This is a genomic window from Blastomonas natatoria (genome assembly GCF_003201955.1).
Classification (GTDB): domain Bacteria; phylum Pseudomonadota; class Alphaproteobacteria; order Sphingomonadales; family Sphingomonadaceae; genus Blastomonas; species Blastomonas natatoria.
Map to the genome: position 1 here is coordinate 386,133 of NZ_QJJM01000001.1, position 57,174 is coordinate 443,306.

The window sequence follows — 57,174 nt, forward strand, 5'->3', positions numbered from 1 at the left end:
CTGGCGGTCCGGGTCAACCCCGAGTTCGACCTGCGCGGATCGGGGATGCGCATGGGCGGGGGCGCCAAGCCTTTTGGTATCGATCAGGCGCGGGTGCCTGCACTGGTTCGCCACATTCTGGCCGAAGGGGCGCACTGGCGCGGCTTCCATATCTTTGCCGGGTCGCAGGCGCTCGATGCCGATGCCATCATCGACACCCAGGGCAAGACGCTCGATCTCGCGGCGCAGCTCGCCGACGAGGCAGGGGCGGTGCCTGAGCATCTGAACCTCGGCGGCGGCATGGGCATTCCCTATTTTCCGGGCGACACGCCGGTCGATATCGCCAGGGTCGGCGCGGCGCTGGGCGAGCGGTTCGCGGCCTTGCCCGACACGCTCAGGGACACGCATTTCGCGATGGAACTGGGCCGTTGGCTGGTGGGCGAGGCAGGCGTATATCTGACCCGGATCGTCGACCGGAAGACCAGCCATGGCGAGCTGTATCTGGTCACCGATGGCGGACTGCACCACCAGCTCGCAGCCAGCGGCAATTTCGGCACCGTGGTACGGCGCAACTATCCGGTCGCGATCGCCAGCCACTTTGATGCCGATCCGTCGGAAGAGGCGAACGTCGTCGGTTGCCTGTGCACCCCGCTCGACCGGCTCGCCGACAAGGCGCACCTGCCCGAAGCTCAGGTCGGCGATCTGGTCGCGGTGTTCTGCGCCGGGGCCTATGGCGCCACCGCCAGCCCGGCCGATTTCCTCGGCCATGGCAAGGCGGCGGAAATCCTGGTCTAGATCAGGCGAGGGCGCGCGCTGCGGCGGCGTTGCGCTGGATCGCGGCGGTGTCGAGCGGCCCTGCCGGGATCATCCAGCTGCCGCCGACGCACAGCACCGGATCGATCGCCAGCCAGTTGCCTGCGGTCTCCAGCGTCACGCCGCCGGTGGGGCAGAACTTGCACTGGCCAAAGGGTGCAGCAAGCGACTTGAGCGCCGGAATACCGCCTGCTGCCATTGCGGGGAAGAACTTGAAATGGGTCAGGCCCAGATCGAGCCCGCGCATGATGTCGCCCGCATTGGCAATGCCGGGCAGGAAAGGAATGCCGCTCTCGATCGCCGCCTTGCCCAGATTATCGGTCAGGCCCGGTGAAACGATGAATTCGGAGCCGGCCTTCAGCGCATCGTCGAGCGTCTTCGGGTCGATCACCGTGCCTGCGCCGACGATGGCGCCCTCGACCTGCTTCATCGCGGCAATGGCTTCGAGCGCCGCCGGGGTGCGCAGCGTCACCTCCAGTACCTTGAGGCCGCCTGCGACAAGCGCCTCGGCCATCGGCACCGCATCGGCGACATCATTGATGACGATCACCGGGATGACCGGTGCGGTCAGCATAATGGTTTCGATCGCGGCGGTGGTCATGCGCAATACTCCTGGGCAAAGGCGGCAGCGGCCCCGAAAAGGCCGGGCTGGGGATGATCGATCAGCTTGACGGGGATCGTCTCCATCAGCTGCTGGAACCGGCCCTTGGCGACAAAGCGCTCCTCGAACCCGGACTGCGGCAGACGGTCGGCAATCCGCTGACCAAGGCCGCCGGCGATTACCACTGCATTTGCGCCTTGCGCCAGTGCAAAATCGCCGGCCGCTGCTCCCAGGCTGAGGCAGAAGCGATCGAACGCGGCAGCGGCCAGGCTGTCCTCACCCGAAAGCGCCAGTTGCCAGAGCTGCTTGTCTTCCATGCTGACGACCGCGCGTCCCTCGATGCTCGCCAGGGTCTCGTAGATCGCGGCCAGGCCGGGGCCGGAACACACGCGCTCGACCGAGACGCGGCGGTGCTGGCGGCGCAGGCGCGCCAGAATCGCATCCTCGATCGAATCGAGCGGGGAATAGTCGATATGCCCACCCTCGGTCTCAATGGCGCGATAGCCGTCGGATCCCCGCACGACATAGGCGACACCCAGGCCCGTTCCGGGGCCGATCACGGTGATGACGCCCTTGTCCGGCAGATCGCCGTCAGGGCCGCACAGGTGCGAATAATGGTCCGCGCCGCAATGCTGCACGGCATGCGCCACCGCGCCGAAATCGTTAATCAGGATGAAGTCGTCGACATTGAGCTTCTCGCGCACCAGGGCCGGACGGATGACCCATGGGTTGTTGGTCATCTTCAGCACCTCGCCCCGGATCGGGGTGGCAAGCGCAATGGCAGCAGCGCGGGGCAGGGGTTCGCCGATCGTCTGGCCGAACGCCTCCCAGGCGGTCTGCAGGCTGGCATATTCGGCGCATTTGAGCGTGACCGGTTCGGCCAGATGGGTGACACGGCCATTCTCGATTGTCGCGAGCGCAAAGCGCGCATGGGTTCCGCCAATGTCGGCTGTGACGATCTGCATGTTCAACCTTCTGATGGTGTTTCGCGCAATTCTCTATCGTCACCCCCGCGCAGGGGGGGGGCCCGCTTCTGCGTCGTCGGTTTGATAAAAGCGGGATTCCCGCGTTCGCGGGAATGACGAAGAAAACAAGGAGATCACAACCCCGCCATCGCCAGCATCGCGCTCGCGCCTGCCTCCGCATTGTCGCTGCTCGCCCGCATCAGGGCGAACAGCTCGCGCCCGGTGCCCATCGGCTGCGCGGGCTGGCTCGCGGTCGGGCGGCTCTCCCAGTCCGCGCAGTCCGTCACAACGCTGATCGTGCCCGCGACCGCATCGAGCCGCACGACATCGCCATCCTTGATCCGCGCCAGCGGTCCGCCGTCACAGGCCTCGGGCCACAGATGGATCGCCGCCGGCACCTTGCCAGAGGCGCCCGACATGCGGCCATCCGTCACCAGCGCGACCTTGAACCCGCGGTCCTGCAAGACGCCGAGCGAGGGCGTCAGCTTGTGCAGTTCAGGCATGCCATTGGCTCGCGGTCCCTGAAAGCGCACGACGACCACGACGTCGCGGTCGAGCTCGCCCGCCTTGAACGCGACCAGCACCTGGTCCTGGTCGTCGAACACACGCGCGGGAGCCTCGATGATCCAGCGCGAAGGATCGACCGCGCTGGTCTTGACGATGCCGCGCCCCAGATTGCCTTCCACCAGACGCATGCCGCCATCAGGCTGGAAGGCCTCGGCCACCGGACGCAGCATCGCCTCGTCGCGCGTACGTTCGGGCGAGGGGACAAAGCCGAGAGCATCAGCCTCGTCCAGTACCGGCTCGACCGCATAATCGAGCAGCGACTGGCCCGAGACGGTCAGGATGTCGGTATGGAGCAGCCCCGCACCGGCCAGTTCGCGGATGACGAAGCCGATGCCACCGGCGGCATGGAAATGGTTCACATCGCCCGATCCGTTGGGATAGACGCGTGCGAGCAGCGGGATGATCGCCGAGAGCTCGCTCAGATCCTGCCAGTCAATATGGATGCCCGCCGCGCGTGCCATCGCGGGCAGGTGGATCGCATGGTTGGTCGAACCACCGGTGGCAAGCAGGCCGATGCACGCGTTGATGATCGCCTTTTCGTCGACGCAATGGCCGAACGGACGGTAATCCTCGCCATCCCAGCCGATCTGGGTGACGCGGTGCGTCGCGGCGCGGGTCAGTTCCTGACGCAGCTTGGTGCCGGGGTTGATGAAGGCGGAAGCCGGAACGTGCAGCCCCATCATCTCCATCATCATCTGGTTCGAATTGGCGGTGCCGTAGAAGGTGCAGGTGCCGGCCCCGTGATAGCTTGCTGCCTCGGCTTCGAGCAGCTCCTCGCGCCCGACCTTGCCTTCAGCATAGAGCTGGCGGACGCGCTGCTTCTCCTTGTTGGCAAGGCCCGAAGGCATGGGGCCAGCGGGCACGAAGATCGTCGGAATATGGCCGAAACGCGCGGCGGCGATGAACTGGCCGGGGACGATCTTGTCGCAGATACCCAGCACCAGCGCGCCTTCGAACATGCCATGGCTCATCGCGACGGCGCTCGACAGCGCGATCGTGTCACGGCTGAACAGCGACAGTTCCATGCCAAGCTGGCCCTGAGTCACGCCGTCGCACATCGCCGGAACACCGCCTGCGACCTGCGCGGTCGCGCCGACCTCGCGCGCGAAGATCTTGATCTGCTCGGGATACCGGCCATAGGGCTGATGCGCCGAGAGCATGTCGTTATAGGCGGTGACGATGCCGATGTTCATCGCCTTGCCTGAGCGGATCGCGGCCTTGTCCTCTCCCGATGCGGCAAAGCCGTGCGCCAGGTTGCCGCAGGACAGGGTGGGGCGGTGCACGCCCTTGTCGCGTTCGCGCGCGATGAAATCGAGATAGGCCTGACGGCCGGGACGCGAGCGTTCAATGATCCGCTGCGTGATCCGTTCGAGCTCGGGATGAAGGCTGGTCATGTTTCGCTCCAGAAGATGGTGACCGGTGCGTGCGCGGCCTTCAGCAGCCGCGCGATCGGCAGGTCGTTGGCCCCGGACAGGGCATCGCCCAGCACCTTGCGCTTTTCCGTGCCCTTGAGCACCAGCATGATATGGCGCGCGCGCACCAGCGCGGAAAGGGTCAGTGAAAGACGGTCGAACGGCGCTTCGGGCGGCAGCGGATCCGGCGTCAGCCGCACCACCTCCAGCGCGCCATCGGCATGCGGATCGGTATTGGGGAAGAGCGAGGCGATATGCCCGTCCGCGCCCATGCCCAGCCAGACCAGATCGAATGGTGGGGGCGTGACGCCCTGTTCCAGCGGGATGAGCGCCGCGCCTGTGGCGGCGAGCGAGCGTTCGAGCAGGCCGAAATTGCTTGCGGGGTGATCGGTCGGCACGCAGCGGTCGTCGGTCAGCCAGACAGCGACATCGGCCCAGGCGAGATCGCTGCGCTCGGCCAGCGCGGCGAGGATCGGCCCCGGTGTGCTGCCGCCGGGCACTGCAACCGCGCGCGGCTTGTCCCCTGCCAGCATGCCCGCGACGAAATCGGTGATCGCTTCGATCGAGGCATCTGGGGCATAGTTCGCCCCGGCGGCGGCGATCGGAGCGTCAGTCATTCCAGCTCACCCCGTCGCGCTCGGTCAGCGCAATCGCGGCGCTCGGCCCCCAGCTGCCCGAACCATAGGATTTGGGCTCGATGGCATGATCAGCCCAGGTCTTGCGGATGGCGTCGATCCAGCGCCACTGCGCCTCCACCTCGTCGCGGCGCACGAACAGGGTCGGTTCGCCATCGACCAGATCGAGCAGCAGGCGCTCATAGGCGATGCGGCGCTGTGCCTTGGAAAAGGCGGCGGTGAGCGACAGGTCGAGCGGCACCTCGCGCAGGATCAGCCCGCCGCGATCGAGCCCCGGTTCCTTGGCCATGACGAGCAGTCGGACATATTCCTCGGGCTGCAGCCGGATGACGAGGCGATTGGCGGACAACCTGCCGCCGCGCTGCGCGAAGATATTGTGCGGCACCTGCTTGAACTGGATCACGATCTCGCTGCGCCGTTCGGCGAGGCGCTTGCCGGTCCGCAGATAGAAGGGCACGCCCTGCCAGCGCCAGTTGTCGACATGCGCCTTGATCGCGACAAAGGTTTCGGTGTCGGAGGGCTTGCCGAGATCGTCGGCATAGCTGCTCACCGAATTGCCGCCCACCGCGCCCGCGCCATATTGGCCGCGTACGACTTCGTTGGGAGACACGGGGCGCAGCGAGCGCAGCACCTTGACCTTTTCGTCGCGGATCGAGGTCGCGTCGAACTCGGCAGGTGGCTCCATCGCGGTCAGCGCGACCAGCTGCAGGATATGGTTCTGTACCATGTCGCGCAGCGCGCCGGTATCGTCGTAGAAGCCGTGGCGACCCTCCAGGCCCACGGTCTCGGACACGGTGATCTGGATATGCTCGATGCCATTGGCGTTCCAAAGCGGCTCGAACATCATGTTGGCAAAGCGCAGCGCCATCAGGTTCTGCACCGTCTCCTTGCCGAGATAATGGTCGATGCGGAAGGTGCGATCCTCAGGAAAGGCATGCGCCACGGCATCGTTGATCGCGCAGGACGAGGCGAGGTCGTTGCCCAGCGGCTTTTCAAGCCCGATGCGCACCATCTCGCCTGCAAGGCCGGCCGATTTCAGGCCCTGGATGGTGGGCGTGAACAGGAAAGGCGCGGTCGACAGGAAGATCGACATGCCGCCCGAGATATCGCCCAGCCGCTCTGCGAGCGCGGCAAAGCCCTCGATCTTCGACGCGTCGAGAGGTTGGTAGCTCAACTGCTTGAGGAAGCTCGCGATCTTTTCGTCATCCTTGCGCGCTTCGGGCAGGAAGTGCGCCAGTGCTTCGCCCGCCATCGCACGGAATGCCTCGTCGTCCAGCTCGCTGCGGGCGGTGCCCATGATGCGTAGGTCGGCTGCGATCAGCCCGTCGCAATGCAGGGCATAAAGCGAAGGGAGCAGCATGCGCTTGGACAGATCACCCGTCGCACCGAAGAGAAGGAGCGTCCGGGATTGCGCATTCGCCATGTTTGAATCCTATCCTTTTCGTGACCGCAATCGCAGCGGGTCATCTGTTAGGGTCGGGTCGCGCTGGTGTCCACCGGTCAAACCCGATGTATAGCTATGCATTGATTTGCAATCGATTGCAATCATCGACCTGTTGTCACGAACCGGTCATTTGCCGCTAGGGAACGCGACTTTTGTTGCGTGTCAGCCGAGCGCGCGCTCAAGGGTTGAAGCCAGCCGCAATCCTGCGCGCAGCACCTGAGTGCGCACCACGGGGATCAGCGCCTCGATATCGGCATCGCTATGCCGTGCACGTTCGTCCCTGCCCAGCGCAGGACCGCAGGCGGGGCCATGCTGCGCTGTGGGATAGGCAATCTCGCGCGATACACTCCAGGCCTCGCGTGCCCATTCCTCGGTGCTGCCTGTGGTGACAGCGGCGCGCTCCTCGGACGAATAGGCGCGCACCAGCGGCAGCCCTTGGGTGATCGCACGCTCGGCGATCGGGCCGTCCCAGAGACGGTGCAGATTCATCCGCCCCTCGACAATGCCATAAGCCGCGCTCACCCGGTTGCCACCCAGATCTCCCCGGTCGCCCGCGTGTAATGGCTGATGCATGTCGCCCACGGTGTGGAGCAGGAAGGCGAGCGCCTCCAGCCGGACATGCACCGGCATCTTGCGATCCGCCAGCAGCGCCTCGTTGCGTGTGACCTGTGCCGGTACGCAGCTGCCATTGGGGCAATTGGCCTTGATGTCGAACGGCTTGCAGATGTCGATGTTCACATAATGCCACGGCGCGGTATAGCCCCAGCGCAGATCGTCGCGCCGGATGCAGTCGGCCCAGACGCTGGCATCCTCGATCGTTCGCAGCGGGCATTCCGGCGTCGCCAGCTGCTTTTCCTGCGCCAGCAGTGCCTTTATCCGCGCGCGAACCTTCGGCGAGACATTGGCCTCGGCAATCTGGGCAATCACGCGATGTCCATAATCGCCCCAAGCCAGCGCCGGGCGTGCGGACAGCGTCGTTATCGCAAGCGAAGCGACGAGGAGCAACCGGATCAGGCGTTTCATTTCAATTCCTTGCGGGTCATCCGCTTGCAAGCGAGGGGGGCTAGCGTGCGGTTATCGGTCTGCCCCTGCTCGGGTTGCGTCTGGTCTATCCTGTAGCGCAAACGTCCCTCGATTTCGCTCGGGACAAACGGAATTGGGGCGAATTGACCAGCTTTCTCGCTGCCACCTGGTCTCTCAATGGCAGAGGAGAGAACTGGCCTGCCAAGTACCCGTTTGTCCCGAGCCCTTCGGCTGGCTGGCAAGCCAGCCGCTCAGGATAAACTCCGTCGAGGGACCCTGCTAGACCTCAGCCTTCCATCCAGTCCTTGAAAAACGCTAGATTGCGCTCGTGCAATTCAGCCACAGCCACGGTTGCGCCTGACGCAAACACGACCGCATCGCCGCCGGTCGCCCCAATCAACTGCGCGCGCACGCCCGCAGCCTCGGCCGCCGCGAGCACGGCATTGGCATCGCTTGTCGTCACGACATAGCGCGCCTGGCCCTCGCCAAACCAGAAGCCCGCATCGCCCTCGGCCGAAAGCCCCGCGCCGATGCCCGATGCCAGCGCCATTTCGGCGACCGCGACCGCGAGGCCACCGTCCGAAATGTCGTGCACCGCACTGACCTTGCCCCCGGCGATCAGCGACGCGATGACACCGCCCGATTCCAGCTCGCCCTTGAGGTCCACCTGCGGCGGCGCGCCCTCGCGGCGACCGTGCAGCACGTCGAGCCAGAGCGACTGGCCGAGTTCTTCGGTGCCGTTGCCGCCGATCAGCACGATGGTCTCACCTGCAGCCTTGAACGCCAGCGTCATCATCTGGCCCAGGTCCTCGATCAGCCCGATCGCGCCGATAGCGGGTGTCGGCAGGATGGCACGGGCGATGCCGTCAGGGCCGGTGGTTTCGTTGTACAGGCTCACGTTGCCGCTGACGATCGGCATGTCGAGCGCCTTGCACGCCTTGCCCATGCCCTCGATGCAGCCGACGAACTGGCCCATGATCTCGGGGCGCTCGGGATTGCCGAAGTTCATGCAGTCGGTGGTCGCCAGCGGACGCGCGCCGGTGCTGACAAGGTTGCGATAGCATTCGGCGATCGCCTGCTTGCCGCCCTCGAACGGATCGGCAAAGCAATAGCGCGGGGTGCAATCGGTGGTGACGGCCAGGCCCCGGTTGGTGCCATGGATGCGCACCACACCGGCGTCGCCGCCCGGAATCTGCACCGTATCGGCCATCACCATGTGATCGTATTGCTGCCAGATCCAGCTGCGGCTGGCGAGCGCGGGCGAGGCCATCAACGCAGTCAGGTCTGCGGCCAGATCGGTGCTGGCGGGCACATTCGTCAGCGGCGCGGGCGGCGGCGTCGTGACATAGGGCCGGTTATAGCTCGGTGCATCGTCGGCCAGGGGCGCGAGCGGAATGTCGCACACCGTCTCGCCCTTGTGCTTGAGCACCATATGGCCGGTCTCGGTGACATGGCCGATGACCGCGAAGTCGAGCTCCCACTTGCGGAAGATCGCTTCGGCGAAATCCTCGCGGCCGGGCTTCAAGACCATGAGCATGCGCTCCTGGCTTTCCGAGAGCATCATCTCGTACGCGGTCATATTGGTTTCGCGCTGCGGCACGTTGTCGAGGTTGAGCTCGATGCCGACGCCGCCCTTGCTCGCCATCTCGACGCTGGAGGACGTGAGGCCGGCGGCCCCCATGTCCTGGATCGCGACAATCGCGTCCGATGCCATGAGTTCCAGGCACGCCTCGATCAGCAGCTTTTCGGTGAACGGATCGCCGACCTGCACGGTCGGGCGCTTTTCCTCGCTGTCCTCGCCGAATTCGGCTGAGGCCATGGTCGCGCCATGGATGCCGTCGCGCCCGGTCTTGGAACCGACATAGACGATCGAATTGCCAGGGCCGGAAGCGGCGCTGTAGAAGATCTTGTCCTGCTCGGCGATGCCCACGGCCATGGCGTTGACCAGGATGTTGCCGTCATAGGCCGGGTCGAAATTGGTTTCGCCGCCCACGGTCGGCACGCCGACACAATTGCCGTATCCGCCGATCCCTGCGACCACGCCCTGCACCAGATGCTTCATCTTGGGGTGATCGGGCCTGCCAAAGCGCAGCGCGTTCATCAGTGCCACGGGTCGCGCCCCCATAGTGAACACGTCGCGCAATATGCCGCCGACGCCGGTGGCCGCGCCCTGATAGGGCTCGATATAGCTCGGGTGGTTGTGGCTCTCCATCTTGAAGATGGCGGCGAGCGGCTTGCCGTCGGGGCCGGGGCCGATATCGACCACGCCGGCATTCTCGCCAGGGCCGCAGATGACCTGCGGACCGGTGGTCGGCAGCGTCTTCAGGTGCACGCGCGAGCTCTTGTAGCTGCAATGCTCGGACCACATGACCGAGAATATGCCCAGCTCCACCAGATTGGGTTCGCGCCCGAGCGCGGCCAGAATGCGCTGATATTCGTCCGGCTTCAGGCCATGTTCGGCCACGATTTCCGGGGTGATGGTGCCTGCGGGCGCTGCAAGAGTATCGCTCATGGCCCCGCGCTTTACGCGCAGGGGCGCGCAGATGAAAGGGGGAGAATGGCGGTAAAATGCACGACCCATGCGGTCGCCGGGTGCAGGCCCGCACTGCCGCGCAAGCCTGCCCGATTCATGTCAGCGGTCGCTGGTCGTTTCGGTGTCGGCCAGCGGCGTGATCGCGCTGCGGCTGAAGCGCACCTTGCTGTCGCCGACCGTTCCGGTCACCCGCTTGTTCGAAACGCGCAAGGTGAAGCGTTTGCCCGAGCGGGTTTCGGTGCCGTCGATGATCCTGAGGTCGCCCACCCTCTTGACGGTGTAGACGTAGCGGTCGCCGTCATGTTCGAATGTGACCTCTTCCGGTTCGGCGGCATGGGCTGCTGCGGGCAGGGCCAGCAGGGTCAGCGGAAGGGCGAGAAGGCCGAGCTTTTTCATGATGGTGGTCCCTGTTCTGTTGAAGTGAACTGCCGTCATCATCCTCTGTTATTGTGCGGTGCAGCATGTCAAAGTGACGAAAAGCGGGCAAATGCAATTAAGGCTTTCGCGGTTGCAGCATAATCAATCGAGAGGCAGTGCTGACGCACCTGATACGCAATCGCCTTGACCGGGGGCAGGCCAGCGGTCAAAGCTGTGTGCATGAGTGAAGTCCAAGCCATTCCTGCCGATCTGTCGTTCGAAGATGCCTTGAAGGAGCTGGAGGTGATCGTTCGCCAGCTGGAATCGGGTGACGTGCCGCTGGACGCATCGATCAGCCTTTACGAACGCGGCGACCGCCTGCGCAGCCACTGCCAGAAGCGGCTCGATGCGGCGCAGGCGCGGATCGAGAAGATCCGCGTCGGCGCCGATGGCCAGGCGGCGGGCACCACGCCGTTAGATGCTGGCTGACGGCTGGCCGATGCGCGCAATCAATCAAACCGGCGAGCAGACCGGGGCAGGGGACGAGATACAATGACGACCGCCATCAGCGACAACGCGCTGGCCGATGCCTTTCGCCAGATTTCTGCCGATGTGGATGCCTGTTTCGATGCATTGCTGACAGTGCCGGATGATCCGCGCGCAGTGCTTTTCCAGGCGATGCGCCATGCTGCGATCGGTGGCGGCAAGCGGGTGCGTCCGCTTCTGCTGACCTCGACGGCGGGCATGTTCAATGTCGACCGCGGTCTGGCCGTGCGCGTCGCCTGTGCGGTCGAGGCGATCCATGTCTATTCGCTGATCCATGACGACATGCCCTGCATGGACAATGACGACATGCGCCGCGGCAAGCCGACCGTACACAAGGCATTCAACGACGCCGTCGCGGTGCTGGCGGGCGATTCGCTGCATGCCCTTGCGTTCGAGATCCTCGCCGGGTCGCAGTCGCATCCCGATCCGTTCATCAGATCCGAACTGATCTACACGCTGGCCGAGGCAAGCGGCCCCAATGGCATGGCCGGCGGCCAGATGATGGACCTGGAGGCGGAAAAGGCGAAGTTCGACCTGCCCACTGTCACCAAGTTGCAGCGGCTCAAGACGGGCGCGCTGATCGCGGCCTCGGTGGAGATGGGCGCGATCCTCGGCAATGTCCCCGCCGAGGGACGCGGACAGTTGCGCGCTTATGCCCGCGATATCGGCCTCGCCTTCCAGATTGCCGACGACATCATGGACGAGACCGGCGACGAGGCGAAGGCCGGCAAGGCGCTGCACAAGGATGCCGCAGCGGGCAAGGAAACCTTCCTGTCGCTGCTGGGGCTCGAGCGTGCGCGCGAGCAGGCGTTCTTCCTGGTCGACCAAGCTGTGGGGCACCTTGCCAGCTATGGACGCGAGGCCGATACGCTGCGCGCTCTGGCGCGTTACATTGTCGAGCGCGACAACTGACCGCAAAAGGCGGCATCGCATAAGGGAAGAAGATCATGCGGATTGGCGTTTATCCCGGGACCTTCGATCCCATCACGCTGGGTCATATGGACATCATCCAGCGCGGGGCTCAGCTGGTCGATCATCTGATCGTCGGCGTCACCACCAATATCGCCAAGAGCCCGATGTTCTCCGATGACGAGCGCATGGAAATGGTGCGCCGCGAGGTCGCGCAGATCCCGGGTGCCAATATCAGCGTTGTCGGGTTCAGTTCGCTGCTGATGGACTTTGCCGAGGCGCAGGGGGCATCGGTGGTGATCCGCGGCATTCGTGGCGTGACGGATTTCGAATATGAATATCAGCTCACCGGCATGAACCGCCAGCTCAACGACCGTATCGAGACCGTGTTTCTGATGGCTGATGTCGCGCTGCAGCCGATCGCCTCGCGGCTTGTGAAGGAAATTGCCATTTATGGCGGCGCCATCCACCGTTTCGTTACGGATGCGGTGCGGATCGATGTCGAGAAGCGCGTTCGTGAGACCGGCCTGAAAGGGTGAGCTTCCGGATGGCTTCGGACATTTGCCTCTGCTCGGAGCGGGGAGGGGGGTGCCGATGTCGAAAACGCAAAATACTCCGGAATCGCATCATTGGCGCATAGAGCGCTGCCGCCAAGTTCATTCATGACAGGCTCAGATGCTTTGGCTATAGCCGTGCCCGACTTGGGGCAGGCTAGTCCGCGCCGCCCCGGATGAATCGAACAGGAATGCCTGGTTATATGCCCAATATCTTGAAATCGCTTGCTGCCCTTTCGTTCATCCCGATGCTGCTCGCCCCGATAACCGTCCAGGCGCAGGATGCAGGCGCGGCGCAGCAGTCGAGCATTGAGGCGGACCGCGAGGCCGCGCGCGTGGCTCGCCAGGCGGAAAAGGAAGCGGCCAGGGTTCGCGAGCAGCAGGAAAAGGAAGCCGAAAAGGCAGCCAAGGCAGCTCAGAAGGAAGAGGACAAGAAGGCCAAGGCCGCCGAAAAGGAGGCGCGCAAGGCTGAAAAGGAGGCAAAGGAAGCCTCTGAAGACAAGGACAAGGAGGCCCGCAAGGCTGCGCGGAACGCCGAAAAGGAAGCACAGGACCAGCGCGACAACAATGCTGCCGAAGCGAGCGTGATGGGAACGTCGCTGGTCGTGTCACCCGACAAGGCCGATCCCGACAATATCCTCTATCTCGACCTGTCAACCGGCGGCCGCGTGACCATCCAGCTGTATCCCGAGATCGCGCCCAATCATGTCGAGCGGATCAAGACGCTGGCTCGTCAGGGCTTTTACGACGGCATCATCTTCCACCGCGTGATCGATGGCTTCATGGCTCAGACCGGCGACCCCACGGGCACCGGAACCGGCGGATCGGACCTCCCCGATGTCGCGGCCGAATTCAACAAGTTCCCGCATCTGCGCGGCAGCGTATCCATGGCGCGCGCGCAGGACCCGAACAGCGCCAACAGCCAGTTCTTCATCGTGTTCTATCCGCGCTTTTCGCTGGACAACAGCTACACCAATTTCGGCCGCGTGATCTCGGGCATGGAATATGTCGATGCCGTGCCTCGGGGCGAGCCGCCGAGCAATCCTGCCAAGATCCTGCAGGCGTCGCTCAAGTCGCAGAACAAGCCCGAGCCGAATTATGCAGCACAGGCCCAGCCAGCCGAGCGTGCGATTTCGGTGGATGAACTGAACGCGCCGATCAGCAACTGATCGCTTTCCAGCCAATCTTGCAATCCATCGCCATTCCAGCGAAAGCGCGAATCCCGCTGCATGGCCGTTCGTGACGGCCGAAGCGGGCCCCCGCATGCGCGGGGGTGACGAGTCCTGCAGATTGAGTGCACCAGACAATGCGCGTTGACGAATTCGACTTCGAACTTCCCCAGGAACGGATAGCCCTGCGCCCGGTGCGGCCACGCGATGCGGCGCGGATGCTGCATGTGCTGGGGTCGACAATGGCCGATGCGACAGTCCGCGATCTGCCGCGCCTGCTAAATCCCGGTGACTGCCTGGTCTTCAACGACACCCGTGTCATTCCGGCGCAGCTGGAAGGGGTGAAGCTGGGTGGTCAGGCGCGGGTCGGAGCCACGCTGCACAAGCGTATCGACCTGCGCCGCTGGCAAGCCTTTGTCCGCAACGCAAAGCGTCTGCGCGAGGGCGATGTGGTGCATTTTGGCGCGGGCGTGCTGGCCGATGTGGAGGCGCGCGGCGAGGATGGCTCTGTCACGTTCGCCTTCCAGGGCGACGAGCCGGTCGAGATCCTGCTCGAGCGGGCCGGAACCATGCCGCTGCCCCCCTATATTGCCAGCAAGCGCGAGATCGACGAAGCCGATCGCGAGGACTACCAGACCCGCTTTGCCGAGAAAGACGGGGCGGTCGCCGCGCCGACCGCCTCGCTGCACTTTACCGACCGGCTGATGGCCGATCTTGCCGAGGCCGGGATCGAGCACGCCATGCTGACGCTTCATGTCGGCGCGGGCACGTTCCTGCCGGTCAAGGCGGACGACACCAACGACCATCAGATGCACGCCGAATGGGGCCGCATCGACGCGGAGACGGCGGACCGCCTCAACGCCATCCGCGGGCGCGGCAACCGGGTGGTTGCAGTGGGTACAACAGTGCTGCGACTGATCGAAAGCGCCGCCGGGCAGGACAATATCATCCGTCCGTTCGAGGGCGACACCTCGATCTTCATCACGCCAGGCTATCGCTTCAAGGGCATCGATGGGTTGATGACCAATTTCCACCTCCCGCGCTCGACCCTGTTCATGCTGGTCTCGGCGCTGATGGGGATTGATGTGATGAAAGCGGCTTACGCTCACGCCATTGCCAGCGAGTACCGCTTCTATTCCTACGGCGACTCGTCTCTGCTTCTGCCGTGATTGCGGCATGGGTTATCTAGTTCGTCACTAACATAGATCAGGAAAATCGGTTTTCCCGATCAACCGATCCCGGATTAATCTCCTGTGAACGGCGAATTCGCCCTTTAGCAGGAGACCACATCCCATGAGTCGCACGTCCGTGTCCGTCATCGCCTTGCTGGCGTTCGCGCTTTCGGCACCCGCAGCACTGGCCGAGACCTCGGCCCAGCCGATGGTCAATCCCGCCGCCGCCAATTCGAACCAGGATTGGTGGCCCGAGCGGCTCGACCTCTCGCCGCTGCGCCAGCATGCGCGCGAATCCAACCCGATGGGTGACGATTTCGATTATGCCAAGGAGTTCCAGACGCTCGACATCGCTGCGGTCAAGGCCGACATCAAGACGCTGATGACGACGTCGCAGGATTGGTGGCCGGCGGATTATGGCCATTACGGTCCGTTCTTCATCCGCATGGCCTGGCACAGCGCAGGCACCTATCGCACCGCCGACGGTCGCGGCGGTGCCGGCGGTGGCCAGCAGCGGTTCGAACCGCTCAACAGCTGGCCCGACAATGCCAATCTCGATCGCGCCCGCCGTCTGCTCTGGCCGATCAAGGCGAAGTACGGCCGCAAGCTCAGCTGGGCCGATCTGATGGTACTGACCGGCAATGTCGCGCTGGAATCAATGGGCTTCAAGACCTTCGGTTTTGCCGGCGGCCGCACCGATGACTGGGAAGCCGACAAGGTCTATTGGGGCCGCGAGAAGAAGTTCCTCGCCGCCGACCGCTATCATGGCGAGCGCAAGCTCGAAAAGCCGCTGGCCGCTGTGCAGATGGGCCTGATCTACGTCAATCCGGAAGGCCCCAACGGCAATCCCGATCCGCTTGCGGCTGCCAGGGATATCCGCGAGACCTTCGGTCGCATGGCGATGAACGACGAGGAGACCGTCGCGCTGATCGCGGGTGGCCACACCTTTGGCAAGGCGCATGGCGCGCACAAGGCCGAAGAGTGCATCGGCGCTGATCCGGCGGGTTCGCCGACAGAACAGCAGGGCATCGGCTGGGTCAACAAGTGCGGCACCGGCAAGGGCGTCGATGCGGTGACCAGCGGGCTGGAAGGCGCCTGGTCGGTCAACCCGATCGCCTGGACGACGCAATATCTCGACAATCTGTTCGGCTTCGACTGGGTGCAGACGCGCAGCCCCGGCGGCGCGATCCAGTGGATCCCCAGCGACAAGAGCGCCGCGAACCTGGTCCCCGACGCGCATGACAAGACCAAGCGTCACGCGCCGATCATGTTCACTACCGATCTCGCGCTGAAAATGGACCCCGAATATCGCAAGGTGTCCGAGCGCTTCCACAAGGACCCGGATGCGTTTGCCGATGCCTTTGCCCGCGCCTGGTTCAAGCTGACGCACCGCGACATGGGCCCGCGCTGGCGCTATCTGGGCGCCGATGCGCCCAAGGTCGACCTGATCTGGCAGGATCCGGTTCCGGCGGTCGATCATCCGCTGGTCGATGCGCAGGATGTCGCTTCGCTCAAGGCGCAGATCCTGGGCTCGGGCCTGACCACGCAGGAACTGGTGCGCACCGCCTGGGCGGCGGCTGCCAGCTATCGCGATACCGACATGCGCGGCGGCACCAATGGCGGACGCCTGCGGCTCGCCCCGCAAAAGGACTGGGCGGTCAACAATCCGGCGGAGATCACCAAGGTTGTCGCCAGGCTGGAAGCGATCCAGACCAGCTTCAACAAGGCGCAGAAGGGCGGCAAGAAGATATCGCTCGCCGATACCATCGTGCTTGCAGGCAATGCTGGTATCGAGGAAGCCGCGCGCAAGGCCGGCCACAGCCTGACCGTGCCGTTCGAGCCGGGCCGCGGCGATGCCAGCCAGGCGCAAACCGACGTGGCGGCTTTCGAGCCACTCGAGCCGACCGCTGACGGTTTCCGCAACTATTATGGTGCGGGCAGCGTGATGTCGCCGGTCGACATGCTGGTCGATCGCGCGAACATGCTGAGCCTGACGGTGCCCGAAATGACCGTGCTGGTCGGTGGCCTGCGCGCGCTCGATGCCAATACCGGCGGCGCCAAGCATGGCGTGTTCACCAGCACGCCGGGCCAGCTCAACAACGCGTTCTTCGTCAACCTGCTCGACATGGGCAACAAGTGGACCAAGTCGCCGAGCGAAGCGGGTCTGTACGAAGGGCGCGACATCAAGTCGGGCCAGCTCAAGTGGACCGCTACTCCGGTCGATCTGATCTTTGGATCGAACTCGGAACTGCGCGCGGTCGCGGAAGTCTATGCTGCCAGCGATGGCGAGAAGAAGTTCGCTGAGGACTTTGTCGCGGCCTGGACCAAGGTGATGAACCTCGGCCTGCAATAACTTCCCCACCTCCGGCGGCGGCCATCCCCAAGGCCGTCGCCGGATATGCGGGCCTTATTTTTCCTTCATCACCCAGACCCCGTCCCATTCCCCTTGGGGCGGGGTCGCCTGCAATATGCGGCACCGATCGACATAAGTGCGCGACAGGCCGTCGCCGGGATTGAGCGACACGCATTTCTCGAAGCGTGCGATTGCCTCTTCCCAGCGCGCGGCGCGATAGGCGACAATCCCGTCCTCGAAATGACCGAGCACATCGCGCATCGCCGGGAAGGTCTGCGCGTCGTGATAGTCGAGCAGTTCGAACACGCGCACCGGCGCGGTCTTGCCCTTGACCACGACCAGGTCGATGTCGCGCATCCGATAGGTTCCATTGAAGCGCGCTACGGTGTTCTCGCTCGCCAGAATCCGGGCGGAATACGCCTTGCACGCGCTTTCAAGCCGGCTGGCCAGGTTCACCCCATCGCCGATCACGGTATAATCCATGCGCTTGGGGCTGCCGATATTGCCCGAAACGATATGGTCGGTATGGATGCCGACTCCCATGTCGACGGTCTTGAGGCCCCGGTCGCGGCGCTGGGCATTCCATTCCCACAGAGTGCGGATCATGTTGATCGCGGCGCGCGCGGCGCGGTCCGGATCGTCGTCATGGGGCATGGGCAGACCGAAACAGGCCATGATCGCATCGCCGATGAACTTGTCGAGCATGCCGCCCTGCGCGGTGATGCAGTCGACCATCAGGCTGAAATATTCATTGAGGAAGGACACGGTGCCCTGCGCGCCATATTCCTCGGTGATCGTGGTGAACCCGCGCACATCGGTGAACATGATGGTCGCTTCGGCGCTGACCCCGCCGAGCAGGTCGAGCGTGTCGTCGTCCATCATCTGCGCCGCAATGACGGGGTCCATATAGCGTGACATGGTTGATTTCATGCGCTTTTCGCTGCTGATGTCCTCGACCATCAGCATCGATCCCAGCTTGGAATCATCGCTTTCGGACACAAGCGGCATGATCGTGAGGTTAACCGATTTGGTGACGCCTCCCAGCGCAACCTCGGCGTCGGGGAAGACATCGCTGCTGCGTTCCTCCTTCACCTTCTCTATCCGCTCCATGATCCAGGCGCCCTGCTGGTCGAGCAGCTCGGCGAGCAGCCGCCCCTGAACCTCTGCCGCCTTGCACGCCCAGATGCGTTCGATGGCCTGGTTGCAGGTGATGATCTTGCCCAGCGGATCGAGCGTCAGCACGCCGTTCGACATGCTCTGCAGCACGGACTCATTGTACAGCTTCATCCGCTGCACATCGTCGAACAGCTTGGAATTCTCGAGTGCGATGGCGATCTGGCCGGTAAAGGTCTTGAGCTGCTGCTCGTCCTTGTCGGTGAACGCTCCGGTCTTCTTGTTCAGCACCTGGGTGACGCCGATGACTTCGCCCTGCTTGTTGATGATCGGCACGCACAGGATGCAGCGGGTGAAGAAGCCGGTCTGCCGATCGAAAGAAGGGTTGAACCGCAGATCCGCATAGGCGTGCGGAATGTTGAGGCTCTGCCCGGTGGTGAAGACGGTGCCCGCGATGCCGACGCCCGACGGGAAGCGGATCTCGCTGACCTTGCCGCCCGCCGAGAACAGCGAGAAAAGCGTGTCGGTTGCCTTGTCATGGATGAAGATGGTGGCGCGCTCGGCCTCGAACATCCGTACCGTTTCGGCGACCACGCGCTGGAGCAGCCGGGTGAGATCGACCTCGGAGCTGATTTCCGAGATCATCGACAGGAACGCGAGCTCCTTGGCGCGGACCTGCTCGATTTCCTCGATGGACTGCAGGCTCTGGAGGAACACAGTCGCCTGGCTGGTCATTTCTTCCAGCAGGGTCACGTCATCGGCTGTGAAGCTGCCATCGTGCTTGTTGATGTTCTGCATGACGCCGATGATCTGTCCTAGCGGCGTGCGTACGGGAACGCAGATGATATTGCGCGTCTTGTAGCCGGTGCGCTGGTCGACCGTGCTGTTGAAGCGCGGATCGGCATAGGCATCCTCGACCAGCAGCGATTCACCGGCCTGGAAGACATGGCCTGCGATGCCCGAGGTGTTGAGAATGCGGATTTCCAGGCTCTGGCTGCCCTGGGCAAAGCGCGAATACAGCTCGCCCGTCTTGGGATCGTTGAGAAACAGCGTGCCGCGATCGCAATTGAGCTCGCGCGAGGTGAGTTCGACCAGCATGGCGAGGACACCGTCGATCTGCGTGATGGTGGCGCACTTGCGCGTCACTTCGAGCAGCACCTCGGTTCGGCGCAGCGCTGCCGCTCGCTGGCTCTCGGTCATCGGCCGGGAAAGGGTTTCAGTCATCGCGCTCATCAGGCCTGTTCCCGCATCGTCTGTTCCAGCCGGTCGCGCAGCGCCTGGATCTGCTGGTGCAGTGCCTGGCGCTCCAGCGCATGATCGGCTTCCATCGAAAGGCGCGCCTGCTCGGCGTCGGTGCGCGCTGAATCGAGAGTGTGTCGCAGCGCATCGATGCCGGCTTTGAGCTGTGCAATCTCTGCCTGAGCCGCGGCACGATCGGCCTGCAGCGCCTGGTCATGGGCACGCTGCTGCGCTTCCATGGCGTCGCGCATCTGCTGGATGGTGGCAGTGAGGTCAGCAAGCCGAGCGGCCTCTTCTGATCGGGCGCGGGTGACAGCCCGATCGGCTTCATGGGCGGCCGTCTCCAGCGCCTGGCGCAAACCATCGATCGTCGCCTGCAGATGCAGGTTGGCGGCGCGCATCTCGGAAAGCGCGTCCGGGCTGGCCTGTGTCATGTTCGATCGTCCCCGCCAAGCTGATACGATTGATAACGGCATCAGGCATGCAACGTTAACCGTTCATTTGCCATAACTCAGACGATAGTCCTTGATTGCGCATGCGAGCTTGTGCGGGCGTTTCTGGCTCAGTCGGGTGTCCCGATGATTGAGCTTGGGCGCCATTTCCGACCGGGTGTTGAAGCAGACTGATCACCCGCGCCGGGTTGGGGCTGAGCGAAAGCCCTGTTGCCGGTCTATTCCGTCGCCAGCAGCCGCTCCGCGCCGCCGAGATCGACCGATACCAGGCGGCTGACTCCGCGCTCGATCATCGTGACCCCGAACAGGCGGTGCATGCGGCTCATCGTCACGGCATTGTGGGTGACGATGAGATAGCGGGTGTCGGTGACCACGGCCATGTGATCGAGCAGGTCGCAGAACCGGTCGATATTGGCATCGTCGAGCGGGGCATCGACCTCGTCGAGCACGCAGATCGGGGCTGGGTTGGTAAGGAACAGGCCGAAAATGAGCGCTACGGCGGTCAGCGCCTGTTCGCCCCCCGACAGCAGCGTCAGGGACGACAGCCGCTTGCCCGGCGGCTGAGCCATGATCTCGAGCCCGGCTTCCAGCGGATCGTCGCTGTCGATGAGTTCCAGATGCGCCTTGCCGCCGTTGAACAGCCGCGAAAACAGCGTGCGGAAATGGCCGTCCACGGTTTCGAACGCGGCGAGCAGGCGCTGGCGGCCCTCGCGGTTGAGCGCGCCGATCGATCCGCGCAGCCGTGCGATCGCCTCCACCAGCTCATCATGCTCCTCGCGGATCGTTGCCATCTCGGTTTCGAGCGACGCGAGCTCGTCTGCCGCGATCAGGTTGACCGCGCCCAGCCGTTCGCGTGCCTGTTGCAACCGCTCGTGCTCGGCCGCCTCGTTCTCGGCCGCCGCGATTCCAGCCGGATCGAAGGCAAAGCGTTCGGGCAGAAGCGGGGGAGGGCACTGAAAGCGTTCGCCGCAGCCCTGCGCCAGTTCGATGCGCCGCTGGTCCTGGTGCTCGGCGCGCGCGCTGGCGCCAGCGCGCTGTTCGCGCGTCAGGGCGAGCGTCTCGGAGGCGGTCGCGGCCAGTCGCTCGGCCTCGGCCAGTGTTTTTTCCGCTGCGTGTGATGCCGCTTCGGCCAGAGCTTGCGCCTGACGTGCTTCGGCGAGCGATGCCTGGAGCGCGGTGATCCTCTCCCCCAGCCTTTCGGGCTTGTCGGCGATGCCAGCGCGTTCCTGCGCCAGCTCGGCGGCGCGGACCTGCATCTCGCGCAGCCGCTGTGCGGCCTCGCCCGATCGGCCTTGCCAGCCCTTGATCTCGGCGCGCACGCTCGCGCGCCGCTCGCGAAGCGCGGAAACCGCCTGAGCTTGCGCCGCCAGCGCTGCCATTGCGGAGCGCAGCCCTGCCTGTGCCGTCTGGTTGCGCTCGCCCAGCAGCGTCACCTGTTCGCGCTGCGCCGTACCATCGGGCAGCATTGCGCGCGCGGCTTCGGCGGCCTGGCGATCCTGTACTGCGGCGTCGGCGTCGGCTGCCAGACGCTCGATTCGCTCGGCGAGATCGTCGCGCCGTTCGGCATCGCGCTGCAATGCGTGCTCGGTCTGGTCGCGATCGCGCAACGCCTGGCGTTCGGCGGCGTCGGCAGCGCCCAATGCGCGGCTATGCTCTGCAATCCGCGCCTGCAGGTCTGCCAATTGCTGCTGTGCTTGCGCCATTGCAGCCTCTGCCGTCCCAAGCCGGTCAGCCAGAGCAGGCTGCGCACGTTCAAGCTCGGTCAATCGGGTGCGCCGCTCGAGCCGTTCGGCGGCAGCCGCTCCGTCGCCGCTCGAAACAAACCCATCCCATCGGCGCACGCGGCCATCGCGTGTGACCAGCCGCATACCCGGCACAAGCGGCTGCTCGTCATCCGCCTGTGCAACGATCACCAGCGACAGTCGTGCGGCCAGTGCCTCAGGCGCGCGAACGTGGTCCGCAAGCCAGGCGCAGCCATCGGGCAGGGCAGGGCGACTGGCGGGCATATCGGCCCCGGTCCAGAAGCGCCCATCGCCCCTGGCCTCGGCAATCGGCGCGCTAAGGTCATCCCCCAGGGCGGCGGCGAGAGCCTTTTCAAATCCCTTGTCCGCCTCGACCTGTTCGAGAGCGCGCTCGCCGCCGCCGGCCTTTTTCGCAAGATCGCGGGCAAGCGCGTCGATCTCGCGGGTCATCGCATTCAGCTCGGCGCGCAGCGTCGCAAGCTCGCTCTGGGCCGCGTCGCGCATTGGAACGACAGCGTCGCGATTGGCTTGCGCCTCGGCGAGTGCAGCTCCTGCCTTTGCCTTGGCTTCGGCTGCCTGCGCGCATTCGGCAAGCGCCTCGTCGCGCAGCCGCGCCAGTTCGGCCGCATCGCCCAGCCCGGCCAGCTGTGTCCGTGTCCGCTGCAATTCCTCATCGGCGCGGCGGTTGCGAGCCAGCGCCGTGGCGAGCGCGGCATCGGCGACCTTGATATCGGCATCGGTGCGGGCGAGTTCGGCGCGCGCCTCGGCCAGCGCCAGTTCGGCCTCGCGGACCGCGCGTTCGGCATTGTCCTGTGCATGCGCCAGCACCGGCCCGCGCGCTTCCTCCGCCGCGAGATCGGCCTGAACGCGGGCATTTTCGGCCTCCAGCCTTTCGAGCGCCGCGGTGGCATCGTGCGTGAGCCGATCCTCGCGTGCGCTGTCTTCGGCGATGCGCGTCTGCTGCCGGTCGAGATCGGCGAGGCGCTGGACGGCGGCATCCCGCTCTGCGGTCATCGTCGACAGCCGGAACGCCAGATCCTGCGCGGCGTCGCGCGCCGATTGCAGCCCGGCGCGGGTTTCGGCCAGTGCTTCGATGGCCGCACGCTGGCTGACCTGAGCCTCGTTCTGCGCGGCCTGTGCCTCGGCCACAGCGGCCTCTGCCGCCGAGGCTTCCGCACGAGCCCGCTTCGCCGCCTCGGCAGCGGTGCGCCAGCGGGCGAACAGCGCACGCGCCTCGGCCACCGTGATCTGCTGGCTCAATGCACGATAGCGCTCCGCCGCCCTGGCCTGCCTCGACAGACTGGCGGCGCGCGCTTCCATGTCGGTCAGCACCTGCTGCAGCCGTTCCAGATTCGCTTCGGTTGCGCGCAGCTTCTGTTCCGCGTCCTTGCGCCGCACGTGCAGCCCGGCAATCCCCGCCGCTTCCTCGAGCATCTGCCGCCGTTCGACCGGTCGGGCAGAGATGACCGCCGCGATCCGCCCCTGGCTGACCAGGGCGGGACTATGGGCTCCGGTGGCGGCATCGGCGAAGAGCAGGGCGACGTCCTTGGCCCGCACATCGCGGCCATTGGCGCGATAGGCGCTGCCTGCGCCGCGTTCGATCCGCCGGACGACCTCGAGTTCGCCATCCTCGACCGAGACGGCGGCGAGCACTGGCTGGCTCACTTCGGTGAGCAGCGAGACCTCTGCGAAATTGCGTGCTGGCCGGGTGGCGGTGCCGGCGAAGATCACGTCCTCCATGCCGCCGCCGCGCATCGACTTGGCGGAGCTTTCGCCCATCACCCAGCGGATTGCCTCGAGCAGGTTGGACTTGCCGCAGCCATTGGGGCCTACGATGCCGGTCAGCCCCGGTTCGATCCGCAGTTCGGCAGGCTCGACAAAGCTCTTGAAACCGCTGAGCTTCAGCCGCTTGAACCGCATCGGGGCGTTGAAGGCGGGCGCACCGGCGGCAGCATCAGAAGCCTCCCTCTGATCGATACCGCCAGCAATCATCCCCCCGTGGTTCATTCAACCCCTTTCCGGACGTGGGGTCAGCGTGCCCCCAAGGCCTGGATTTCGGTTTCGAGCGCCGGCCAGCCGGTAAACTCCACCTTGCGGCCATTGAGGAAGAAGGTCGGGGTGCCCTGGATATCGTCTTCCTTCGTGGCGGTATTGGTGTTGTCTGCCAGCGCGCGAGCGGTGTCGACATTGGTCAGGCACTGCATCGCCTGATCGCGCGAGATGCCCCGCTGGGCGAAGAAATCGATCAGTCCGGTACCGTCGGCAAGCGCGACGAAGCGCTGGTTGTCGGGCATGGCGAGCGCGGCTTCGAAACGCTGCTGGCCCATGGCCTGTGCCTTGGTGAAGATATCCGCCTGATTGGCGAGGACCTGCTCGGTCAGCGCGAAATAGCTTTCATTGGGGCCGCAGCGGGTCAGCATCGACGCGGTCAGATCGAGCGGTTCGCGCACATAATTGCGCATCTCGAAGCTGACCCGGCCGCTCGCAACATATTTGTCGCGGATGGTTTCGAAGGCCTGCTCGGCAAATTCGGCGCAATGGCTGCAGGTGAGCGAGGCATATTCGACCAGCTTGATCGGCGCATCGGGATTGCCGAGGACATAATAGCCCTTGTCGGTCTTGGTCACCGTCTCGGTCCAGTTCTTGCCGGCAGGTGCAGGGATGGCGGCAATCGGCTCGCCCGAGGTGGCACTTTCCGCACCCTTTTCGGCTTCGCCGCTGCAGGCAGCAACGGACAGCATCAGGGGCAGGGCGATCAGGCTGGCAAAACGCTTCATACAGGCTTGGTCCTTGTCATCCACAACAGGGGCAGGTTCGACCCGTGCGGGTCAGCAATCTCGAACGGCTCGCTCTAGCGGCTGGCCAGCTGCGGTTCCAGACTTTTCCAGTCATAGACGTCTGCCAGCAGCTTGCCATTGAGCGTGAAGCTGGGCGTACCCTGAACCTTCACCGTCTCGGTCGCGAACTTGGTCATTGCCAGCACCTTGGCCTGTTCGGCCTTGTTGGTGAGGCAGGCGTCTATCTGCGCGTTGGTGGCCAGAGGCGAGTGGCGACGCAGCTCGTCGTAAAGGTCAAGGTCGCTTGCAATGCGCTTGAGCCGGCTGTCATTGTCGCCCTGATACCAGGCGGCCTGGCCTTCACGGCCCAGGCTGCCTGCCTTGCCCAGCCAGGTGCGCTGGCTGGCGAGCAGGCCCTTGTGGCGACGGAAGAAGCTGCGCGGCTCGCCGCATCGCGCGAGCAGGGCAACGGTCAGATCTACCGGATCGCGCACGAAGTTGCGGACCTCCAGGCTGGTCTTGCCCTTTGCGATGAAACCATCGGCCAGCGCGGGGTTCGAATCCTGTTCGAATGCCGCACAATGCGGGCAGGTATAGCTCATATATTCCACAACCTTCTGCGTGGCTGCGGGATTGCCCTTGACGTGGCCACCGACCTGGCTCTGGCTCACGCGCTCGGACCAGTCGGAAGGTGCGGCGGCCTTTTGCGCCTGGCCCGGGGCAACGGCGAACAGCGCCGTGGCAGTTGCAAGGGCAAGGGCGGAAAGGGCAGGCAGAAAGCGCAGGGGCGCAGGCATCAATGAACCTCGTCGTCAGATGGCGGCGCAAACAGGCGCACGGGTTTGAAATTGTCGCTTCTTAGCTGAACCGGGGCTGTCCGGGGAACCCTCGCAGCAGCCTCGCGTGCCTCCTTTTCCTCGAGGCTGCGCGCCAGCGATTCCAGCACGGTCTGCAATTCGCTATCGGCAATCGGCTTCAGCCCGTCCGCAGGCGCAATGCTGATGGGCTTGAGCGATGGCGGTGCGGCAGGTCGCGGCTCTGGCCGCCGGGGGGCGGTCAGCGTGCCGTGCCGATAGCGCACCCGGCCAACCGCCGCATAACCGAAGAACCGGTTTACCCGCTCGATGATCTCGGGCTCGGCATGCTGCATGAAGATCGCGGTCGCGCTCGTCACGACCAGGTGCAGCGTCCCGTCGGCCTTCTTTCCGCGTGCAAAGGCGATCGATTCGGGGCTGGCCATCGCGGCATAGCGGGGTCCGGCAATCTCGGCCCAGCGGGTGACCAGCGAGCTCTGGATGAAGCCGAACTTGCGAAAGCTGGTGTCGCCGATGGCGGGGATCAGATCTGCAATGCCGCGCGCCTCGCCGCCGCGCGACCGCCTGTGCGGCGATGCAGGCTGGGCCGGCTTGCGCGACCGGGTGGTGACAGGCTTATCGCTTTCCATTTCGCGGGCGACCATGGCATAGCCGCCCCATGTCCGTCGAGTGTCGCGATGCAATTGTGGATGAACCGGTCGGCAGCGCCATTTCGTCAGCGCTGCTGGCGCATTACGACGTCCATGCCCGCGATCTGCCCTGGCGGATTTCTCCTGCGGCGCGCAGGGCAGGGGCTGGCTTGGACCCCTATCGCGTCTGGTTGTCCGAAGTGATGCTGCAGCAGACCACGGTCGCTGCCGTCACCGGCTATTTCCAGCGCTTCACTGACCGCTGGCCGACGGTGGAGGCGCTGGCTGCCGCTCCCGAAGAGGATGTGCTCGCCGCCTGGGCAGGGCTCGGCTATTACGCCCGTGCCCGCAATCTGATCGCATGCGCGCGCGCCGTCGCTGGCGCCCATGGCGGGCAGTTCCCGCAGACAGAGGCTGGCCTGCTTGCGCTGCCGGGCGTGGGTGACTATACCGCTGCGGCCATCGCCGCGATCGCGTTTGACGAACCCGCTGCTGTCGTCGATGCCAATGTCGAGCGGGTAGTCGCGCGGCTGTTCGCGATTGCTACGCCGCTGCCCGCAGCGCGGCCCGAAATCCGCACCTGCACCGCCCGGATCACGCCGCGTGAGCGTCCTGGCGATTTTGCCCAGGCCATGATGGACCTGGGGGCCACGATCTGCACGGTGCGCAATCCTTCCTGTCTGATATGTCCCCTGGCATCGCATTGCGCGGCAAGGGCCGCGGGCATGGCCGAAGCCTTGCCGATCAAGCCGCCCAGAAAGGCCAAGCCGCAACGTACGGGTACCGCCTGGTGGATCGAACTGGACGGCCAGGTTCTGCTGGTCCAGCGTCCGGGCAAGGGAATGCTGGGCGGAATGCGCGCGTTGCCCGATGATGGCTGGTCGGCACGGGCCGATGGCCATGCCGAACCGCCCGTGACCGGCCAGTGGCAGGTCATCGAGGCGGCCGTCGGTCATGTGTTCACGCATTTTTCGCTTGAGCTCGCATTGGCCCTTTATCGCGGCCCTCAAATCGATAAGGTTGCCATTGAAAACCTGAATGGCATCTGGTGGCCGGTGGAACAAATTGCGGAAGCGGGGCTTCCAACGCTGTTCGCCAAGGCGGCGACTGTCGCCATTCAGCATCGATAAAGCCGGACTGGCCAAGGGCGCAGATCCGATCAACGGGAGAATTCTATGTCAAAGCTTTTGAGCCAGATGCCGCAGATGAGCCGCCGTCACCTGCTGGGCTCGGCGGGTCTGCTCGGCCTGTTTGCCGCGATGCCGGGATATGCCCGTGCGATGGCTGCTGGTGATTTCGGCCTGATCCGCAAGCAGGTGGAAGACTATGTCGCGACCAGGAAGGTGGCGGGCATGCTGGTGTCGCTCGGCTTCGGCGCGCAGCCTGCTGCGCTGATCGGCGCGGGCAATCTGGCGCTCGACATTCCGACCCCGGTCGATGCGGATTCGCTGTGGCGAGTCTATTCGATGACCAAGCCGATCACCGGCATGGCCGCGATGATGCTGGTCGATCAGGGCAAGCTAAAGCTCGATCAGCCGATCGCCGATTTCATCCCCGAATTCGCGCAGATGAAGGTGCTTACCGATCCTGCCAAGAATCTCGAATCGGTGCCGGCCAGGACGCTGATCACGCCGCGGCACCTGATGACCCACACTGCGGGGCTGGGCTATAACATCATTACCAAGGGGCCGCTGCTCGAGGAATATAACAAGCTCGGCATCAATCCTGCCGCAGTCAGCAAGACGCCGATACCCGGTTTCCCGATGCCCGCGCCCACCCCGGCAATCGACGAGTTCGCACGCCGCGTCGCGTCGCTGCCGTTGATCGCCGAACCCGGCACCGTCTGGAGCTATTCGATTGGCCTCGATCTGCTCGGCTATGTCATCCAGATTGCATCGGGCATGGAATTCGGCGCGTTTCTGAAGAAGAACATGTTCGATCCGCTGGGCATGACGAGCAGCTACTTCACCGTGCCGCAAACCGCGGTGCCCCGGCTCAGCACCAATTATGCGCCCTTTGCCGGCGCGCTGATCCCGATCGACCCGGCGCAGGACAGCATCTTCACAGTGCCGCCGGCCTTCCCGTTCGGCGGGGCAGGGCTGGTCAGCAGTGCGGCCGATTATGATCGCTTCCTTGCCATGCTTGTCGGCAAGGGGCAGTTGAACGGCACCCGCATCATGTCTGAACAGGCCGCGCTGATGGGGATGTCGAACCTGTTGCCGCCGGGCGTCGAAACCAAGGGCACCATGGCGGACGGATCGGGCTTCGGCGCGGGCGGCCGGGTGGGGCTGGGCAATGATAAGGGGCCGGTCGGCACATATGGCTGGGGCGGCGCAGCCGGAACCGTGGCCTTTGTCGATCATGTCCGCGGTATCCGCGCATCGGGCTATACCCAGTACATGCCTTCCGACACCTATCCCTTCCAGCGTGAGTTCCCCAAGATGATCGCCGAACAGCTTCAGGCGATGGGTTGAGCGAAGACCCGGGGGCATTCACATGAGTCTGTCGCTCATCGCTCCGGCGCTGACTGGAAACCGCATCGACCGTGCCGATCAGGTGCGGGTCGATGCAGACCGGCTGGCCGGATACATGAATTGGAAGGCCCGGCTGCTCAGCCTCAACGGGCTGGAGCCAGAGGTCGATTTCGAAGGAAGGCTCGTCTGGCGAAGCCTGGCCGATGCCGCTCCGGACAGCGAGCTGATCTTCCTGGGCCTGATCGACGAGAAGGCCCATTTTGCCGAGCTCAAGCCAGGCGAAAGGGGTTCGGGCCTGCACTATAACCCGCGCGTCTGGCAGATGCTGGCTGGCTTGCCCGGCGACGAGCTGGCGCTCTATGGCGGCGCACGAACGCTAGTCGACTGGCATGCCCGGCATCGTTTCTGTTCGCTGTGCGGCGTGGGCAGCGCGATGAGCAAGGGCGGCTGGTCGCGCACCTGTACCGGTTGCGGAGCGGAGCATTTTCCGCGCGTCGATCCGGTCACGATCATGCTCTCGGAATATCAGGGCAAGGTGCTGCTCGGTCGCCAGCCGCGCTTTCCGCCGCGCCGATTCTCCGCGCTCGCAGGTTTTGTCGAGCCGGGCGAAAGCATCGAGGAGGCGGTCGCGCGCGAGCTTTGGGAAGAGGCCGGTGTGCGCGTGAAGAATGTGCGCTATCTCGCCAGCCAGCCCTGGCCTTTCCCCTCATCGCTGATGATTGCTTGCACCAGCGAGGCGCTGAGCGACGAGCTGACGCTCGACACCACGGAAATCGAGGAAGCCGGCTGGTTCAGTGCGGATGAAGTCCGCGCCGCCATGGCAGGAGACGAAAGTGCCCCCTTCATCGCGCCGCCGCCGTTTGCGATTGCGCACGATCTGCTGAAACACTGGCTTTCCCAGCAATAGGGCCGCAGACTGTCGTTGGCGAATAAAGCAGATATTGACGCGCCCCGCGTCCGGTGGCATGTGCGCCGGACCACGCCGATGCGGCGCAAGTGCGCGGGTATAGCTTAGTGGTAAAGCTCCAGCCTTCCAAGCTGGCTATGCGGGTTCGATTCCCGCTACCCGCTCCAGGGTCTCATTGTCAGACCGGACAGCACCCAGTTTTTAGCTGGTTTCCAGTGTTTCTCGAGTTGCCTTACCTGGCACCCGGTCTTCGAGAAAATGTCGATAAATCTATCGCATAGGGCCGCCGATTCTGTCCCGACATCGGAAAACGCGCCATTGCGCTGGTTGTGGAGTGGTCACCGGAGGCAGCCGCTGGGTGGATCAGCCTTTGAGCGGGACCACAAGCCCGGCAATCACCAATTCGGCGCGATCCGCGATGGCGGCGATGTTCTGGTTCAGACGGCCTGCCATGTCGCGGAACTGGCGGGCCAGGGCATTGTCGGGAACGATGCCCATCCCAACTTCATTGCTCACCAGAATGATCGGCGACGGGGCACTCGCAAGCGCATCTGTCAGACGTTGCGACGCTGCGGTGAAATCGGTCCCGCTCAGCAGCAGATTGCTCGTCCACAATGTCAGGCAATCGACGAGCAGTACCCGACTTGTGCCTGCTTCGCGTGCGATGGCTTCCGGCAGATCGACGGGGCATTCGACGGTGTGCCAGCGCGGTCCGCGATCCTTCTGGTGACGGGCGATCCGGTCCGCCATCTCGTCATCAAAGGCCTGCGCGGTCGCCAGATAGACAAGTTCGCCCTCATGGCTTTCGGCCAGGGATTGCGCTCGCGCGCTCTTGCCCGAGCGCGCGCCGCCCGTGATGAATGTCAGCACCGCATCCGTCCATTTCCCTTGCAAAGCGTTTTCACTCGCAATAATGCGGCGAAGCGACAGGTTCCCAGAGATGGGATTAATAGGGAACGCGGAAGCAGGGTAAAGCCCTGTAATCCGCGGCTGTCCCCGCAACTGTGACCGGATAGCGGTCGCTCCTTATGCCACTGGGTGCCATGCACCTGGGAAGGTGGAGCGCTCGTGACGACCCGGGAGCCAGGAGACCTGCCTGACGCGGTCGGTCCTTTGCGCGGACGGGGTGTTCAGCGTGATCGAGGTTCATCCTCGCGTGACGACATCGGTCGGGGTTCGCGCGTGGGTGACATGCCTGCGACAGCTGTGTCGTGCCATCGGCGCGCGTGCCCCCTTGTTGTTTGACAGGGGATAGACATGCCTGCTCCAATTCTGAAAGTTACCATTTCCGCGTCTGCGTTCTGCGGCAGCCTTTCCGCTGCCGCGATGGCGCAGGACACGCTTGCCGAGGCAAGCCAACGCGAACCGGTGATCGTCGTCACCGCCAACCGCACCGCACAGCCGATCGAGCGCGTCGGCCAGTCGATCACCGTCATCGATTCCGCCGAGATCGAGCGGCGGCAGACTCAGGCGGTCGCCGACATTCTGCGCACCGTCCCCGGTGTCAGCATCACCCGTAACGGCGGCGTGGGCACATCGACATCGGTATTCATCCGCGGCGCGGAAAGCGACCAGACGGTGGCTCTGGTCGATGGCATCAAGCTCAACGACCCGTCTTCGCCCGGCGGCGGGTTCAACTTCGGCAACCTGCTGATCGGCAATATCGAGCGGATCGAAGTGCTGCGCGGCCCTTCTTCCGTGCTCTGGGGCAGCCAGGCAATCGGCGGGGTGATCAACATGATTACCCGCCAGCCGACCGAAGACTTGAGCGTCAACCTGAGGGGTGAATATGGCTATCGCGATACCGGCCAGCTGGTCGGCAATATTGCGGGCAAGGCCGGCCCGCTTTCGGCGAGTGTCGGCGGGGGCTATTTCCGCACCGATGGCATCTCGGCATTCAGCGAAGCGCGCGGCGGCGTCGAGAAGGACGGTTACGAGAATTACGGCGCCAACGCCAATTTCAACCTGGCCCTGAGCGATGCGATCTCGGTCGACGCACGCGGCTGGTATTCCGAAGGTCGGGTGAACATAGATGGGTTCCCGCCGCCGAGCTTTGCATTTGGCGATGTGAACGAGGAATCGCGCACCCGCGAATTCGTCGGCTATACCGGCGTGAATGCGGCATTTTTCGATGGTCGTTTCCGCAACCGTCTGGGCTATGCCTATACCGATACGCGCCGCCGCAATATCGCGCTGGATGGCGCGCCGGCCGAGACGTTTGTCGGCCATGGCCGCAACGAGCGTATCGAGTATCAGGGCATTTTCGATATCGCCGAGGGCTGGCAGCTGACCGGCGGGCTGGAGCGTGAGACCTCGCGCTTTTCGAGCAGCAGCTTCGGCGCTGCGCCCTCGATCGGGCGCGCGCGGATCGACAGCGTCTATGCCCAGATCGTCGCCACCCCGTTCACCGGCCTGACGCTCACCGGCGGGGTGCGGCATGACGATCACAACCGGTTCGGCGGAGCAACGACCTTTGGCGCCAGCGGCGTCTACGCGAACAGCCAGACCGGGACGACCCTGCGCGCCAGCTATGCCGAAGGGTTCAAGGCACCCTCGCTGTTCCAGCTGCAGAGCGATTTCGGCAACCAGCTGTTGCAGCCGGAACGGTCGAAAGGCTGGGACGCTGGCATCACGCAGGATATGGTCGACGGAAGGTTGCAGGCCAGCGCCACCTATTTCCGCCGCACATCCGATGACCTGATCATCTTCATCTCGTGCCCGCTGCCGCGCACCGGCATCTGCGCGGGCCGTCCTTCGGGCACCTATGACAATGTCTCAAGGGCGCGCGCGGAAGGGGTCGAGATCGGCCTGATGATGCAGCCGGTCGATGCACTCCGGCTGCAGGCCAACTATACCTATACCGACGCCACCAACCGCTCGCCCGGCAATGCCAATTTCGGACGCCAGCTGGTCCGCCGTCCGCAGCACAGCGTGACCGCCCTGATCGACTATCGCTGGAGCTTCGGGCTGGAGACCGGAGTCACGCTGACCCATGTCGGCGCGAATTTCGACAATGCCAATAACAGCCGCAAGGTCGAAGGCTATGTGCTGGCGGACCTGCGCGCCTCGTTCCCGCTGACCGACCGCGTAGAAATCTATGGGCGCGTCGAGAACCTTTTCGACGAACGTTATGAAACGGTGTTCCGCTATGGTTCGCCCGGCCGTGCGGGCTATGCCGGCGTGCGGCTGACCTATTGATGGCACAGGCGGCGTCGGCCTTGATCGATGACTTTGCCCGCCACGGCGGACGCATCGGCATGGCCCAGGCCGCCTTTCCGCGCATGGACCGGTGGACCGACCTGTCCACCGGCATCGCGCCTTGGTCCTATCAGGCTGCCGCATCAGCCCAATCAGCGGCAGAATTGCCTGATCCTGCCGCGCTTTCGGCGCTCGAAGCGGCGGCCGCCGGCTTTTTCGGGGCTGACCCTGCGCGCGTGGTCGCGGTGCCGGGTAGCGATCTCGCCATGCGGCTGCTGGGACTGTTACTGGGCCGGCGGTCTTTCGTCTTTCGTCCCGCCATCGTCCGGCCCGGCTATTCGGGCCATGCGGCCATGTGGGGTGGGCATGAGGCCATGGCCTGCACGGCAGAAGAGATCACGAGCATCGCGCCGACCCATGACGTGCTGGTGCTGGCCCGCCCCAACAACCCCGATGGCATTGTGGCCGACCCTCTGCTGCTGGAATGGGCCAGCCTGACAATGTCCGCGCGCGGCGGCCATCTGCTCGTCGATGAGGCATTTGCCGATGCCGATCCGGCCTGCAGCCTGGCGGGGCGCGGCTGGCCGGGGCTGATCGTGTTGCGATCGTTCGGAAAGTTCTTCGGGCTGGCTGGATTGCGACTGGGCTTTGTCATCGCACCGCCTGCCATCATATCCGACCTGCGCGCGCTGATGGGCGACTGGCCTGTCTCCGGCCCGGCGTTGGCGACAGGCCTGGCAGCCTATCGCGACACGGCCTGGCACGGGGCGCAGCGCGCGCGGTTGGCCACAGCATCGCAGCGGCTGGCCGCGCTTTTGACCCGCAATGGCATCGATATCGTCGGCCAGACGCCGTTTTTCGTTTTGGCATCAGCCGAGCACCGCGATCGCCTTTTCGTTCATCTGGCAGAGGCTGGCGTGCTGACGCGCCCGTTCGATTACGAGCCCTGCTGGCTGCGGATCGGCCTGCCGCGCGATGAAAACGATTGGGCCAGACTGGATGAGGCCCTTGTCATCTGGAGGACGCAATGACCGAGACCGAGCAGGATTTTGCCCGCCACAATGCGCGGATGAAGCGGGTTCAGGCCGCACGCGAGCGGATGCAGGCACGGCGCACGCTCGAGCGCGGGCTGCTGATCGTTCACACCGGTAACGGCAAGGGCAAGTCCTCGTCTGCCTTCGGCATGGCCATACGCTCGCTGGGCTGGGGGATGAAGGTCGGCATTGTCCAATATGTCAAAGGGAGCTGGGAAACCGGCGAGAAGAATTTCTTCCAGGCCAATCCCGACCTGCTGACCTTCGAGGTGATGGGCGAAGGCTTCACCTGGGACACGCAGGACCGCGCCCGCGATATCGAGGCTGCGCGCGCCGCGTGGGAGCGGTCGAAGGAGCTGATCCTCGATCCGGATTATGACTTCATCATCCTCGACGAGCTCAACATCGTGCTTCGGCAGGATACGCTGCCGATCGACGAGATTGTCGCGTTCCTGAAGGATCGTCCGTTGACCAAGCATATCTGCATTACCGGCAGAAGTGCGAAGCCCGAGCTGATCCAGATTGCCGATCTGGTGACCGAATTCGGCGAGGTGAAGCATCCCTATCATGCCGGGTTCAAGGCGCAGAAGGGCGTCGAATATTGATCCGCGCCTTCGCCTTGTTGCTGGGGCTGGCGATCGCGGGCTGCGCGTCGCAAGCGGCAGATCGATTGACGCAACGTCCGAAAACACAGGCTCTGCCGCGTGTGGTCTCGATCAACCCCTGCGTCGATGCGGTGCTGATGCAGGTGGCCAGCCCTGGGCAGATCGCCGCGATCAGCCATTATTCGCAGGACCCGCATGCGACCTCGATCCCGCTCGATCAGGCGCGGCGCTTTGCCGCAACCTCGGGCACAGCCGAAGAGGTGGTGGCGCGCGCGCCCGATATCGTGATCGCCGGAGCGCATGTTGCGCCAGCGACCATCGCGGCGCTGCAGCGCATGAACATCAAGCTGATCCAGATTGGTGTTCCCGAAAGCATCGCCGAAAGCAGGGGGCAGATCCGGACGATCGCAGCTGCGGTCCGTCAGCCCCGGCGCGGCGAGGCGCTGGTGGCGCGGATCGATGTGGCCGTTCGCGCAGCATCGGCGCAGCCTGGTTCGGCGCCTGCGGCCCTGATCTGGCAAGGCGGCGGTCTGGTGCCGGGTGAGGGGACACTGGCGAGCGAGCTGCTAAGACGGACCGGCTTTCGCAACATGAGCGCCGATTATGGCCTCAAGCGCTGGGATGTGCTTCCGCTCGAGCATCTGGTCGTGCGGCCGCCCGAAGTGCTGCTGTCCGTCGGAGCGGAAGATCGCAGCGACCGCATGCTGGGCCATCCGGTGCTGGCGGGTCTGAAGCAGACCATCGCGGTGCGCCGCTATCCCGAGCGGCTACTGCATTGCGGCGGCCCGACGATCATCGACGCGGTGGGGCATCTTGCGACGATCAGGCGCGCCTTGTGAACCGGTCGCTCGCTATCAACATCGGGTTGGTCGCCGCGATTGCTGCAGCCATGCTGTTGTCGCTGATCGCGGGCAAGGTGTGGATCCCGCTCGACGCCTGGGTGCACGCCGATCCGCGCTGGCCGATCATCGCCGAGCTGCGCCTGCCGCGCACGGTCCTTGCAGCCATGGTTGGCGCGGGCCTGGGCCTGTCCGGCGCGGCGATGCAGGGCTATCTGCGCAACCCGCTTGCCGATCCCGGGCTGTTCGGCGTGTCGTCGGGCGCGGCACTGGGGGCGGTGATCTCGCTCTATTTCGGCTATGCCGCCGCGCCCTGGCTGCTGCCGATGTTCGCGCTGACCGGCGCTGCGATCACCATGGCGCTGCTCGCGGTGCTGGTCGGCCGATCGGGCAGCATCGTCGTGTTCACGCTCGCCGGTGTGATCCTCTCGAGTGTCGCGGGGTCGATGACCGCGCTTGCGATCAGCCTTGCGCCGACACCCTTTGCGACCTCGCAGATCGTCACCTGGCTGATGGGCGCGCTGACCGATCGCAGCTGGGATGATGTGCACCTGGCGCTGCCGCTGCTGGCGCTGGGATGCGTGCTGCTGGGTCTTACCGGGCGCACGCTCGATGCGCTGACCCTGGGCGAATCCGCCGCCCGCTCGATGGGGGTCGATCCGCGGCGGCTGCAGCTGCTGATCGTGGTCGGCGTTGCGCTGTGCGTCGGCGCATCGGTGGCAACGGCGGGGATCATCGGATTTGTCGGGCTGATCGTGCCGCATCTCGTCCGTCCGTTGGTGGGTAACCGGCCTTCGGCGGTCATGCTGCCGTCCGCGCTGGCAGGTGCGCTGCTGCTGCTGCTTGCCGACAGCCTGGTGCGGGCCATTCCGACGGTCAGCGAATTGCGGCTGGGGATTGCCATGTCGATGCTGGGCGGGCCGTTCTTCCTGATCCTGTTGATGCGCATGCGCCGGAGGCTGGCATGAGCGGGCTCGCCGTCGATCACCTGACGCTTGCCCGGGGCGGTCGGCCGGTGCTGGACAGTGTCAGTGCGGTCTTCTCGCCCGGACGCGTGACCGCGGTGCTGGGCCCGAATGGGGCGGGAAAATCGACGCTCCTCGGGTGCCTCGCGGGCTTGCTTGCGCCTGATGCCGGGCAGGTGCTTGTCGGCGCCCGACCGCGCCAGACGCTGGGCATGCGCGAGCTCGCAAGGCAGATCGGTCTGCTGCCGCAGGGTGGCGACGTGCATTGGGACGTCGATGTTGCGACACTGGTAGGGCTGGGCCGCTATCCGCACCGCGCGCGCTGGGGAGAAACGCAGCAGGATCGTGCCGCCGTCGCGCGCGCCATGGCGGCGACCGACGTCACCCGGTTCGCGACCCGCCCAATGGCTGCGCTGTCGGGCGGCGAGAGGGCGCGGGTGCTGCTGGCGCGTGTCCTGGCGGGCGAACCGCAATGGCTGCTTGCCGATGAGCCGCTGGCCAATCTCGATCCCGCGCATCAGCTGGATACGCTGGCTTGCCTGCGCGATGTCGCGCGCGGCGGTGCAGGCGTGATCGTGGTGCTGCACGATCTCAATCACGCTATCCAGGTGGCCGATGAAATCCTGCTGCTTCGCGATGGTCGCACCGTGGCGCAGGGTGCGCCCGCCGAAGTTCTGACACCGGAACGGATTGCGGAAACCTATGGTGTCGCCGGGCAGATCGGGACGACGCCCGGCGGGGTGCCGTTCATCGTGACCATGCCGATGGCGCACCACGCATGATCGCGCGGCCGGAACAGCTGCTGCTGGCACTGATCGGCGAGGCGGCGATCGGCTATCCCGCGCCGCTGCTGGCAGCCATCGGCCATCCGGTGATGTGGACCGGCGCGGCCATCGCGGCGCTCGAACGGCGTTGGAATGCGGGCAGCGCCGTGCGTCGCAAAGCAATGGGGCTTTGCCTGCTGGTACTGATCGCAGGGATTGCTGCTGCCGTTGGCTGGGGCCTGGAGCGTCTGGCCGGAGACAGTATCGCCGTTGCAGTGGTGATCCTGCTCGCGACGACGGGCCTGGCGCAGCGCAGTCTGGACGACCATGTCCGCGCGGTCGCTGCGCCCTTGCTGCGCGGCGATCTGGCGGAAGCGCGCGCGGCGGTCGCCATGATCGTGGGGCGCGACACCGATACGCTCGGCGAACAGGGCATCGCGGTCGCCGCGATCGAAAGCCTCGCCGAAAGCCTCTGCGATGGCATTGTCGCGCCGGCGCTCTGGTTTCTCGTCGCAGGCCTGCCCGGCCTGATGGTCTGCAAGGTGGTCAATACAGCCGATTCGATGATCGGCCACCGCGACACACGATATCGCCATTTCGGCTGGGCGGCCGCGCGCACCGATGATCTGGTGAACTGGATCCCCGCCCGGATGTCCGGCGTGCTGCTGTGCATGGCGGGCGGGGGCGGATGGCGCGTCATGCTGCGCGATGCCCGCCATCATGCCTCGCCCAATGGTGGCTGGCCGGAAGCGGCCATGGCGGGTGTGCTCGGGCGAAGGCTGGGCGGTCCGGTGCGCTATGATGGCGAAGCGGCGGACCGTGCCTGGCTGGGCGATGGCCCGGCCCCTGCTGCTGGGGATCTCAAGCGGGGGCTGTGGGTCTATCGCCGGGCGTGCCTGCTGCTCTGGATTGGCGTAGGAGGTCTGGCATGGCTGCTGTGATGTTGCAGGGTACGGGGTCGGATGTCGGCAAGTCGGTGCTCGTTGCGGGGCTGTGCCGGTTGCTCGCCAATCGTGGGCTGAAGGTGCTGCCGTTCAAGCCGCAGAACATGTCGAACAACGCGGCGGTCGCTGAAGGCGGGGAGATAGGCCGGGCACAGGCGCTGCAGGCAGTCGCCTGCCGGGCCGCGCCCAACGTGGACATGAACCCGGTGCTGATCAAGCCGCAGTCGGATACCGGCGCGCAGCTGGTGGTCCACGGCAAGGTCGTCGGCACTCTGGGTGCGGCGGATTACCAGCATCGCAAGGGCGAGTTGCTTGGCAAGGTGCTGCAATCCTGGCAGCGGCTGACCGCTGCAGCCGATATCGTCATCGTGGAAGGCGCGGGCAGTCCGGCAGAGATCAACCTGCGCGCTGGCGACATCGCCAATATGGGTTTTGCGCGGGCCGCAGGCGTTCCGGTGGTGCTGATCGGCGACATCGACCGGGGCGGAGTGATCGCCTCGATCGTCGGGACGAAGGCCGTGATCGATGCCGAGGACGCCGCGATGATCCGGGGCTTTCTGATCAACAAGTTTCGCGGCGACGTGAGGCTTTTCGATAAGGGCTATGCCGAGATCGAACGCCGCACCGGTTGGCCGGGGCTGGGCGTTATCCCGTGGCTCGCTGCGGCGCGGCAGCTGCCCGCCGAGGATGCGGTGGTGCTGGACACAGCCGCGACCAGCGACGGCGCGATCACCATCGCGGTGCCGATGCTATCGCGGATCGCCAATTTCGATGATTTCGATCCCTTGGCGCATGAGCCCGGCGTGCGTCTGATGATGGTGCCGCCGGGACAACCCTTGCCCGGCGATGCGGCGCTGATCATCCTGCCCGGTACCAAGGCGACGATCGCCGACCTCGCCTTTCTGCGCGCGCAGGGCTGGGACATCGATATCGCCGCGCATGTCCGGCGCGGTGGCGCCGTGCTTGGCATCTGCGGTGGCTATCAGATGCTGGGGCAAACGATAGAAGATCCCGATGGCGTCGAGGGAATGGCCGGAACCGTAACCGGGCTTGGCCTTCTGCCGGTGACGACACGGCTCACCGGGGACAAGCGCGTGATCGAGGTGACCGGCAACAGCATTCGCGATGGCCAGCCTTTTGCGGGCTATGAAATCCATGTCGGCCAGACGCGCGCGTTGTCCCATGTGCAGCCGTTGCTGCGGCTGGCCGATGGAGCGATGGACGGTGCCGTCAGCCACGATGGCAGGATTGCGGGATGCTATATCCACCGGCTGTTCGATCATCCCGCACAGCGCGGGGCGTGGCTGGCGCGCCTGGGCGCGCAGAGCGATGGCATCGCGCAGGGCCATCGGGTCGATCAGGCGCTTGATGCGCTCGCAGCCGATCTGGAAGCGCATGTCGATATCGATCGGTTGCTGGCGATCGCGGGGTATCGGGCATGACCGGACCGGTGTTCGATGCGACCTTTCGTGCATCGCTGGACCAGCTGCTGGCATGGCGGCGCGATGTCCGGCATTTTCAGGCACGGCCGCTGCCAGATGGCATGCTCGACCGACTGCTCGATACCGCGTGCGGCGGGCCCTCGGTGGGCAATGCGCAGCCCTGGCGGTTCGTGCACATCCTCTCGTCCGACCGCCGCAATGCGCTCGCTCAACAGGTCGACGCGGAAAAACGGGCGGCGGGCGGGGCCTATGACGGGCAGCGCAAGGCGCTGTATGATGGCCTCAAGCTGCACGGCCTTCGCGAGGCGCCGGAGATTGTTGCGGTGTTCTGCGACGAGCACGACAGTGCCGGCCATGGCCTGGGCCGTGCGACGATGCCCGAAACCTTGTGCTGGTCGGTGGTGACGGCGGTGCACACGCTCTGGCTCGCCGCGCGCGCGCAAGGCATTGGGCTTGGCTGGGTGTCGATCATCGATCCCGAGGGGCTGAACATGTTGCTCGATGTGCCAGCGCACTGGCGATTTGTCGCCCTGCTGTGCCTCGGCTATCCCGAGCGCGAGACCGAAACCCCAGAGCTCGTCCGGCATGGCTGGCAAGAGCGGCTCGACCCTGCCACGACCCGACTGGTGCGCTGACGATGACCCGAAATGATGTCCATGCGAAGCTCGATGCGCTGGCCAAACCTGTCGGAAGCCTGGGGCGGCTGGAAGCTCTGGCCGTGGAACTGGCTGTGACAGGCCGGTCGCTGACGCCTGCCACCCGTCCGCGCCGTCTGGTGCTGTTTGCCGCTGACCACGGTGTGGTGGCGCAAGGGGTGAGCGCCTGGCCATCGGCGGTGACCACCGCGATGGTCGAGACGATCCTCACGGGCCAGGCGACCAGCGCCGCACTGGCCACTACGCATGGCGTCGATGTCCGGGTCGTCGATGCCGGAATGGCCCAGCCACCGCGCCGCCCATGGCCCGCCCATTTCAACGCGCAGCCGGTAGCGCCGGGAACAGCGGACCTGAGCGTCGGTCCGGCGATGTCGGTGGATCAATTCGATGCGGCCTGGGCGCTGGGTGCGGCGGAAGCCCAGGCGGCCGTTGATCAGGGCTATCGCCTGCTGATCGCGGGCGAGATGGGAATCGGCAACACCACCAGCGCTGCGTGCCTGACCCACGCGCTCGTCGGCATCGATGCCGATACAGCGACCGGAAGCGGTGCGGGTGCGGATGCGGCGATGCGGGCGATCAAGCGCGATATCGTGGCGAAGGCCGTCGCACGGCTGGAAGGCCGCACCGACAAGGGCGCCCTGTCTGCCATCGCGGGATTCGAGATTGCAGCGATGGCGGGCTTCTATGCCGAAGCGGCGGCGCAGGGGGTCCCCGTGCTGCTCGACGGCTATGTCACCACCGCTGCAGCCCTGATCGCCGAACGCCTGTGTCCGGGCACACGGTCTGTGTTGATCGCAGGCCATCTGTCCGCAGAGTCCGGCCATCGCGCAGCGCTGGCACAACTCGGCATCAGTCCGGTGCTCGAATGGCAGATGCGGCTGGGCGAAGGCAGCGGCGCCCTGGTGGCGCTGCCGCTGCTCGACAGCGCTGCGGCGCTGCTGTGCGATGTCGCTCGGCTGGCGGATATCGGCGCTTGACGATGGACAGCAAATGCCCTGTCTGGGCGCCTCCGGTGCTCGCCATACAGTTCCTCACGCGGATCCCGGTTCCTGGTACCGCACGGCTTTCGCCTGCGCAGATTTCGGCAGGGTTGGTGCAGGCTGTCGGGTGGTTTCCGCTGGTGGGCGCCGCGATCGGGGCGATCACGGCCGCGGTCGCACTGGCCGCCGATACGCTCTGGCCCACGCTGGTCGCCGTGCTGATCGCTCTGGTCGTCGAGGCCTGGCTCACAGGGGCGTTTCACGAGGATGCCGTCGCCGATTTCTGTGATGCCTTTGGCGGAGGCTGGACGGGCGACGACGTACGACGGATCATGAAGGACAGCCGCATCGGCAGCTATGGCAGCGTCGGGCTCATCCTCGCGATCGGGCTGCGGCTGGCACTGATGCTGGCGGTGGTGGAGAGCATGACGCCGCTGCCTGCATTCCTGACGCTTGTCGCTTCGGCCTGTTTCGGGCGGTTGCTGGTCGTCGTGCTGATGGCATCCGTCGCACCGGCACCGCAGGGTGAGGGGCTTGCCAAGGATATCGGATCTGGCGTCGGCCTGCAGGTGCTGATCCTGGCGGTGACGACCGCGATCCCGGGGATGACGGGTTTTGCTTTGCTTGAACCCATCTCCCTGCTGGCGGCGACGGTGGCTGCGGGCGCGTTCATCCTGTGGTTTCGCGTGCTTCTTGTCCGGCGGATCGGGGGGAGCACCGGCGACTGTCTGGGGTTTTCCGCCTATGCAGGGCAACTGATCCTGCTGCTCGCGGCTGTGGCGGCGTAGCCATGGCGCAGAAGGTGCTGCTGGTTCGGCATAGCCAGGTTGCGCGTGCCTGGCAGGGACGCTGCTATGGGCGGAGCGACATGGGGCTCAGCCGGGAGGGAAGCGCGCACGTTCGCGCCCTTGCGCCGGAGCTGTCCCGATGGCGGCCCGATCTGGTGGTGCATTCCGGCCTTCGCCGCGCGCGTATCCTGGCTGATGCTGTCGCCGCGCATGCCAGGGTCGCTTCAAGCCCCGATTCCGCCTGGAGGGAGCGCGATTTTGGCAGCTGGGAGGGTCGGACCTGGGCCGCGATCTATCGCGAAACAGGCGACGCGATGGACGGCATGATCAATGATCCCGCACGCTTTCGTCCCGGTGGCGGCGAAACCACGATGGAACTGGCCGCGAGATCGCTGGCTGCCTGGCGCTCCCTGCCGGCGCAGCGGGTGCTGGTCGTTACCCATGGCGGGCCTATCGCTGCGATTGCCGGCAGCTTGAATGCGGCAAGCGTTGGCGAATGGCCGATGCTGGTTCCCGCTCCAGGCGGTGCGATCGAAATTGCGCGCTTGTGCGGCACTGAACCGGTGGCCACACCTTGAACAGGGCCCGGGAATCGAGCGCCCGACGAGAGCCTGGGCAGTTCCTTGCATCCGAAAAGACCCACCGCAATCCGCGCCGATAGGGATGGTCGGATCGAGCGCATCAGCCAGACACAGGGGCCGATGGTATGTCTCGGGACGACGATCACGTTGTGCGGCGCATGATTGGAATGAGCGCCGGACAGCGCGGCTTGCTCTCTTTCTAACCCATGTGCGTGAACCAATTCGTCTGATCGCGCGTAATGCGCCGGGGGACGTTCAAGCCAGGCGCCCTGAAGTTCAGGATGGTTGATGTTTTTGCGCCTCAGTTCGGTTTGCTGCGTTGTTCTCCCAGCCTTGTGTGCCAGCCCTTCGGCCTTTGCTCTGCAATCGCCGGGACAGGGGGTTTCCGCACAGCCCGGCGCTGTACCCGCCGAGCGTCCGATCATTGACGATGAAGAGTTCGACGCCACCATCCCGGCGATCGATCCTGACGCACCGATGGGCTCGATCGAAGACTGGGACGCCCTGCAGGCCGAGCTGGAGGCACAGGCGGCTGGCCCGGCAGGACCCGATGCCATGCTGCCGCCGCTACCCGACGATCCTGATATCGCCGCGCCGCTCGAGCCGCTGGACAGTTTCGACGTCGAGCCATTTGACGACAGCCGCTACACCGAATCGGACGATGCCGTCACGCAGGCCGTTCGCTACAGCTATCGGATCGAAGGGCTGGATACGCTCAACGCTGCGAGCGAAACCGAGCCGGGGCCGGACGGTGCGCGGTCGATCCGCGCCCGGTTTGAAGAGCTTTCCGCGCTCGACGACGGCGATGGCAAGGCGAGCAACGGTGCGATGGTTTCGGCGCGGATGCTCGAGGATCAGCAGCTGCTGGCCGATCTGCTGATCGGCGAATGCTTTTTCGATGCCACGGTCAATGGCGCAATCGAGTTTCCCGAAGGCGGGACGGGGCCATTGGTGGTCGTGCTGACTGCCTCGCCCGGACCCTGCTATCGCTTGGCGTCGATCACGTTCAACGCCCCGCCGGTAGAGCCTGCAGACCTTATCGCGCGCAATTTTGTGCCCAGGCCTGGCCAGCCGCTCGACGCAGAACGGGTGCTGGCGGCGGAAGCGAACATCGCCGTTGCGCTTCCCGAGCGCGGCTATCCGTTCGTTCAGGTCGGCCAGCGGGACGTGCTGCTCGATCCCGAGACCGAGAGCGCCGATTACACGCTGCCCGTCGCGCCCGGACCGCGCAGCAGCTTCGGCGATATCCTCACGCGCGGGTCGACCGTGTTCGAGTCCGACCACATCACCAAATTGGCCCGGTTCAGGAAGGGCGACCTCTATGACAGCCGCCTTGTCGACGATCTGCGCAAGGCACTCGTCGCAACCGGGCTCTACTCGACCGTGGCGGTGCAACCGCAGCCGACCGGCGTCGAGGCGCCCGGTGGCACGCAATATGCCGATCTCGCGGTCGATCAGGAAGCGGGACCCGCGCGCACCCTTGCAGCCAATGCAGGCTATGGCACCGGACAGGGAATCCGCGCGCAGGGCAGCTGGACGCACCGTAACCTGTTCCCGCCCGAAGGTGCGCTGATCGTCAGCGCGACCGCCGGTACGCAGGAGCAGGGGGCATCCGCGACTTTCCGCAGATCCAATGCTGGACGGCGCGACCGTGCAGTGGAACTGAGCCTTTCCGCGCTGCGCAGCGATTTTGCGGCCTATGAGGCCTTTACCGGAAGGCTGGCCGGGCGCGTGTCCTATTACAGCACGCCGATCTGGCAAAAGCGTATCACCTACAGCTATGGCTTCGAACTGCTTGGAACGAACGAGCAGGACTACAATTTCGCACTGGGGCAGCGGGACCGGCGAACCTATTATGTCGCGGCACTGCCGGGACAGATCACCTGGGATCGCTCGAACGACCTGCTCGATCCTACGAGCGGCTTTCGCCTGTCCGCCCAGCTGTCGCCGGAAGCATCGCTCGGCAGCGGTACGCAATTCTATGGTCGTGGCCTGTTCGAGGCGACCGGCTATTATCCGGTCGGCGATAGCATCGTGCTGGCCGGGCGGGCGCGGGTGGGATCGATCTATGGCGCGGATCGCCCAGACATTGCCCCCTCGCGCCGCTTCTATGCCGGCGGCGGCGGTTCGGTTCGCGGTTTCGGCTATCAGGAGCTCGGGCCGAAGGATCCCGATAACCGCCCCATCGGCGGTCGCAGTCTGGTCGAAGCGGCAGCAGAGGTCCGCTATCGTTTCGGAAATTACGGCATCGTCGGATTTGTCGATGCCGGGCAGGTTTCAACGCGGTCGACCCCCGGCTTTGACGACCTGCGCTATGGCGTCGGCATAGGCGGGCGCTTCTATACCAATTTCGGTCCGATGCGATTGGATGTCGCAACGCCGATCAACCGGCGGCCGGGAGAATCCAAAGTTGCGATCTACATCTCGATCGGACAGGCCTTCTGATGACCGATCCCGTGGAAAATGCATCCGATGAGACGCAGCAGGCAGTTCCTGTGGCGCAGGCGCGCACATCCTGGCCGCGCCGGATCGCCATCGGACTGGCGGTGCTGCTGGGATCGATCATCGCGATTCTGGCCGTCGCCTATGTCTGGCTGGACAGCAGCAGTGGCAGACGCTTCGTCGCCAGGCAGATTGCCGGCATGGAATTCGAGAACGGCTTGAGCATCGGCATCGGCGCGATCGAAGGTTCGCTTTATGGCCGGATGGCGATCCGCGACCTTATCTTGCGCGATCCCCAGGGTGTTTTCGCATCCTCACCACTGGTCGAACTGGACTGGCGACCGTTCGCCTTTGCCCGCAGCCATGTCGATATCCGGTCGCTGGTCGTGCCGCAGATGCGTCTGCGCCGCCTGCCTGCCTTCAACGAGACTCCGCCGACCGACGAGCCGCTATTGCCGGATCTCGACATCGACATTGCCGACATTCAGCTGCGCCGGATCGACATCGACGCTGCGGTCTCCGGCCAGAAGCATCGCGCCTCGCTGGCGGGCAAGGTTCACATCGCCGACCGGACAGCTGTCGTCAGCGCACGCGCGTCAACGGTCGCTGGCAGGGATTTTGCTGGCGGCGAGACGATGGTCATCGATCTGCGCGCAGTGCCGGAAACCAACGTGCTCGATCTGGCCTTCAGGCTGGATGCGCCGGCCGACGGGCTGGTTGCAGGTCTGACCGGAGTGGCCCAGCCGATGCGGGTCAGTGTCAGCGGCAAGGGCGATTGGGATGCGTGGAATGGCGCGCTCAAGGGCACGCTGGGCGAGCAGTCGCTGGCGAATATTGCACTGACCGCGCGCAACGGCACGTTTGCCGTGCGCGGAAACATGAGCCCGTCGCTGTTGCTAGCAGTGCAGCCCGGCACGCTGCTGGCGCCCCAAACGACGGTCAACATCATCACGACGGTGAATGAACGCAGGTTCGATGTCGACGCTCGGGTTGGCAACGCGAACTTCGCTGTCGACGCCAAAGGGCTGGTCGATCTCGGCACAAGCCGGATGCGCGATCTGGCGATCGCTTTCCGCCTGTTGCGCCCCGGGACGATCGCCGAGAATCTGAACGGCGCAGGGATTGCCGCCAAGCTTACCATGAACGGTGCGTTCTCGGCGCCGACAATAGCCTATGAGCTCGACGCAGCACGGCTGGGATTCAGCGATACCGCCATCATCGGATTGCGTGCCAGCGGATCCGCACGGCTGGACAAGGATGCCTGGGTCATCCCGGTCCGAGCCCGGGCAAGCCGTATCGCGGGGCTCAATGCCGCTGCGGGCGGCCTGCTGGAGAATGTGCGGCTAGAGGGCGATCTTGCCTATTCCAATGCGCGGCTGATGTCTGACAACATGCGCCTTCGGTCCAGTCGGATCGACGCCACTGCGGTCCTTCTGGCCGATCTTGGCACGGGGCTGTATACCGGCGCGCTCAATGGCCGCGTCAATGGCTATCGCGTCGAAAGCGTCGGCATTTTCAACGTCGCAACCGATATCGACCTGCAGACGACCGGCAATGGCGGTTTCCGTCTGGCAGGGAGCATCCGTGCACGTTCCAGCCAGATTCTGAGCGATGGCCTGCGCGAGTTTCTGGGCGGCAATTCGCTGATCAATGCCAATGTCAGCTATGGCAGCGATGGAATAGGGCGCGTCGATCGGCTGACGGTGGCTGCACCATCATTCCGCCTGACACAGGGTAGCGGATCTTACGGCACGGACGGTCGAATCCGGTTCGATGCCAGGGGAAGTTCTAACCAATATGGTCTAGTTTCAGTCGCGGTGACCGGCACCATCACGCGCCCGGTCGCAACTGTCAGGGCAGCGCGGCCCGGATTGGGTGTCGGAATGGCCAATGTCGTCGCAACACTGCGCGGCGAAGGCGACAGCTATGCTGTCACCGGCTCCGGCGATACCGATTACGGCCCGTTTGCTGCCGATGTGAACGTTCTCATGGGCAGCGGCCCGCTGGAGGTCATGGTCAATCGCGGCACCCGTTTTGCCGAGATCGGCATCACAGGACGGTTGCAGCAGACCGCGCGCGGACCATTTGCGGGTCAACTGGTGGCCGACGGCGCCGGGATTGCGGGCAATGTCAGCCTGTCTGCCGCCGGCGCCTATCAGCGCGCGATCGTGGCGCTGAATGCAAGGGACGCGAAATTGCCCGGCCCCGCAGCTCTTGTCATCGGCCGCGCCATCGTTGCCGCTGACGTGACCCTGGCTGAACGGCCGCAGATTGTCGCCGATGTGCAGATCGGCTCGGCCCGGATGAACCAGCTTCAGATCGCAGCGGCTAGGGCCAAGGTGGATTACCGCAATGGTCGGGGCAGCGCCCGGGTGATGGCAGAGGGGCGCAACGGCTTTCCTTTCCGCATCGCGGCCAATGCGGCGCTTCAGCCTGACCTGTGGCGCGTCGCGCTGGACGGGCGCGCCAACGGCATCGACTTCAAGACGAGAGCGCCAGCGCGAATCATTCCGCAGAATGCGCAGTATCGCCTGATGCCGACCACCATCGATCTGTCGCGCGGCACGATCCAGCTGGCCGGCAGCTATGGTGTCGGAATGAATGTCGAGGCCCGTCTGAGCGATGTCGATCTGGCACTGATCAATCCGATCATGCCTGGGCTGGGCCTGGGAGGGCGTGCATCGGGCAGCCTCGATTTCGCACAGGCCAGCCCCGCCAGCTTCCCTTCTGCCGACGCACGGTTGAGCATCGACAATTTTACCCGAACCAGCCTCGCATCGGTATCGCAGCCTGTGGACATGAATGTCGTCGGCCGTCTGGAATCCGAAGGCGGATCGGCGAACGCCATCATCCGGCGTCGCGGTGCGGTCATCGGCCGGATGCAGGTCCGTCTGAACCCGCTGCCTCCCGGCGCTGGCAGCTGGACGACGCGCTTGCTTGCTGCACCGCTCGGCGGAGGTCTGCGCTATAATGGTCCCGCCGACACGCTCTTCTCGCTTGCTGCCTTGCCGGACCAGAGCCTGACCGGCGCTATCGGGGTGGCAGCAGATTTCACCGGGCGCGTACAGCAGCCGCAATTGCGCGGCATCATCCGGGCGAACAATCTGAGCTACCGAAATGAACAATATGGGACGCGGCTGACCAATATGCGGGTACGCGGCAGCTTTACCGGTGATCGGCTTCAGGTCGAGGAACTCACCGCCCGGGCCGGCAACGGTACCATCAAGGGCGAGGGCTTTGTCTCGCTGAGCTCTGCCCAGGGTTTTCCGATCCAGCTTGCGCTCGATCTCGACAATGCGCGTCTGGCGCAGGGCAACGACCTGGCAGCGACCGCAACCGGCCAGTTGCGCATCATCAGCAGCGCGACCCAGCCTGCGACAATCTCTGGAACGATCGCCTTGCCCGAAACCCGCTATCGCATCGTGCGCCAAGGCTCCGCTCAGGTCGCCAAGCTGACCGGTGTGCGCCGCAAGCCGGCACTCGGCCGAGCCAGGATCACGGGAGATCCCGAGCCGATTTCGGGCGTCCCCAGCAACTGGCGCCTCGATGTGAAGGTGGTGGCGGACAACCAGATCTACGTTTCGGGCATGGGGCTCGATTCCGAATGGTCGGCAGATATCCGTGTCACCGGAACCACAGGCAATCCGCGCGTCACCGGCGGCATCAACCTGGTGCGGGGAACGCTGGGCTTTGCCGGTCGCTCGTTTGATCTGGAAGAAGGGCGTCTGCGCTTCAACGGTGGCAGTGCGACCAACCCCGAAATCAACCTTCGCGCGAGTGGCGAGGCGGGGGATGTCCTCGTCAATATTGCCGTATCGGGCACCGGCGAGAACCCGGACATTGCCTTCTCTTCGACACCCTCACTGCCTCAGGACGAGGTGATGGCGCGGATCCTGTTCGGCAATTCCATCGGCGAACTGACGCCGATCCAGGCAGTGCAGCTGGCTGCGTCACTGAACAGCCTGCGCGGAGGCAGCGGCGGCCTCAACCCGTTGGGTGTGCTGCAATCGGCTTCCGGCGTGGATCGGCTGCGCATCCTGGGCGCTGACGAGGATACGGGACGCGGTACGTCGCTTGCCGTGGGTCAGTATATCTCCAACGATGTCTATGTCGAAATCATCACCGACACCCGCGGCTTCACCGCAACCCAGATCGAGATCAGCCTGAGCAAGGCGCTCTCCGTTCTGAGCCAGGTGGGCAGTTTCGGCGGATCAAACGTCAACGTGCAATACCGAAAGGATTACTGATGCGCGTCTGCCCTGCATTTGCCGTTCTTGCGGCGCTGGCGCTGCTCCCCGCCTGCCAGTCAGAGCCGGGCTTTGATGAGAAGTTCGAACAGCAATCGCGCGAGCTTTCAGCCAGGGCGCAGAAGATCGAAACGGAAACCAGAGCTCAGCTGGATGCGGCGCGAGAGGCCGAGCAGGCTGCAGCCGAGTTCCGCCGCCCATCGCATCCTGAAGCTGCACCTCAGGCGGCCGAGAGATGATGACGCCGACAGTCCCATCTCCCCTCCAGCATCCAGACGATGCGGATATCGATGCGCTGGCAAGCAAGGTTCCGGGAGCGATGGCGCTCTCTCCGCTGGACATGCCCCGGAGCGCGTGGTGGGCCATTTTCAAGCGCGTTTACATCATGAACGAGGTCCACAACCTTGCACTGCTGGCGGCTGGCGTGGCATTTTTTGCCTTTCTGGCCTTCGTCCCGCTGATCGCGGTGGTGGTGCTGCTCTATGGCCTGATTGCCGATCCCGCCAGCGTAGCCAGCAGCCTTGACCTGCTGGTCGATGTCGTGCCGCCCGAAGTGCTTGTCATCCTGCGCGAGCAGCTGCTGCAGATCGTGACCACCAGTGGTGCGCAGCAGGGGTTGGGGCTGGTTCTCGCGCTGCTTTTCTCGACCTATGGCGCCATGCGGGCGGCAAGCGCGATCATGCGGGCGCTGAACATCATCTACGAAGAGCACGAGACCCGCAGTTTCTTGCGCACGACATGGGTCGCGGTTCTGATCACGCTGGGCATGGCAGGGGTGGCGGTCGTCGGACTTATCGCGATTTCGCTGTTCGGCTATGTCCGCAATTTCCTCTCACCCCTTCTGGGAATCGGCGCGCTGCTGCTGATCCAGACCATGACCTGGGCGCTGGCGGCACTGCTCGTCAGCGCGACCTTCGCAATCTTCTTCCGCTACGCGCCCGACCGGCGGGCCGCCAAATGGCGCTGGCTGTCGCTGGGTTCGATCGCATCCACCATCCTGTGGCTGGCGATCACGCTGGGCTTCGGCTTCTATGCGGCCAATCTCAGCGACTATAACGCGACGTACGGTTCGCTGGCGACCATCGTCATCTTCCTGATGTGGCTGTTCCTGTCTGCCTATGCGGTGCTGATCGGTGCGGAGATCAATGCCGAAACCGAGCGACAGACCTTTCGCGATTCCACCATCGGCGCCGATCGCCCATTGGGCCAGCGAGGTGCCGTGCTGGCAGATTCCGTCGTGCTCGATGATGCCGAGCGAGCCATTCTGGAAAAACAGAAGCGCCGCGAGGCAAGCCGATCGCCGAAATGAGATGGCAAGCTCCGAGGCGTCTGCCGGCAACCTATTCGGCTGGGTGACGCGCCGGCGTGTCGATCACGAGAACCAGTCTGCGCTCGCCAGTATCTTCGATGGGCGGCGAGCGATGCAGGCAGGCGCTGTGCCCCGGTCCGAATTCGCGTCCCTTGAACAAGGCGACGGCGCCTGCCGGGATTCGTTGCAGCGGGCCATCGGGATCGTCACCCAGCGTATAGTCGGTTCCGGGCCCGGCAAGGGTGCAGATCAACCTCAGATCGGTATAGTCGGCGTGCACCTTCCGGCAGGCGTTGCCCGTGACGCCTTCGAGACGCACGCGAACCGTGCCGCAGTGCATCAGCGCCGCAAACCGACCTGCCAGCTCGGCGATGGCATTGGCCAGGCTGGCGGGGAGGGGAGGCAGGCCTGCGACGACAGCGTCCGGTGACCCTGATGTCCGATAGCCGAAAGGGGCGATATCGAGCAGTTGCCCGATATCGCCCCGCGGCAGCAGCACCGCATCTTCTTCAACCACGATCCGGGTTCGGGGATCGCGGATCGCCTCCCAGCGCGAATGGGCCTTTGCGCGCGGTTCGAGAAGGGTCTGTACTGCCATGATCACGCACTCTCCAGGATGCGGGCATTTTCACCCCATTGCGGAAACGGATCGGCCAGTTGCCGCCAGGCCTGCGGGGTGTAACCATCGGCTTCAACCAGGCAGCGATCGAGCTCGGCCCGCAGTCGCGCCTCGTCCATGCCGATGCCGATGAAAACGAGCTCCTGCCGTCGGTCACCCCAGGTCAGATCCCAGTTGTGGGCGACGAAGTCCTCGAACTGATTGTCATTCGGCCACTGGTTCTTGGGGACGGAGGCCCACCAGCGCCCCATGCGCGCAGTCATCGTCTGCGATCCGGCCACAGCCAGTTCGCCGACCCACGCCGGACGCGTCGCCAGCCAGAAGAAGCCCTTTGCGCGGACGACGCCCTCCAGGCCATTGCCTGTCAGAAAGTCGTAAAAGGCCTGAGGGGTGAAGGGGCGGCGGGCCCGGTACACGAAGCTCTCGATGCCATATTCCTCGCTTTCGGGGCGATGGCTGGCATAGCCGTAGAGTTCCTTCGCCCAGAGCGGATGTTCGGCTGCCCGGTCATCATCGAACAGGCCGGTGCCGAGGATCTGGTCGAGCGCGACCTGCGACCGATCCGCCGGGATGATCCGTGCATCGGCGTTGAGCGACGCGCACAATTTGGTCACGAGTGCCAGGTGGTCCGGACTGACATCACCGGCCTTGTTGATGATGATGACATCGGCAAATTCGATCTGCTCGACCAGCAGGCCGACCAGACTGCGCGTGTCATCGTCGCCCAGCGATTCGCCGCGATCGGCAAGGAACTCGTGGCTGGCATAGTCCTTGAGCAGATTGACGGCGTCGACCAGGGTTACCATCGTGTCGAGCGTGGCCACATCACCCAGACAGGCTCCCGCTTCGTCCCGGAAGCTGAAGGTTGCCGCGACCGGGAGAGGCTCGGAAATTCCGGTGCTTTCAATCACCAGATAGTCGAAGCGTCCGGCTTCGGCGAGGGCGCGCACCTCCTTCAGCAGATCGTCGCGCAACGTGCAGCAGATGCAGCCATTGGTCATTTCCACCAGTTCTTCGTTGGCACGGGCAAGCGCTGCCTCGCCGCCGAGCACCAGCGCAGCATCGATGTTCACTTCCGACATGTCGTTGACGATGACGGCCACGCGCAGGCGCTCGACATTGGCGAGGATATGGTTGAGCAGCGTGGTCTTGCCGGCGCCCAGAAAGCCCGACAGAACCGTGACGGGCAGTTTATGCGGCTGGGCAGTTGCAGAAGTCGGCATGAAGTGCATCTCCTGGACTTGATATGTAATGTTATATCATTATAGTTTGAGGGCGAACTGCACAAGTGGAGAAATGTGCCAATGCCCGATGACAGTCGAGACGCTGAGGACAGCGCCGGGAAGACAACCGATATTGCCGAAGGCCTCGCCATCGCAGCGTCGCTGCTGTGCCTTGCGCACTGTCTGATCCTGCCGGTGCTGCTCGCCTCGTCCCCGGCGGTCAGCCGCGCTCTGGATCTGCCGTTCGATCTGCATCTGTGGATCGTCCTGATCGCCGGTCCGGTCAGCCTGTGGCTGCTGGTTTCAGCCGCGCGGCAGCAGCGGATCTTCGTGATGGCCGCTGGACTGGCCGGTTTGGGCATGCTGGTGCTGGCCCTTGTTCTGCCGGTGACCGAGACGGGCGAGATTGCGATCAGCAGCATGGGCAGCGTGTCGCTGGCTTTTGCGCACGTGAGCAACTGGCTCACCCGGCACCCGAGGGCTTATCTTGACGCCTAGACAGCTTCGCAACGGGATGCCGCATCTGCGAACAAAGGCTTTGCCAATCGGCAGGGTTATGTTGTAACGTTGCTCTGTCAGCGGGAAAGGGTTCGTTCATGCGCAATAAGGCAACTGCGATCATCGGTCTGATGGGCTTTGTGGCGACGAGTCAGGCGGCTAGTGCGTGCGATCTGGAAGGCTTTGGCTACACCCGGATCAATCCCTTTGCTCATCACGCTGCCTGGAACGTACCCAGCGACAAACCGACGCAGCAGAATGACTCCTCAGATCAGCGCGCAGCAGCGAATACCGCCGATACGCGATCTGCCTCGTCCACTCAGGCGCAGGCCAGTGCTACCGATGCGCGGGCAGACATCGCACGCGCAACGTTCACACCGGTATCTGCGGAATCGGCTGCCAATCAGTCGCAGCGCTTTACGGCCACAAAGGATTGATCGCCGCGCTGCCGTCATGAGCCTGATGATCCGCAATCTCGCCTTCCGCTATGGAGGGCGCGACATCCTCGATGATTTCAGTTTCGATATGGCAGCGGGCGAACAGAGCCTGCTGATCGGTGCATCGGGTAGCGGAAAGTCGACCCTGGTCAATCTGATCTGCGGGCTTCTGACCCCCGAGGCAGGTACTATCGCGATCGGCGGCGAACCGATGACCGGTATCAGCGCCAGCCAGCGAGACGACCTGCGCCGTCGCCGCATCGGACTGGTCTTCCAGACGCTCAAGCTTGTCTCTGCGCTCGATCTGACGGCAAATCTCAAGCTGGCTCAGCGGCTGAGTGGGCATGGCACCGAAGCCGAGCGGATACCGATGCTGATAGAGCGTCTGGGTCTGGGCCATCGGGCTCATGCACGCCCGCGCGAACTCAGCCAGGGTGAGGCGCAGCGTGCCGCCATCGCCCGTGCGCTGATCGGGCGGCCCGATCTGATCATCGCCGATGAACCGACCTCCGCGCTCGACCATGACAACATGCACAAGGTCGCCTCTCTGCTGCGCGAATGCGCGGGCGAGGCAGGCGCGAGCCTGCTGATCGTGACTCACGATGAACGGCTGCGCGATCACGTCACTTCGGTCCGCGAAATCGGGCCGGTATCGACGAGAATTGCTGCATGATCGGTCTTGCGCTTGCCTATATGCGCGATCGGCCCCTGATGGTCGCGCTCAATGCTCTGCTGCTGGCGATTGCGGTGGCGACCCTGGTCCTTCTGCTGCAATTTGCCCAGCAGGCGGGCGAGCGGTTCGAACGAGACGCGCGCGGCATTGATCTGGTGGTCGGTGCCAAGGGGTCGCCTCTGCAACTGGTCCTGTCGAGCGTCTATCACATCGACGTCCCGACCGGGAATATCCCCCTGGGTGAACTCGATCGCCTGCGGAGTGATCCCGGCGTCGCACGTGTGGTCCCATTGGCTCTTGGCGATAATTTCGAGGGCTTTCGCATCGTCGGTAGCGATGATCAGCTGCTCGGCTTCTACAATGCGAAAGTGGCGCAAGGGCGTACCTTTTCGCGGCCGCTGGAAGTGGTGCTCGGCGCCGAGGTCGCACGGCGTACCGGCGCGGGGCTCGGACAGCAATTCATCGGGAGTCATGGGCTTGAGACTGCCGAAGAGGATGGGCAGGGGCATGATCATGCACCGTTCACGACGGTCGGTATCCTTGCCCCCAGCGGCACGGTACTGGACCGGCTGATCCTGACTTCGGTGGAATCGGTGTGGGATGTCCATGGCATAGAGCATGAGCATCACGAGAGTGTAGCACAGCACGGCGACGGCGACGAAGCCGGGCATGAACATGAACACGACCACGATGAGGCCGATCACGACGCACATGAGGGCGAAGCTGCGATTGCGGGCATGGACCCGGAAATCACCGCACTGCTTGTCCGCTATCGCAATGCCTCTGCAGCCCTGCGGTTGCCGACGCAGATCAATCGCCAGAGCGCTTTGCAGGCTGCGGCTCCTGCTGCCGAGTCCGCACGGCTGCTTGGTCTGTTCGGATCGGTTCTCGAAGGCGCGCGTCTTTTCGGCTGGCTGCTCGCCTTCTCGGCCGGGCTCAGCCTGTTTGTAGCCTTGTGGAGCGCGACACGGGCCCGCGAGGGGGATCTGGCGTTGCTGCGCGTCATGGGTGCGAGCCCCGGCACGGTGTTCGGGACGATCCTTGCCGAGGGCGTTCTGATTGCCGCGATCGGCGCGCTGGGAGGAATTGCGGCAGCGCATGGATTGATCGGACTGGCCACGCCTGCCTTCCCGACGCTCGACGAGCTCGGCTTTTCGGCACTGCGGTTTCTGCCCGGCGAGGGTGTCATCCTGCTCGCTGCGCTGTTGATCGGCCTGGTCGCCGCACTGATTCCGGCCGTTCGCATCTTCAGGGTCGATCTGGCCGCCACTCTTGCCCGGTACAGTTGAGGAAAATCCCATGCGTCTGTCCCTTCTTGCCCTTGTCACGCTCAGCCTCGTTGCCTTGCCGCAGACCGCAGGTCACGCTGCCATGCAGCAGGGAAAGAAGGCGCCCGTCGAAGATGTGTGGAAGCCCGCCGCCACCCCCAAGGGCGGCGTATCCTGGGCGGTGCTGGAAGCCACCAAGGAGCAGACGCGCACCGGCAAGGATGGCTATCTCTATTCCAAGCCCCTGTTCACCCCGGCAGTCAAGGCGCTGGCAGGCAAGCGGATCAAGGTTGCGGGATGGATGAAGCCGCTGGAAACCGGCGGCCGCCAGAAGCATTTCGTGCTGCTGGCCTATCCTCCGGGTTGTCCCTTCCACTTCCACGCGGTGCCGAACCAGTTCATCGAAATCTATGCCGACATCCCGTTCCCGACCAACGAGACCAAGATGATCGTGGTGAGCGGCGTGCTGGAACTGACCGGTCAGGACGAAAGCGGCATCTTCTATCGCATGAAGGCTTCAAGCCCGGCGTGATGCAGGGCCTGGTGCACAGACCCTCGAACCTCAGAAGGGGATGAAATCCGGGGACGGTAGCCGCAGGACTAGTCGAACCGCAGACCAACACGCCAGAGCCGGCCCGGCGAGGGCAGGCCGGCTTGCGGGAAGATCTGGGCATCGGTGACATTGTCCACCGCAAATGTCAGCAGCAGCTGATGCGATCCCAGCCGCGCGAACGGAATGGCCGCGCGCAACGCCAGTTCCGCCGCTGCAGGCAGGGTGACGCGGCCACCGCCAGCATCGAAGTCGATCGCCTTGCCGACGGCACGCAGCTCGGCGCGCAGGTCGAAACGCTCGGCCACGTTCCAGTCGATCACCGCCAGTCCCTCGAACGACGGGCGCTGCGGCAGCCGGCGCACGGGGGCACTTCCGGCGTTCGCACGTGCGCGCAGCAGCGTGCCCGACAGCTCGAACCTGAGGTTGGCCGCAAGATCGTGGGCAATCCGCGCGTCGATCCCGTAGCTGGTCGCACCGGCAAGGTTGAAGCGCTGACGACGGCCATCGGCGAGAACGCGCTGTGCCAGCGTGTCGTGCGAGCGGATCAGGAAGGGGTTGACGCTCACCGCCAGGCCATAGCGGCCCCATTGCAGTTCGGCATCGACGAGCCAGGCCTGTTCCGGCCTGAGATCGGGATTGAGCGCAAACCGTCCGAGTGCCTCGCCGAACAGCTCCCGGGCCGTCGGAAAGCGGGTCCTTCGCCCGCCGCTGACCGTCAGCATCGCGCCATCGCCCAGATCGAAACGCAGCGCGCCCGATGCCGCGCCAGCCTGGAGCGAGGGTTGCCTGGGCTTGTCGCCGGTCAGCGGATTTTCCACCGCGTCATACGCAGCGCCAAGGGTAGCCCGGATACCGGGAGCGATCCTGGCATCGGCTTCCACCCCCGCGCTGTAAAGCGCCTGACGGTAGGTCAGGCGGGGACCAGCGCGAGCCGAGGGAAAATCTGTTTCGACCTGGCGGTGCGTGCTCGATTGCGCCGACGCGGCCCAGCGCAGATGCACCGGGCCCAGATCATGCGTCAGGGTGAGCCTCGCGCCTGTCGTGCTGTCGTCATCAACCTGCGTGCGGCGCAGCGTCGTGTAGCTGAGGTCGCGATACTGTTCGATCGTCTGGCCGAAATCCTGATGCCAGGCCACGGCCTTGATCTCAGAACGGCTGCCAAGCGCGACGGCCAGATTCAGCGTAGCCTGGGTAAGGGCAATTTCAGGGTACCGCCAATAGCGCACGCCCGCATCGGACGGTCTATCGGACTCGGGCGCGATTCCCCGCTGGCTGTCGACCCGCAACACGGATGCACGAACGCGCACATCGCCAATGCTCGTCCCGAGCGCGGCAAACAGGCTGGAAGCATCCAGATCGGTATTGGTGCGCCGGGCGTTGGAAATCTGATTGAAGGGAAGGGCGCCTGCGAGCGGTTCGGCATCGCGGGTAATGCCTCCTCCTGCCAGTGTCAGATCGATCGGACCGAGTTTCTCAGCCAGCACGGCCGATCCGCTGCCCGAGCCGCGGCTGCCGGCTTCGAGATGCGCGAAGCTGCCCTGGCTGCTCTGCCGAGTCTGGAAATCGACTACCCCGGCCACTGTGTTGGCACCATATTCGATCGGCGCAGCGCCCTTGACGACACGCAGATCGCCGATCAGGCCTGCAGGCAGCAGTCCCAGGTCGATCCGGCCGTCCCAGGGAACGGCCAGCGGCGCCCCGTCGAGAAACACCTGTGTCTGGCGTTCCTCGGCCCCTCTGATGCGCGCTACCGTCTCTCCCCGCGAATTGGCGCGCACCGTGACGCCCGCGATGCCCCGCAGCACATCGGCCAGGCTGCGCGGCTGACGGTCGACCAGTTCGTCGATCGTGACGATGGTCTGCGGCGGCAGCACCCGAACGGGCGCTGCCGGAGCGGTCACCGTAATCGGCGGCAAGCTGGGTTGCGCG

48 protein-coding genes, 1 tRNA gene, 1 pseudogene and 1 riboswitch (2 of these 51 running past the window's edge) are annotated in these 57,174 nt (G+C 64.8%); of the genes and pseudogenes, 32 read left to right on the plus strand and 18 right to left on the minus strand.

Features of this window, described 5'->3' with window-relative positions:
* A protein-coding gene (locus C7451_RS02030) for a pyridoxal-dependent decarboxylase, exosortase A system-associated (RefSeq protein ID WP_110297286.1) crosses the window boundary here: on the plus strand, positions 1-774 show its 3' portion. 453 nt of this gene lie to the left of the window's left edge; only the last 774 of its 1,227 coding nucleotides appear in the window; the start codon falls outside the window, past its left edge; the stop codon is at positions 772-774.
* A 1-nt stretch (position 775) separates the two neighbouring features.
* On the opposite strand, the gene eda is transcribed toward C7451_RS02030, so the two are convergent.
* The 8 genes from eda to C7451_RS02070 form a co-directional block, all read right to left on the minus strand.
* Complete coding sequence (gene eda, locus C7451_RS02035; protein ID WP_110297287.1) at positions 776-1,393, minus strand: bifunctional 4-hydroxy-2-oxoglutarate aldolase/2-dehydro-3-deoxy-phosphogluconate aldolase; 618 nt, start codon at positions 1,391-1,393, stop codon at positions 776-778.
* On the minus strand, positions 1,390-2,358 hold the full coding sequence (glk, locus tag C7451_RS02040) for a glucokinase (protein WP_110297288.1): 969 nt from the start codon (positions 2,356-2,358) through the stop codon (positions 1,390-1,392). The genes eda and glk overlap by 4 nt, the downstream gene beginning before the upstream one ends.
* A 134-nt stretch (positions 2,359-2,492) precedes the next feature.
* Positions 2,493-4,319, minus strand: a complete 1,827-nt coding sequence (edd, locus tag C7451_RS02045) for a phosphogluconate dehydratase (protein WP_110297289.1) — start codon at positions 4,317-4,319, stop codon at positions 2,493-2,495.
* On the minus strand, positions 4,316-4,954 hold the full coding sequence (locus tag C7451_RS02050) for a 6-phosphogluconolactonase (protein WP_110297290.1): 639 nt from the start codon (positions 4,952-4,954) through the stop codon (positions 4,316-4,318). Before C7451_RS02050 ends, edd begins: the two co-directional genes overlap by 4 nt.
* The gene (gene zwf / locus C7451_RS02055; protein ID WP_110297291.1) at positions 4,947-6,395 is read right to left on the minus strand and encodes a glucose-6-phosphate dehydrogenase; all 1,449 of its coding nucleotides are present in this window, start codon (positions 6,393-6,395) and stop codon (positions 4,947-4,949) included. Before zwf ends, C7451_RS02050 begins: the two co-directional genes overlap by 8 nt.
* A gap of 183 nt (positions 6,396-6,578) precedes the next feature.
* Positions 6,579-7,439 (minus strand): S1/P1 nuclease, encoded by an 861-nt coding sequence (locus tag C7451_RS02060; RefSeq protein ID WP_110297292.1) that lies wholly within the window; start codon positions 7,437-7,439, stop codon positions 6,579-6,581.
* Positions 7,440-7,725: 286 nt separating this feature from the next.
* Positions 7,726-9,951 carry a phosphoribosylformylglycinamidine synthase subunit PurL gene (gene purL, locus C7451_RS02065; RefSeq protein WP_110297293.1) on the minus strand — a complete coding sequence of 742 codons (2,226 nt, stop codon included), beginning with the start codon at positions 9,949-9,951 and terminating at the stop codon, positions 7,726-7,728.
* A gap of 120 nt (positions 9,952-10,071) precedes the next feature.
* Positions 10,072-10,368 carry a hypothetical protein gene (locus tag C7451_RS02070; RefSeq protein WP_146215269.1) on the minus strand — a complete coding sequence of 99 codons (297 nt, stop codon included), beginning with the start codon at positions 10,366-10,368 and terminating at the stop codon, positions 10,072-10,074.
* Positions 10,369-10,569: 201 nt separating this feature from the next.
* Here C7451_RS02070 and C7451_RS02075 point away from each other — a divergent pair, with 201 nt between their 5' ends.
* The 6 genes and pseudogenes from C7451_RS02075 to katG all read left to right on the plus strand — a co-directional run bounded on the left by C7451_RS02075 (position 10,570) and on the right by katG (position 17,032).
* On the plus strand, positions 10,570-10,818 hold the full coding sequence (locus tag C7451_RS02075) for an exodeoxyribonuclease VII small subunit (RefSeq protein WP_110297295.1): 249 nt from the start codon (positions 10,570-10,572) through the stop codon (positions 10,816-10,818).
* Between the two features lie 63 nt (positions 10,819-10,881).
* Positions 10,882-11,787, plus strand: coding sequence for a polyprenyl synthetase family protein (locus C7451_RS02080; protein ID WP_110297296.1), 906 nt, complete (start codon positions 10,882-10,884; stop codon positions 11,785-11,787).
* A 35-nt stretch (positions 11,788-11,822) separates the two neighbouring features.
* A complete protein-coding gene (gene coaD / locus C7451_RS02085; RefSeq protein ID WP_110297297.1) occupies positions 11,823-12,323 on the plus strand; it encodes a pantetheine-phosphate adenylyltransferase in 501 nt (166 codons plus the stop codon).
* Between the two features lie 632 nt (positions 12,324-12,955).
* Positions 12,956-13,507 (plus strand): annotated as a pseudogene (locus C7451_RS02090) (peptidylprolyl isomerase); the annotation flags it as partial.
* 137 nt (positions 13,508-13,644) lie between these two features.
* Entirely contained in the window at positions 13,645-14,676 is a 1,032-nt protein-coding gene (queA, locus tag C7451_RS02095) for a tRNA preQ1(34) S-adenosylmethionine ribosyltransferase-isomerase QueA (RefSeq protein ID WP_110297298.1), read from the plus strand.
* A gap of 124 nt (positions 14,677-14,800) precedes the next feature.
* Entirely contained in the window at positions 14,801-17,032 is a 2,232-nt protein-coding gene (katG, locus tag C7451_RS02100; protein ID WP_110297299.1) for a catalase/peroxidase HPI, read from the plus strand.
* A 54-nt stretch (positions 17,033-17,086) separates the two neighbouring features.
* Here the strand turns inward: katG and C7451_RS02105 are convergent, their stop codons facing one another.
* From C7451_RS02105 to C7451_RS02130, 6 genes are all read right to left on the minus strand, one after another.
* Positions 17,087-19,378, minus strand: coding sequence for an adenylate/guanylate cyclase domain-containing protein (locus C7451_RS02105; protein ID WP_244181488.1), 2,292 nt, complete (start codon positions 19,376-19,378; stop codon positions 17,087-17,089).
* Complete coding sequence (locus C7451_RS02110) at positions 19,378-19,818, minus strand: hypothetical protein (RefSeq protein WP_110297300.1); 441 nt, start codon at positions 19,816-19,818, stop codon at positions 19,378-19,380. Before C7451_RS02110 ends, C7451_RS02105 begins: the two co-directional genes overlap by 1 nt.
* Before the next feature lie 236 nt (positions 19,819-20,054).
* Positions 20,055-23,498 carry a chromosome segregation protein SMC gene (gene smc, locus C7451_RS02115; protein WP_110297433.1) on the minus strand — a complete coding sequence of 1,148 codons (3,444 nt, stop codon included), beginning with the start codon at positions 23,496-23,498 and terminating at the stop codon, positions 20,055-20,057.
* Positions 23,499-23,608: 110 nt separating this feature from the next.
* On the minus strand, positions 23,609-24,355 hold the full coding sequence (locus C7451_RS02120; protein ID WP_110297434.1) for a thioredoxin domain-containing protein: 747 nt from the start codon (positions 24,353-24,355) through the stop codon (positions 23,609-23,611).
* A gap of 74 nt (positions 24,356-24,429) precedes the next feature.
* Positions 24,430-25,152: a thioredoxin domain-containing protein gene (locus C7451_RS02125; protein WP_110297301.1), complete on the minus strand. Its 723-nt coding sequence runs from the start codon at positions 25,150-25,152 to the stop codon at positions 24,430-24,432.
* Positions 25,152-25,814 carry a DUF721 domain-containing protein gene (locus C7451_RS02130; protein WP_110297302.1) on the minus strand — a complete coding sequence of 221 codons (663 nt, stop codon included), beginning with the start codon at positions 25,812-25,814 and terminating at the stop codon, positions 25,152-25,154. Before C7451_RS02130 ends, C7451_RS02125 begins: the two co-directional genes overlap by 1 nt.
* 14 nt (positions 25,815-25,828) lie before the next feature.
* Here C7451_RS02130 and mutY point away from each other — a divergent pair, with 14 nt between their 5' ends.
* The 4 genes from mutY to C7451_RS02150 all read left to right on the plus strand — a co-directional run bounded on the left by mutY (position 25,829) and on the right by C7451_RS02150 (position 29,347).
* Complete coding sequence (mutY, locus tag C7451_RS02135) at positions 25,829-26,929, plus strand: A/G-specific adenine glycosylase (RefSeq protein ID WP_110297303.1); 1,101 nt, start codon at positions 25,829-25,831, stop codon at positions 26,927-26,929.
* A gap of 45 nt (positions 26,930-26,974) precedes the next feature.
* Positions 26,975-28,273 carry a serine hydrolase domain-containing protein gene (locus C7451_RS02140; RefSeq protein WP_110297304.1) on the plus strand — a complete coding sequence of 433 codons (1,299 nt, stop codon included), beginning with the start codon at positions 26,975-26,977 and terminating at the stop codon, positions 28,271-28,273.
* 22 nt (positions 28,274-28,295) lie between these two features.
* Positions 28,296-29,180 carry an NAD(+) diphosphatase gene (nudC, locus tag C7451_RS02145; RefSeq protein ID WP_110297305.1) on the plus strand — a complete coding sequence of 295 codons (885 nt, stop codon included), beginning with the start codon at positions 28,296-28,298 and terminating at the stop codon, positions 29,178-29,180.
* A 93-nt stretch (positions 29,181-29,273) separates the two neighbouring features.
* A tRNA-Gly gene (locus C7451_RS02150) sits at positions 29,274-29,347 on the plus strand.
* Positions 29,348-29,543: 196 nt separating this feature from the next.
* Here the strand turns inward: C7451_RS02150 and cobU are convergent.
* Positions 29,544-30,050 carry a bifunctional adenosylcobinamide kinase/adenosylcobinamide-phosphate guanylyltransferase gene (cobU, locus tag C7451_RS02155; RefSeq protein ID WP_244181490.1) on the minus strand — a complete coding sequence of 169 codons (507 nt, stop codon included), beginning with the start codon at positions 30,048-30,050 and terminating at the stop codon, positions 29,544-29,546.
* 41 nt (positions 30,051-30,091) lie between these two features.
* A riboswitch (cobalamin riboswitch) is annotated at positions 30,092-30,294 on the plus strand.
* Between the two features lie 143 nt (positions 30,295-30,437).
* Between cobU and C7451_RS02160 the strand changes: the two genes are divergently transcribed.
* The 16 genes from C7451_RS02160 (at position 30,438) to C7451_RS02235 (ending at position 49,974) form a co-directional block, all read left to right on the plus strand.
* On the plus strand, positions 30,438-32,378 hold the full coding sequence (locus C7451_RS02160; protein WP_110297306.1) for a TonB-dependent receptor plug domain-containing protein: 1,941 nt from the start codon (positions 30,438-30,440) through the stop codon (positions 32,376-32,378).
* Positions 32,378-33,409, plus strand: coding sequence for an aminotransferase class I/II-fold pyridoxal phosphate-dependent enzyme (locus C7451_RS02165; protein WP_110297307.1), 1,032 nt, complete (start codon positions 32,378-32,380; stop codon positions 33,407-33,409). The genes C7451_RS02160 and C7451_RS02165 overlap by 1 nt, the downstream gene beginning before the upstream one ends.
* The gene (cobO, locus tag C7451_RS02170) at positions 33,406-34,017 is read left to right on the plus strand and encodes a cob(I)yrinic acid a,c-diamide adenosyltransferase (protein WP_110297308.1); all 612 of its coding nucleotides are present in this window, start codon (positions 33,406-33,408) and stop codon (positions 34,015-34,017) included. The genes C7451_RS02165 and cobO overlap by 4 nt, the downstream gene beginning before the upstream one ends.
* Entirely contained in the window at positions 34,014-34,856 is an 843-nt protein-coding gene (locus tag C7451_RS02175; RefSeq protein WP_110297309.1) for an ABC transporter substrate-binding protein, read from the plus strand. The genes cobO and C7451_RS02175 overlap by 4 nt, the downstream gene beginning before the upstream one ends.
* Before the next feature lie 50 nt (positions 34,857-34,906).
* Entirely contained in the window at positions 34,907-35,824 is a 918-nt protein-coding gene (locus C7451_RS02180) for a FecCD family ABC transporter permease (protein ID WP_110297436.1), read from the plus strand.
* Positions 35,821-36,603: an ABC transporter ATP-binding protein gene (locus C7451_RS02185; RefSeq protein WP_110297310.1), complete on the plus strand. Its 783-nt coding sequence runs from the start codon at positions 35,821-35,823 to the stop codon at positions 36,601-36,603. Before C7451_RS02180 ends, C7451_RS02185 begins: the two co-directional genes overlap by 4 nt.
* Positions 36,600-37,526 carry an adenosylcobinamide-phosphate synthase CbiB gene (gene cbiB, locus C7451_RS02190; protein ID WP_110297311.1) on the plus strand — a complete coding sequence of 309 codons (927 nt, stop codon included), beginning with the start codon at positions 36,600-36,602 and terminating at the stop codon, positions 37,524-37,526. The genes C7451_RS02185 and cbiB overlap by 4 nt, the downstream gene beginning before the upstream one ends.
* The gene (locus tag C7451_RS02195; protein WP_110297312.1) at positions 37,514-38,971 is read left to right on the plus strand and encodes a cobyric acid synthase; all 1,458 of its coding nucleotides are present in this window, start codon (positions 37,514-37,516) and stop codon (positions 38,969-38,971) included. Before cbiB ends, C7451_RS02195 begins: the two co-directional genes overlap by 13 nt.
* The gene (gene bluB / locus C7451_RS02200) at positions 38,968-39,606 is read left to right on the plus strand and encodes a 5,6-dimethylbenzimidazole synthase (RefSeq protein ID WP_110297313.1); all 639 of its coding nucleotides are present in this window, start codon (positions 38,968-38,970) and stop codon (positions 39,604-39,606) included. The genes C7451_RS02195 and bluB overlap by 4 nt, the downstream gene beginning before the upstream one ends.
* A 2-nt stretch (positions 39,607-39,608) precedes the next feature.
* Positions 39,609-40,604, plus strand: a complete 996-nt coding sequence (cobT, locus tag C7451_RS02205; protein WP_110297314.1) for a nicotinate-nucleotide--dimethylbenzimidazole phosphoribosyltransferase — start codon at positions 39,609-39,611, stop codon at positions 40,602-40,604.
* A 2-nt stretch (positions 40,605-40,606) separates the two neighbouring features.
* On the plus strand, positions 40,607-41,395 hold the full coding sequence (locus C7451_RS02210; protein ID WP_110297315.1) for an adenosylcobinamide-GDP ribazoletransferase: 789 nt from the start codon (positions 40,607-40,609) through the stop codon (positions 41,393-41,395).
* A 2-nt stretch (positions 41,396-41,397) separates the two neighbouring features.
* A complete protein-coding gene (locus C7451_RS02215; RefSeq protein ID WP_110297316.1) occupies positions 41,398-41,973 on the plus strand; it encodes a histidine phosphatase family protein in 576 nt (191 codons plus the stop codon).
* Positions 41,974-42,264: 291 nt separating this feature from the next.
* Positions 42,265-44,421, plus strand: coding sequence for an autotransporter assembly complex protein TamA (locus tag C7451_RS02220; protein ID WP_110297317.1), 2,157 nt, complete (start codon positions 42,265-42,267; stop codon positions 44,419-44,421).
* Positions 44,421-48,665, plus strand: coding sequence for a translocation/assembly module TamB domain-containing protein (locus C7451_RS02225; protein WP_110297318.1), 4,245 nt, complete (start codon positions 44,421-44,423; stop codon positions 48,663-48,665). The genes C7451_RS02220 and C7451_RS02225 overlap by 1 nt, the downstream gene beginning before the upstream one ends.
* Positions 48,665-48,904: a hypothetical protein gene (locus C7451_RS02230; protein WP_110297319.1), complete on the plus strand. Its 240-nt coding sequence runs from the start codon at positions 48,665-48,667 to the stop codon at positions 48,902-48,904. The genes C7451_RS02225 and C7451_RS02230 overlap by 1 nt, the downstream gene beginning before the upstream one ends.
* Positions 48,901-49,974, plus strand: coding sequence for a YihY/virulence factor BrkB family protein (locus C7451_RS02235; RefSeq protein ID WP_110297320.1), 1,074 nt, complete (start codon positions 48,901-48,903; stop codon positions 49,972-49,974). The genes C7451_RS02230 and C7451_RS02235 overlap by 4 nt, the downstream gene beginning before the upstream one ends.
* A 31-nt stretch (positions 49,975-50,005) precedes the next feature.
* Here the strand turns inward: C7451_RS02235 and C7451_RS02240 are convergent, their stop codons facing one another.
* Together C7451_RS02240 and C7451_RS02245 are read right to left on the minus strand one after the other, a co-directional pair.
* Positions 50,006-50,572 (minus strand): DUF1826 domain-containing protein, encoded by a 567-nt coding sequence (locus C7451_RS02240; RefSeq protein ID WP_110297321.1) that lies wholly within the window; start codon positions 50,570-50,572, stop codon positions 50,006-50,008.
* Between the two features lie 2 nt (positions 50,573-50,574).
* Entirely contained in the window at positions 50,575-51,816 is a 1,242-nt protein-coding gene (locus C7451_RS02245) for a GTP-binding protein (RefSeq protein WP_110297437.1), read from the minus strand.
* A gap of 81 nt (positions 51,817-51,897) precedes the next feature.
* Here C7451_RS02245 and C7451_RS02250 point away from each other — a divergent pair, with 81 nt between their 5' ends.
* From C7451_RS02250 to C7451_RS02270, 5 genes are all read left to right on the plus strand, one after another.
* Positions 51,898-52,314, plus strand: a complete 417-nt coding sequence (locus C7451_RS02250) for a MerC domain-containing protein (protein WP_110297322.1) — start codon at positions 51,898-51,900, stop codon at positions 52,312-52,314.
* 98 nt (positions 52,315-52,412) lie between these two features.
* A complete protein-coding gene (locus C7451_RS02255) occupies positions 52,413-52,751 on the plus strand; it encodes a hypothetical protein (protein ID WP_110297323.1) in 339 nt (112 codons plus the stop codon).
* 16 nt (positions 52,752-52,767) lie between these two features.
* Positions 52,768-53,424, plus strand: coding sequence for an ABC transporter ATP-binding protein (locus C7451_RS02260; RefSeq protein ID WP_110297324.1), 657 nt, complete (start codon positions 52,768-52,770; stop codon positions 53,422-53,424).
* Positions 53,421-54,713 (plus strand): ABC transporter permease, encoded by a 1,293-nt coding sequence (locus tag C7451_RS02265; RefSeq protein WP_110297325.1) that lies wholly within the window; start codon positions 53,421-53,423, stop codon positions 54,711-54,713. The genes C7451_RS02260 and C7451_RS02265 overlap by 4 nt, the downstream gene beginning before the upstream one ends.
* Positions 54,714-54,723: 10 nt before the next feature.
* Positions 54,724-55,224: a DUF3299 domain-containing protein gene (locus C7451_RS02270; protein WP_110297326.1), complete on the plus strand. Its 501-nt coding sequence runs from the start codon at positions 54,724-54,726 to the stop codon at positions 55,222-55,224.
* Positions 55,225-55,292: 68 nt separating this feature from the next.
* Here the strand turns inward: C7451_RS02270 and C7451_RS02275 are convergent, their stop codons facing one another.
* A protein-coding gene (locus C7451_RS02275; RefSeq protein WP_110297327.1) for a TonB-dependent receptor plug domain-containing protein crosses the window boundary here: on the minus strand, positions 55,293-57,174 show its 3' portion. The gene runs 68 nt beyond the window's last position; 1,882 of the gene's 1,950 nt are visible here — the last part of the coding sequence; the start codon falls outside the window, past its right edge; it ends in the stop codon at positions 55,293-55,295.

Excerpts from the sequence above, each read along its gene's own strand:
- eda (WP_110297287.1), bottom strand. The coding sequence starts at position 1,393 with ATGACCACCGCCGCGATCGAAACCATTATGCTGACCGCACCGGTCATC.
- glk (WP_110297288.1), bottom strand. The coding sequence starts at position 2,358 with ATGCAGATCGTCACAGCCGACATTGGCGGAACCCATGCGCGCTTTGCG.
- edd (WP_110297289.1), bottom strand. The coding sequence starts at position 4,319 with ATGACCAGCCTTCATCCCGAGCTCGAACGGATCACGCAGCGGATCATT.
- C7451_RS02050 (WP_110297290.1), bottom strand. The coding sequence starts at position 4,954 with ATGACTGACGCTCCGATCGCCGCCGCCGGGGCGAACTATGCCCCAGAT.
- zwf (WP_110297291.1), bottom strand. The coding sequence starts at position 6,395 with ATGGCGAATGCGCAATCCCGGACGCTCCTTCTCTTCGGTGCGACGGGT.
- C7451_RS02060 (WP_110297292.1), bottom strand. The coding sequence starts at position 7,439 with ATGAAACGCCTGATCCGGTTGCTCCTCGTCGCTTCGCTTGCGATAACG.
- purL (WP_110297293.1), bottom strand. The coding sequence starts at position 9,951 with ATGAGCGATACTCTTGCAGCGCCCGCAGGCACCATCACCCCGGAAATC.
- C7451_RS02070 (WP_146215269.1), bottom strand. The coding sequence starts at position 10,368 with ATGAAAAAGCTCGGCCTTCTCGCCCTTCCGCTGACCCTGCTGGCCCTG.
- C7451_RS02075 (WP_110297295.1), top strand. The coding sequence starts at position 10,570 with ATGAGTGAAGTCCAAGCCATTCCTGCCGATCTGTCGTTCGAAGATGCC.
- C7451_RS02080 (WP_110297296.1), top strand. The coding sequence starts at position 10,882 with ATGACGACCGCCATCAGCGACAACGCGCTGGCCGATGCCTTTCGCCAG.
- coaD (WP_110297297.1), top strand. The coding sequence starts at position 11,823 with ATGCGGATTGGCGTTTATCCCGGGACCTTCGATCCCATCACGCTGGGT.
- queA (WP_110297298.1), top strand. The coding sequence starts at position 13,645 with ATGCGCGTTGACGAATTCGACTTCGAACTTCCCCAGGAACGGATAGCC.
- katG (WP_110297299.1), top strand. The coding sequence starts at position 14,801 with ATGAGTCGCACGTCCGTGTCCGTCATCGCCTTGCTGGCGTTCGCGCTT.
- C7451_RS02105 (WP_244181488.1), bottom strand. The coding sequence starts at position 19,378 with ATGAGCGCGATGACTGAAACCCTTTCCCGGCCGATGACCGAGAGCCAG.
- C7451_RS02110 (WP_110297300.1), bottom strand. The coding sequence starts at position 19,818 with ATGACACAGGCCAGCCCGGACGCGCTTTCCGAGATGCGCGCCGCCAAC.
- smc (WP_110297433.1), bottom strand. The coding sequence starts at position 23,498 with ATGCGGTTCAAGCGGCTGAAGCTCAGCGGTTTCAAGAGCTTTGTCGAG.
- C7451_RS02120 (WP_110297434.1), bottom strand. The coding sequence starts at position 24,355 with ATGAAGCGTTTTGCCAGCCTGATCGCCCTGCCCCTGATGCTGTCCGTT.
- C7451_RS02125 (WP_110297301.1), bottom strand. The coding sequence starts at position 25,152 with ATGCCTGCGCCCCTGCGCTTTCTGCCTGCCCTTTCCGCCCTTGCCCTT.
- C7451_RS02130 (WP_110297302.1), bottom strand. The coding sequence starts at position 25,814 with ATGGTCGCCCGCGAAATGGAAAGCGATAAGCCTGTCACCACCCGGTCG.
- mutY (WP_110297303.1), top strand. The coding sequence starts at position 25,829 with ATGTCCGTCGAGTGTCGCGATGCAATTGTGGATGAACCGGTCGGCAGC.
- C7451_RS02140 (WP_110297304.1), top strand. The coding sequence starts at position 26,975 with ATGTCAAAGCTTTTGAGCCAGATGCCGCAGATGAGCCGCCGTCACCTG.
- nudC (WP_110297305.1), top strand. The coding sequence starts at position 28,296 with ATGAGTCTGTCGCTCATCGCTCCGGCGCTGACTGGAAACCGCATCGAC.
- C7451_RS02160 (WP_110297306.1), top strand. The coding sequence starts at position 30,438 with ATGCCTGCTCCAATTCTGAAAGTTACCATTTCCGCGTCTGCGTTCTGC.
- C7451_RS02165 (WP_110297307.1), top strand. The coding sequence starts at position 32,378 with ATGGCACAGGCGGCGTCGGCCTTGATCGATGACTTTGCCCGCCACGGC.
- cobO (WP_110297308.1), top strand. The coding sequence starts at position 33,406 with ATGACCGAGACCGAGCAGGATTTTGCCCGCCACAATGCGCGGATGAAG.
- C7451_RS02180 (WP_110297436.1), top strand. The coding sequence starts at position 34,907 with ATGCTGTTGTCGCTGATCGCGGGCAAGGTGTGGATCCCGCTCGACGCC.
- C7451_RS02185 (WP_110297310.1), top strand. The coding sequence starts at position 35,821 with ATGAGCGGGCTCGCCGTCGATCACCTGACGCTTGCCCGGGGCGGTCGG.
- cbiB (WP_110297311.1), top strand. The coding sequence starts at position 36,600 with ATGATCGCGCGGCCGGAACAGCTGCTGCTGGCACTGATCGGCGAGGCG.
- C7451_RS02195 (WP_110297312.1), top strand. The coding sequence starts at position 37,514 with ATGGCTGCTGTGATGTTGCAGGGTACGGGGTCGGATGTCGGCAAGTCG.
- bluB (WP_110297313.1), top strand. The coding sequence starts at position 38,968 with ATGACCGGACCGGTGTTCGATGCGACCTTTCGTGCATCGCTGGACCAG.
- cobT (WP_110297314.1), top strand. The coding sequence starts at position 39,609 with ATGACCCGAAATGATGTCCATGCGAAGCTCGATGCGCTGGCCAAACCT.
- C7451_RS02210 (WP_110297315.1), top strand. The coding sequence starts at position 40,607 with ATGGACAGCAAATGCCCTGTCTGGGCGCCTCCGGTGCTCGCCATACAG.
- C7451_RS02215 (WP_110297316.1), top strand. The coding sequence starts at position 41,398 with ATGGCGCAGAAGGTGCTGCTGGTTCGGCATAGCCAGGTTGCGCGTGCC.
- C7451_RS02220 (WP_110297317.1), top strand. The coding sequence starts at position 42,265 with ATGTTTTTGCGCCTCAGTTCGGTTTGCTGCGTTGTTCTCCCAGCCTTG.
- C7451_RS02225 (WP_110297318.1), top strand. The coding sequence starts at position 44,421 with ATGACCGATCCCGTGGAAAATGCATCCGATGAGACGCAGCAGGCAGTT.
- C7451_RS02230 (WP_110297319.1), top strand. The coding sequence starts at position 48,665 with ATGCGCGTCTGCCCTGCATTTGCCGTTCTTGCGGCGCTGGCGCTGCTC.
- C7451_RS02235 (WP_110297320.1), top strand. The coding sequence starts at position 48,901 with ATGATGACGCCGACAGTCCCATCTCCCCTCCAGCATCCAGACGATGCG.
- C7451_RS02240 (WP_110297321.1), bottom strand. The coding sequence starts at position 50,572 with ATGGCAGTACAGACCCTTCTCGAACCGCGCGCAAAGGCCCATTCGCGC.
- C7451_RS02245 (WP_110297437.1), bottom strand. The coding sequence starts at position 51,816 with ATGCCGACTTCTGCAACTGCCCAGCCGCATAAACTGCCCGTCACGGTT.
- C7451_RS02250 (WP_110297322.1), top strand. The coding sequence starts at position 51,898 with ATGCCCGATGACAGTCGAGACGCTGAGGACAGCGCCGGGAAGACAACC.
- C7451_RS02255 (WP_110297323.1), top strand. The coding sequence starts at position 52,413 with ATGCGCAATAAGGCAACTGCGATCATCGGTCTGATGGGCTTTGTGGCG.
- C7451_RS02260 (WP_110297324.1), top strand. The coding sequence starts at position 52,768 with ATGAGCCTGATGATCCGCAATCTCGCCTTCCGCTATGGAGGGCGCGAC.
- C7451_RS02265 (WP_110297325.1), top strand. The coding sequence starts at position 53,421 with ATGATCGGTCTTGCGCTTGCCTATATGCGCGATCGGCCCCTGATGGTC.
- C7451_RS02270 (WP_110297326.1), top strand. The coding sequence starts at position 54,724 with ATGCGTCTGTCCCTTCTTGCCCTTGTCACGCTCAGCCTCGTTGCCTTG.